Origin of the sequence: Planctomonas deserti (assembly GCF_003067705.1) — a bacterium.
Classification (GTDB): Bacteria; Actinomycetota; Actinomycetes; order Actinomycetales; family Microbacteriaceae; genus Planctomonas; species Planctomonas deserti.
Map to the genome: position 1 here is coordinate 341,877 of NZ_QANL01000002.1, position 56,364 is coordinate 398,240.

At 71.0% G+C, this 56,364-nt stretch carries 52 protein-coding genes, 1 tRNA gene and 1 pseudogene (1 of these 54 cut by a window edge); 41 read left to right on the top strand and 13 right to left on the bottom strand.

The annotated features are described in order from the left end of the window. Positions 1–252: 252 nt before the first annotated feature. A complete protein-coding gene (locus DAI20_RS07850; protein WP_159084971.1) occupies positions 253–1,713 on the bottom strand; it encodes an HNH endonuclease signature motif containing protein in 1,461 nt (486 codons plus the stop codon). A 372-nt stretch (positions 1,714–2,085) separates the two neighbouring features. Between DAI20_RS07850 and DAI20_RS07855 the strand changes: the two genes are divergently transcribed. The 3 genes from DAI20_RS07855 (at position 2,086) to DAI20_RS07865 (ending at position 5,426) form a co-directional block, all read left to right on the top strand. After that, entirely contained in the window at positions 2,086–2,490 is a 405-nt protein-coding gene (locus DAI20_RS07855; protein WP_108250031.1) for a tautomerase family protein, read from the top strand. 61 nt (positions 2,491–2,551) lie between these two features. Then, positions 2,552–3,643 carry a transaldolase family protein gene (locus tag DAI20_RS07860; RefSeq protein ID WP_108250032.1) on the top strand — a complete coding sequence of 364 codons (1,092 nt, stop codon included), beginning with the start codon at positions 2,552–2,554 and terminating at the stop codon, positions 3,641–3,643. 310 nt (positions 3,644–3,953) lie between these two features. Next, positions 3,954–5,426 carry a sugar porter family MFS transporter gene (locus DAI20_RS07865; RefSeq protein ID WP_108250033.1) on the top strand — a complete coding sequence of 491 codons (1,473 nt, stop codon included), beginning with the start codon at positions 3,954–3,956 and terminating at the stop codon, positions 5,424–5,426. 115 nt (positions 5,427–5,541) lie between these two features. On the opposite strand, the gene DAI20_RS07870 is transcribed toward DAI20_RS07865, so the two are convergent. The 3 genes from DAI20_RS07870 to DAI20_RS07880 all read right to left on the bottom strand — a co-directional run bounded on the left by DAI20_RS07870 (position 5,542) and on the right by DAI20_RS07880 (position 9,113). Further along, the gene (locus DAI20_RS07870) at positions 5,542–6,729 is read right to left on the bottom strand and encodes a Gfo/Idh/MocA family protein (RefSeq protein WP_108250034.1); all 1,188 of its coding nucleotides are present in this window, start codon (positions 6,727–6,729) and stop codon (positions 5,542–5,544) included. A 97-nt stretch (positions 6,730–6,826) separates the two neighbouring features. Further along, positions 6,827–7,873 (bottom strand): sugar phosphate isomerase/epimerase family protein, encoded by a 1,047-nt coding sequence (locus DAI20_RS07875; protein ID WP_108250035.1) that lies wholly within the window; start codon positions 7,871–7,873, stop codon positions 6,827–6,829. Positions 7,874–7,889: 16 nt separating this feature from the next. Continuing rightward, complete coding sequence (locus tag DAI20_RS07880) at positions 7,890–9,113, bottom strand: Gfo/Idh/MocA family protein (RefSeq protein WP_108250036.1); 1,224 nt, start codon at positions 9,111–9,113, stop codon at positions 7,890–7,892. A 138-nt stretch (positions 9,114–9,251) separates the two neighbouring features. Between DAI20_RS07880 and DAI20_RS07885 the strand changes: the two genes are divergently transcribed. Beyond that, entirely contained in the window at positions 9,252–10,289 is a 1,038-nt protein-coding gene (locus tag DAI20_RS07885; protein ID WP_108250037.1) for a LacI family DNA-binding transcriptional regulator, read from the top strand. 80 nt (positions 10,290–10,369) lie between these two features. Here the strand turns inward: DAI20_RS07885 and DAI20_RS07890 are convergent, their stop codons facing one another. Continuing rightward, positions 10,370–10,963, bottom strand: coding sequence for a DUF305 domain-containing protein (locus tag DAI20_RS07890; RefSeq protein ID WP_108250038.1), 594 nt, complete (start codon positions 10,961–10,963; stop codon positions 10,370–10,372). 101 nt (positions 10,964–11,064) lie between these two features. Continuing rightward, the gene (locus DAI20_RS07895; protein WP_108250039.1) at positions 11,065–11,598 is read right to left on the bottom strand and encodes a hypothetical protein; all 534 of its coding nucleotides are present in this window, start codon (positions 11,596–11,598) and stop codon (positions 11,065–11,067) included. 490 nt (positions 11,599–12,088) lie between these two features. Between DAI20_RS07895 and DAI20_RS07900 the strand changes: the two genes are divergently transcribed. From DAI20_RS07900 to DAI20_RS07925, 6 genes are all read left to right on the top strand, one after another. Then, complete coding sequence (locus DAI20_RS07900; protein WP_108250040.1) at positions 12,089–12,700, top strand: GrpB family protein; 612 nt, start codon at positions 12,089–12,091, stop codon at positions 12,698–12,700. Between the two features lie 176 nt (positions 12,701–12,876). Beyond that, positions 12,877–13,446 (top strand): manganese efflux pump MntP, encoded by a 570-nt coding sequence (locus DAI20_RS07905; RefSeq protein WP_108250041.1) that lies wholly within the window; start codon positions 12,877–12,879, stop codon positions 13,444–13,446. A 31-nt stretch (positions 13,447–13,477) separates the two neighbouring features. Further along, positions 13,478–13,897 carry a YkvA family protein gene (locus tag DAI20_RS07910; protein ID WP_108250042.1) on the top strand — a complete coding sequence of 140 codons (420 nt, stop codon included), beginning with the start codon at positions 13,478–13,480 and terminating at the stop codon, positions 13,895–13,897. A gap of 332 nt (positions 13,898–14,229) precedes the next feature. Then, on the top strand, positions 14,230–14,562 hold the full coding sequence (locus tag DAI20_RS07915) for an STAS domain-containing protein (RefSeq protein ID WP_108250043.1): 333 nt from the start codon (positions 14,230–14,232) through the stop codon (positions 14,560–14,562). Between the two features lie 161 nt (positions 14,563–14,723). Further along, on the top strand, positions 14,724–15,086 hold the full coding sequence (locus DAI20_RS07920) for a DUF1622 domain-containing protein (protein WP_205781391.1): 363 nt from the start codon (positions 14,724–14,726) through the stop codon (positions 15,084–15,086). Between the two features lie 97 nt (positions 15,087–15,183). Continuing rightward, entirely contained in the window at positions 15,184–15,861 is a 678-nt protein-coding gene (locus tag DAI20_RS07925; protein WP_108250044.1) for a haloacid dehalogenase type II, read from the top strand. Positions 15,862–15,891: 30 nt separating this feature from the next. On the opposite strand, the gene DAI20_RS07930 is transcribed toward DAI20_RS07925, so the two are convergent. After that, positions 15,892–16,788: an ROK family protein gene (locus DAI20_RS07930; protein WP_159084972.1), complete on the bottom strand. Its 897-nt coding sequence runs from the start codon at positions 16,786–16,788 to the stop codon at positions 15,892–15,894. 248 nt (positions 16,789–17,036) lie between these two features. On the opposite strand from DAI20_RS07930, the gene DAI20_RS07935 reads away from it, so the two are divergent. The 24 genes and pseudogenes from DAI20_RS07935 to DAI20_RS18920 all read left to right on the top strand — a co-directional run bounded on the left by DAI20_RS07935 (position 17,037) and on the right by DAI20_RS18920 (position 44,130). After that, entirely contained in the window at positions 17,037–19,040 is a 2,004-nt protein-coding gene (locus tag DAI20_RS07935; protein WP_108250046.1) for a glycoside hydrolase family 127 protein, read from the top strand. A 121-nt stretch (positions 19,041–19,161) separates the two neighbouring features. Continuing rightward, complete coding sequence (locus DAI20_RS07940; RefSeq protein WP_108250047.1) at positions 19,162–20,865, top strand: ABC transporter substrate-binding protein; 1,704 nt, start codon at positions 19,162–19,164, stop codon at positions 20,863–20,865. Between the two features lie 5 nt (positions 20,866–20,870). Beyond that, entirely contained in the window at positions 20,871–21,830 is a 960-nt protein-coding gene (locus DAI20_RS07945; protein ID WP_108250048.1) for an ABC transporter permease, read from the top strand. Further along, positions 21,830–22,825: an ABC transporter permease gene (locus DAI20_RS07950; RefSeq protein WP_108250049.1), complete on the top strand. Its 996-nt coding sequence runs from the start codon at positions 21,830–21,832 to the stop codon at positions 22,823–22,825. Before DAI20_RS07945 ends, DAI20_RS07950 begins: the two co-directional genes overlap by 1 nt. Next, positions 22,822–23,649, top strand: a complete 828-nt coding sequence (locus DAI20_RS07955) for an ABC transporter ATP-binding protein (RefSeq protein WP_108250050.1) — start codon at positions 22,822–22,824, stop codon at positions 23,647–23,649. The genes DAI20_RS07950 and DAI20_RS07955 overlap by 4 nt, the downstream gene beginning before the upstream one ends. Further along, positions 23,646–24,512, top strand: a complete 867-nt coding sequence (locus DAI20_RS07960; protein WP_108250051.1) for an ABC transporter ATP-binding protein — start codon at positions 23,646–23,648, stop codon at positions 24,510–24,512. The genes DAI20_RS07955 and DAI20_RS07960 overlap by 4 nt, the downstream gene beginning before the upstream one ends. Beyond that, entirely contained in the window at positions 24,509–25,807 is a 1,299-nt protein-coding gene (locus DAI20_RS07965) for an alpha/beta fold hydrolase (RefSeq protein ID WP_108250052.1), read from the top strand. Before DAI20_RS07960 ends, DAI20_RS07965 begins: the two co-directional genes overlap by 4 nt. Next, positions 25,804–27,306, top strand: coding sequence for an aminopeptidase P family protein (locus DAI20_RS07970; protein ID WP_240605968.1), 1,503 nt, complete (start codon positions 25,804–25,806; stop codon positions 27,304–27,306). The genes DAI20_RS07965 and DAI20_RS07970 overlap by 4 nt, the downstream gene beginning before the upstream one ends. Beyond that, positions 27,303–27,977: a GntR family transcriptional regulator gene (locus DAI20_RS07975; RefSeq protein WP_108250053.1), complete on the top strand. Its 675-nt coding sequence runs from the start codon at positions 27,303–27,305 to the stop codon at positions 27,975–27,977. Before DAI20_RS07970 ends, DAI20_RS07975 begins: the two co-directional genes overlap by 4 nt. A gap of 118 nt (positions 27,978–28,095) precedes the next feature. Continuing rightward, positions 28,096–29,280, top strand: coding sequence for an NAD(P)/FAD-dependent oxidoreductase (locus tag DAI20_RS07980; protein ID WP_108250054.1), 1,185 nt, complete (start codon positions 28,096–28,098; stop codon positions 29,278–29,280). 2 nt (positions 29,281–29,282) lie between these two features. Continuing rightward, positions 29,283–29,660 (top strand): (2Fe-2S)-binding protein, encoded by a 378-nt coding sequence (locus DAI20_RS07985; protein ID WP_205781392.1) that lies wholly within the window; start codon positions 29,283–29,285, stop codon positions 29,658–29,660. After that, a complete protein-coding gene (locus DAI20_RS07990) occupies positions 29,657–31,105 on the top strand; it encodes an FAD-dependent oxidoreductase (protein WP_205781393.1) in 1,449 nt (482 codons plus the stop codon). Before DAI20_RS07985 ends, DAI20_RS07990 begins: the two co-directional genes overlap by 4 nt. A 19-nt stretch (positions 31,106–31,124) precedes the next feature. Beyond that, positions 31,125–32,060: a dihydrodipicolinate synthase family protein gene (locus DAI20_RS07995; RefSeq protein WP_108250056.1), complete on the top strand. Its 936-nt coding sequence runs from the start codon at positions 31,125–31,127 to the stop codon at positions 32,058–32,060. A gap of 33 nt (positions 32,061–32,093) precedes the next feature. Further along, a complete protein-coding gene (locus DAI20_RS08000) occupies positions 32,094–33,095 on the top strand; it encodes a proline racemase family protein (RefSeq protein WP_108250057.1) in 1,002 nt (333 codons plus the stop codon). A 23-nt stretch (positions 33,096–33,118) separates the two neighbouring features. After that, positions 33,119–34,621 carry an aldehyde dehydrogenase (NADP(+)) gene (locus tag DAI20_RS08005; protein ID WP_108250058.1) on the top strand — a complete coding sequence of 501 codons (1,503 nt, stop codon included), beginning with the start codon at positions 33,119–33,121 and terminating at the stop codon, positions 34,619–34,621. A gap of 46 nt (positions 34,622–34,667) precedes the next feature. Next, a complete protein-coding gene (locus DAI20_RS19080) occupies positions 34,668–34,796 on the top strand; it encodes a hypothetical protein (protein WP_306766468.1) in 129 nt (42 codons plus the stop codon). Positions 34,797–34,917: 121 nt separating this feature from the next. After that, on the top strand, positions 34,918–35,295 hold the full coding sequence (locus DAI20_RS08010; protein ID WP_108250059.1) for a cupin domain-containing protein: 378 nt from the start codon (positions 34,918–34,920) through the stop codon (positions 35,293–35,295). Between the two features lie 98 nt (positions 35,296–35,393). Next, positions 35,394–36,440, top strand: coding sequence for a LacI family DNA-binding transcriptional regulator (locus DAI20_RS08015; RefSeq protein ID WP_108250060.1), 1,047 nt, complete (start codon positions 35,394–35,396; stop codon positions 36,438–36,440). 181 nt (positions 36,441–36,621) lie between these two features. Beyond that, on the top strand, positions 36,622–38,730 hold the full coding sequence (locus DAI20_RS08020; RefSeq protein WP_108250061.1) for a beta-galactosidase: 2,109 nt from the start codon (positions 36,622–36,624) through the stop codon (positions 38,728–38,730). A gap of 35 nt (positions 38,731–38,765) precedes the next feature. After that, positions 38,766–40,124, top strand: a complete 1,359-nt coding sequence (locus tag DAI20_RS08025; RefSeq protein WP_240605969.1) for an ABC transporter substrate-binding protein — start codon at positions 38,766–38,768, stop codon at positions 40,122–40,124. Between the two features lie 78 nt (positions 40,125–40,202). Beyond that, on the top strand, positions 40,203–41,126 hold the full coding sequence (locus DAI20_RS08030) for a carbohydrate ABC transporter permease (protein WP_108250063.1): 924 nt from the start codon (positions 40,203–40,205) through the stop codon (positions 41,124–41,126). 65 nt (positions 41,127–41,191) lie between these two features. Then, positions 41,192–42,070, top strand: a complete 879-nt coding sequence (locus tag DAI20_RS08035; RefSeq protein ID WP_438501983.1) for a carbohydrate ABC transporter permease — start codon at positions 41,192–41,194, stop codon at positions 42,068–42,070. 162 nt (positions 42,071–42,232) lie between these two features. Further along, positions 42,233–43,224 (top strand): annotated as a pseudogene (locus tag DAI20_RS18915) (beta-galactosidase); the annotation flags it as partial. Further along, complete coding sequence (locus DAI20_RS18920; protein WP_240606020.1) at positions 43,216–44,130, top strand: beta-galactosidase; 915 nt, start codon at positions 43,216–43,218, stop codon at positions 44,128–44,130. The pseudogene DAI20_RS18915 and the gene DAI20_RS18920, both read left to right, overlap by 9 nt. A 237-nt stretch (positions 44,131–44,367) precedes the next feature. Here the strand turns inward: DAI20_RS18920 and DAI20_RS08045 are convergent, their stop codons facing one another. From DAI20_RS08045 to DAI20_RS08060, 4 genes are all read right to left on the bottom strand, one after another. Continuing rightward, positions 44,368–45,306, bottom strand: a complete 939-nt coding sequence (locus DAI20_RS08045; protein ID WP_108250569.1) for an aldose 1-epimerase family protein — start codon at positions 45,304–45,306, stop codon at positions 44,368–44,370. 19 nt (positions 45,307–45,325) lie between these two features. Beyond that, positions 45,326–47,146 carry a glycoside hydrolase family 2 protein gene (locus DAI20_RS08050; RefSeq protein WP_108250064.1) on the bottom strand — a complete coding sequence of 607 codons (1,821 nt, stop codon included), beginning with the start codon at positions 47,144–47,146 and terminating at the stop codon, positions 45,326–45,328. Between the two features lie 267 nt (positions 47,147–47,413). Next, positions 47,414–47,827, bottom strand: a complete 414-nt coding sequence (locus DAI20_RS08055) for a DUF3592 domain-containing protein (protein WP_108250065.1) — start codon at positions 47,825–47,827, stop codon at positions 47,414–47,416. 45 nt (positions 47,828–47,872) lie between these two features. After that, a complete protein-coding gene (locus DAI20_RS08060; protein ID WP_108250066.1) occupies positions 47,873–48,511 on the bottom strand; it encodes an MBL fold metallo-hydrolase in 639 nt (212 codons plus the stop codon). A 74-nt stretch (positions 48,512–48,585) separates the two neighbouring features. On the opposite strand from DAI20_RS08060, the gene DAI20_RS08065 reads away from it, so the two are divergent. Together DAI20_RS08065 and DAI20_RS08070 are read left to right on the top strand one after the other, a co-directional pair. Beyond that, on the top strand, positions 48,586–49,518 hold the full coding sequence (locus tag DAI20_RS08065; protein ID WP_108250067.1) for a diacylglycerol/lipid kinase family protein: 933 nt from the start codon (positions 48,586–48,588) through the stop codon (positions 49,516–49,518). A 99-nt stretch (positions 49,519–49,617) separates the two neighbouring features. Beyond that, positions 49,618–49,690: transfer RNA gene (locus DAI20_RS08070), tRNA-Glu, on the top strand. Positions 49,691–49,862: 172 nt separating this feature from the next. Here the strand turns inward: DAI20_RS08070 and DAI20_RS08075 are convergent. Both DAI20_RS08075 and DAI20_RS08080 read right to left on the bottom strand, forming a co-directional pair. Continuing rightward, positions 49,863–50,477, bottom strand: a complete 615-nt coding sequence (locus DAI20_RS08075; protein ID WP_108250068.1) for a TetR/AcrR family transcriptional regulator — start codon at positions 50,475–50,477, stop codon at positions 49,863–49,865. A 74-nt stretch (positions 50,478–50,551) separates the two neighbouring features. Beyond that, positions 50,552–51,199, bottom strand: coding sequence for a TetR/AcrR family transcriptional regulator (locus tag DAI20_RS08080; RefSeq protein ID WP_108250069.1), 648 nt, complete (start codon positions 51,197–51,199; stop codon positions 50,552–50,554). Positions 51,200–51,486: 287 nt separating this feature from the next. Here DAI20_RS08080 and DAI20_RS08085 point away from each other — a divergent pair, with 287 nt between their 5' ends. From DAI20_RS08085 to murA, 5 genes are all read left to right on the top strand, one after another. Beyond that, positions 51,487–52,521, top strand: coding sequence for a TerC family protein (locus DAI20_RS08085; RefSeq protein WP_108250070.1), 1,035 nt, complete (start codon positions 51,487–51,489; stop codon positions 52,519–52,521). Positions 52,522–52,654: 133 nt separating this feature from the next. Beyond that, complete coding sequence (locus tag DAI20_RS08090) at positions 52,655–53,476, top strand: PP2C family protein-serine/threonine phosphatase (protein ID WP_240605971.1); 822 nt, start codon at positions 52,655–52,657, stop codon at positions 53,474–53,476. A 205-nt stretch (positions 53,477–53,681) separates the two neighbouring features. After that, on the top strand, positions 53,682–55,133 hold the full coding sequence (gene leuC / locus DAI20_RS08095; RefSeq protein ID WP_108250571.1) for a 3-isopropylmalate dehydratase large subunit: 1,452 nt from the start codon (positions 53,682–53,684) through the stop codon (positions 55,131–55,133). After that, on the top strand, positions 55,133–55,729 hold the full coding sequence (gene leuD / locus DAI20_RS08100; protein WP_108250071.1) for a 3-isopropylmalate dehydratase small subunit: 597 nt from the start codon (positions 55,133–55,135) through the stop codon (positions 55,727–55,729). Before leuC ends, leuD begins: the two co-directional genes overlap by 1 nt. Before the next feature lies 1 nt (position 55,730). After that, positions 55,731–56,364, top strand: partial view of a UDP-N-acetylglucosamine 1-carboxyvinyltransferase gene (gene murA / locus DAI20_RS08105; RefSeq protein WP_108250072.1) — the start only. It continues 737 nt past the right edge of the window; only the first 634 of its 1,371 coding nucleotides appear in the window; its start codon is at positions 55,731–55,733; its stop codon lies beyond the right edge, outside the window.

The following is a 56,364-nucleotide window of genomic DNA, read 5'->3' on the forward strand; positions in this document are numbered from 1 at the left end:
TGAGCTTGTCGAAGCGACGTGAGATGCGTCTCGTCCCTTCGACGGGCTCAGGGACCGACGTGAGCCGTTCGCCTGCGCTGGTGGTTCCCGAGAGCTTCGCGAGCAGCGACGGAATGCGGGTGGTACGGCTGCCGGGACTCGTGCGCGATCGGAGGCGGTCATCACGGTCGCTGAGCCTGTCGAAGCGACGTGAGGTGCGTCGTGTCCCTTCGACAGGCTCAGGGACCGTGAGAAGCTGCGCATCGGGCACGGTCAGCCGCCGGGTGGGGTCGGTTCGAGCGGGTGAACAGGGTCTCGGGGCCGGAGGCGGTGGCGGCGGGCGTTCCAGTCCTGGACCGCTCTGCTCTTCGTCGCCAAGTGCCGCCCCTCCCGGGTCGGGCTCATCGACCTCGGTGGCAGCAGCGTGTACTTGCCGCCCGTTCTGGTGATGTCCCAGCCGTGATTGTGGAGGAGCAGATGGTGGTGCTTGCAGAGCAGAACCCCGTCGGCGATGTCTGTCTTGCCGTGGTCCCGTTTCCACTGGTTGATGTGATGGGCCTCACACCAGGACGGTGGGCGGTCGCAGCCGGGCCACATGCAGCCGCCGTCCCGGACCGCGAGTCCGGTGCGCTGGCGGGCGGTGAAGAGGCGCTGCTCGCGTCCGACGTTGACGCACTGGCCGTCGTCGTCAAGGACCACGGCGACCGTTCCCGTGCTGCAGATCTCGCGGCGGATGGTCGCGATGCTCACGGCCTCACCCGTGTCCTGGATCGAGCCGTGGCCCTCGCCGGAATCGAGGCTCTCCTTGGTGACGATCACCCTCACAGCGGGTCGTCTCGACCCGTAGACCTGTCCGGGGTCGGCATCCGCTCCGATGCGCAGGAGCTCGAGGAACCCGTCCGCCGCGAGCCGCTCGGTCGGCCGCGGATCGTTCGCGATCGCGTCGATTCGCGCCCGATCCTCTTCCTTCACGAACCTCGGCCCGCCACGTCGTGGATTGGTGAGCTCGTCGAGCACGGAGAGGAGGAAGGCGCCTGGTTCGGGGGCGTAGAGGAACTTGCCCTCGACCATGCCGTCCGGCCGCTTCCACGCCTTGAGGTGCTGCTGCTCCAGCTGCGCCTTCTCACGGTCCGCGACCTCGGCGTCGTCCAAGTCGTCTCGCAGCTGCCTTGCCCGGCGGTGCAGTTGGCCCGCAGTGAGGGTCGCGGCGTCTTCGATCAACTCGACCGCGGCTTCGGAGAGCGCCTGCGGTGGCACCGAGTCCGTCGGGAGTCCCAGTCCGGCTCGGATTGCGTCGGCCTGGGCGATGGAGATCCGCCCGTCGGTTACGGCGTGCGCGATGGGCGCCTGCCAGGGAGTTTGCGGCACCGGTAGCTCGGGGTGCTCGCGCTGCAGGGTCTCGGCGGCGTCGGTCTCGGCGAGCATCTTGCCCACTTCGACGATCGAGACGGCGCCGCCCTTGGTGGTCCCGGTGATGGCCTCGACCATTGCCTGCGGCGTGCGGTAGCCCTCCTGTTGGGCGAGGCCTGCTGAGCCGAGGTCAGGCGTCGAGCGGCGGCTCAGTTCCGCGGCTATTGCAGCGGTGATCGTGTCGCAGCAGTGTCGTGCGTCGGAGATAACCTGCAGCGCGTCCAGCAGATCCTGCTTCGGGAGCGCGGCGTAGGAAGCCGGCGAGGAGCCTAGGCGCGCGACGGTGTCCGCTGTGCGGAGGAGCGTCGCTGCCGGGTTTCTCATAGCACACATTCTACCACGTCGAAAGTTTCTTCGATGAGGAACTTTGGCCCGGTGGAGAACTTCCAGCAGCCCAATCGAGAGAACGGCCAGCGTCCCTTCGACAAGCTCGGGGACCGTGATCGCGACGTACCGCAGGTCCTTGCGTCCCTTTAACAAGCTCAGGGACCGTGATTGCGACGTGCCGCAGGTCGTCGCTTCCCTTCGGCGAGCTCAGGGACCGCACTGCAGGTTCGTTGTGTCCTTTCGACTGAGCCCGGAGACCGCGCCGAAGGAGGGGTCGATGCGCTTCGTTCCTCTCTCGCTCGTTGACCGGCGGCGCCATTCCATGTCAGTATGTTCTAACAAATACCCCTCAGCTAGGAGAACGCACCCATGCCTCTTGTTCGCATCGACCACAGTGATGCCCGCACGAACTCCACCGAGGTCGCCGGTGCCGTGCACGACGCGATCGTCGCCGTGTACGGCATTCCCGAGCGCGACCGGTTCCAGGTCGTGACCGCCCGTCCGGCGACGACGATCGTCGCCGAGGATGCCGGGCTCGGCTTCGAGCGCGTGGACCCTGTCATCATCCAGATCTTCACCCAGCGCGGCCGCAGCGACGAGAAGAAGCAGGAGCTCTACGCCGAGATCGCGTCCCGCCTCTCCACCGTCGGCGTCGCGGGGGAGGACGTGTTCATCGGCTACGTCGAGAACGGCCCGCAGGACTGGTCCTTCGGATTCGGCCGGGCCCAGTACCTCACGGGCGAGCTGGCCGTCCCCGCGCAGCCCGTCGCCTGACCCGCACGTCGACCGACGCACCGCACGAACCCCCGAGCCCTACGACCGAGAGAAGAAACGTATGCCCACCCCGACCCTGAGCCCCACGACCGTGCCGCCGCTCCGCGCCGCGGTGGATCGGTTCCCCACGGTGCTGTGGAACGACTCCGCCGACCCCGTCGAGCTCGCGCAGTCCATCGCGTTCGGCGCCGTCGGCGCCACCTGCAACCCCGTCATCGCCCTCGCCGCGGTGAAGGCGCACCTCGACGTGTGGGGCCCGCGGATCGCGCAGCTCGCCGCCGAGCATCCGGCGGCGGGGGAGTCCGAGCTGGGCTGGAAGGTCGTCGAGGAGCTGTCCATCGAGGCGGCGCGCCTGCTCGAGCCCGCCTTCCGCGAGAGCGATGGGCGCAACGGCCGCCTCTCCATCCAGACCGACCCGCGCCTCCACCGCGACGCCGACGCCCTCGTTGAGCAGGCCGTCTACTTCAGCGGTCTGGCCGAGAACATCATCGTGAAGATCCCCGCGACGGCGGTCGGCATCCGCGCCATCGAGGAGGCGACCTTCCGCGGCGTCAGCATCAACGTCACGGTCTCGTTCACCGTGGCTCAGGCGGTCGCGGCCGCGCAGGCCATCGAGCGCGGACTGGACCGCCGCGCCGAGGCGGGCGAGCCGGAGCGCGAGTTCGGTTCGGTCGTCACCATCATGGGCGGCCGGCTGGACGACTGGCTCAAGCACTACGTGCAGAAGAACCGCATCCTCCTCGACCCCGGCCACCTCGAGTGGGCCGGTGTCGCCGCCCTCAAGAAGGCGCATCGGATCTTCACCGAGCGCGGCTACCGCTCCCGCGTGCTGTCCGCCGCCTTCCGCAATCACCTGCAGTGGTCGGAGCTCCAGGGCGGCGACCTCGTCGTCTCCCCGCCCTTCGACTGGCAGCGGCGCATCAACGAGAACGGCATCCCCGCCGAGGACCGCATCGACGTGCCGGTCGATCCTGCGGTCATCCAGACGCTCCGCGACCGCGTGCCGGAGTTCTCCCGCGCGTACGACGAGGACGGGATGACGGTGGAGGAGTTCGACCGCTTCGGCGCGACCGTGCGCACCCTGCGCCAGTTCCTCGAGGCGGATGAGCAGCTCGACCGCATCGTGCGCGACATCCTCCTGCCCCCGGTGTAACCGCCGACGCCGAGGAGCTGACGGGAATCAACCCGGCGCGCCCGCCTGGGCGGCCGGGCCCGGTCCCGGGCTTGGCCTCGTGCGACCATCGCGGCCGCCCTCCCTCCGCGTTCCGGTGGCGAACGGGGCGGATACCAGTGGCCTCCTGGCGGTGCCCAAGCGCCGCCAGGGGCCACCCTGGGGAAACGGCTCTTCCGCCGGATCCTCGAGAACCATCATTGTATGTTTGACAGGACATACGGTCATATGTGACCATGGCGCAAGAGGATCGCGGTCACGCCCGTAGCGGTCCTGAGACAAAGGAGTCGAGATGACCAGTTCCGGTACCCACGGAGGCGCCCCCAGGAGGACGCTTCCCCCGCTGACCGCGGGGCCCTATCGCAAGCGGCTCGGCGTCGTCGCCCTGATCGCGACGTTCGGCGGCCTGCTCTTCGGCTACGACACCGGCGTCATCAACGGCGCCCTGCGCCCGATGTCCGAGGAGCTCGGCCTGACCGCCTTCACCGAGGGCGTCGTCACGAGCTCGCTGGTGTTCGCCGCCGCGATCGGCGCCCTCGCCGGCGGCCGCGTGGCCGACGCGTGGGGCCGCCGCAAGACGATCATCCTGCTCGCGGTGCTCTTCTTCGCCGGCGCGATGGTCTGCGTGTTCACCCCGAGCTACGAGATCCTCGTGCTGGGCCGCGTGCTCCTCGGGCTCGCCGTGGGCGGGGCGTCCGGCGTCGTGCCGGTGTACCTCGCCGAGATGGCGCCCTACGAGATCCGCGGATCCCTCGCGGGCCGCAACGAGCTCATGATCGTCATCGGCCAGCTCGCCGCCTTCGTCGTGAACGCGATCATCGGCACCATCTGGGGTGACCTGCCCGGCGTCTGGCGCATCATGCTCGCGGTCTGCGCCCTCCCCGCCATCGCCCTCTTCCTCGGGATGCTCAAGATGCCCGAGTCCCCGCGCTGGCTCGTCGAGAAGGGCCGTGACGAGGATGCCCTGCTGATCCTCCGCACCATCCGCCCCGAGGGTCGCGCCGAAGCGGAGCTCGCCGAGGTCGAGGACATCGCGAAGGAGGAGCGCGAGGCGAACACCATCGGCTGGCGCTCGATCCTCAGCAACAAGAACCTGCTGCGCATCCTGCTCATCGGAATCGGCATCGGCATCGCCCAGCAGCTCACGGGCATCAACTCGATCATGTACTTCGGTCAGACGGTGCTCATCGAGTCCGGCTTCAGCCAGAGCGCGGCGCTCATCGCGAACGTCGCCCCCGGCGTGATCGCGGTGGTCGGCGGCATCATCGCCCTCGCCATGATGGACCGCATCAACCGGCGCAAGACGTTCATCATCGGGTTCACGCTCACCACGACGTGCCACCTGCTGATCGGCTTCGCGTCGATGATGCTGCCGGTCGGCAACCCGATCCGCCCCTTCGTCATCCTGTTCCTCGTCGTGGCGTTCGTCGGCTCCATGCAGACGTTCCTCAACATCGCGGTCTGGGTGTACCTGTCCGAGATCTTCCCGCTGCACATGCGCGGCTTCGCGATCGGCGTGTCGATCTTCGCGCTCTGGGTGACCAACGGGTTCCTCTCGCTCTACTTCCTCTCCCTGGTGGAGGCGGTGGGCATCACCGGCACCTTCTTCCTGTTCGCGGCCGTCGGGGCGATCGCCCTGGTGTTCGTGACGACCCAGGCGCCGGAGACCCGCGGCCAGACGCTGGAGGCGCTGGAGGAGAACGTCACGACTGGCGCGATCTACACCGTGTCGGCCAAGCGCGAGTCCGCCTCCACCCGCAGCTGATCCGCACCTGATCCACGCCGCTCCCGGCGTACGGCAACAGGCCCGCTCGTTCCGGAACGAGCGGGCCTGTCGTCGTCCCTGGGTGCCTCGGGATCCCCGGCCGGATGCGCGCGGATCAGGGGCGGTCGTACGTCGTCTCGCCCTCCACCGTCGGCACGGCGGTCCAGGTGCCGGATGCCGCGCTGCGGAGCGCGGCATCCGCCGCCTCGGCCGCGGCCCAGCCGTCGGCGACGGACGGGGCGAGCTGCCGGCCCTCCGCCACCGATCGCAGGAAGAGCGCGGCCTCGACGGTCTTCAGGTCGTCGAAGCCCATGCTCGTGCCGGCTCCGGGCTGGAACCGGGAGAAGTCCCCGAAGCCGGGCGAGGCCATGATGGTGCGGTAGCCGGCCGGGTCGTCGGCGAACTGCAGCTCGTTGAGGCGCTGGAAGTCCCACCGCGCGGAGCCCTTCGTGCCGTAGACCTCGAGCACGTACTCGGACCGCGGTCCGATCGCGACGCGGCTCGACTCGAAGACGCCCACGGCGCCGCCGTCGAAGCGCGCGAGCACGCTCACGTAGTCCTCGTTCTCGACCGCGCCCGTCCGCGTCGCGTCGGTGTCGCTGCTGAAGCGGTTCACGGCTCCGGCGGCGGGCAGCGGGCGCGACGGGATGAAGGTCTCGGTCAACGCGGAGACGGAGTCGATGCGCCCGACCACGAACTGGGCGAGATCGAGGCCGTGGGACAGCAGGTCACCGACGACGCCGGACCCCGCCCTGTCCTTCAGGAACCGCCAGGTGAGGGCCGAGCGGGGGTCCGCGGAGTAGTCGGCGAGGAGCGACACCCGCACGTTGGTGATGCGGCCGAGCGCTCCCTCGCGCACCAGCCGCCGCATCTCGGCGACGGCGGGCGCGTGGCGGTAGTTGAAGCCCACGGAGGTGACGAGTCCCGCGGCCGTTGCCGCGACGCTGATCTCCCTGGACTCCTCGGCGCTGCGCCCCATCGGCTTCTCGATCCAGAAGGGCTTGCCGGCGGCGACCGCGGCCAGCGCGATCTCGCGGTGCAGGAAGTTCGGCGAGCAGATGGAGACGACGTCGACCTCGGGGTCGGCGAGCAGTTCCCGGTAGTCCGCGACCGTGCGCCGGTAGCCCAGGGCCTCGCGGGCGTGGCCCCGGCCGCCCTCGTCGGGATCCGCGGCGACGGCCAGGGACGCCCGAACCGGCAGTTCGGGGTAGTGCTGGCCCGCGGCGAGGTACGCCCGCGAGTGCAGCCTGCCCATCCAGCCGACGGAGATCAGACCGACGCCAAGCGTGTGCGATTCCTTCATCGAGAGCGCCCTTCTTCACTGTTTTTCTTCCCGCTTGTTCCGCTGGGGCGCCCGAATCGGCTTCTTCCGGGGCGGAGAGTGGACCTGGTCGGGCCGCTCACGGGGTCGGCGGGGTCGACGTGGCGGAAAGTGAGGGCGGGAGGGAGGCCTGGAGCGCGGCGTCCGCGGCCCGCAGCACCTCGGCGGCCACGGCGATGCCCTCGACCCGGCCGAGCTCCACGTCCTCGTGCTCGATGTTGACCATCATGTCGGGGTCGACCTCGTGCAGCGCGCGCAGGAACTCGGTCCAGTACGCGACGTCGTGACCCTTCCCCAGGGCCACGAAGTCCCAGGCCGACTCCTGGGGCCACTCGTTCGCCCACTCGTCGCCGCCCAGGTTGGTGCGCGGCTCGTCGGGCGAGAGCCTGCGGAAGCCGTTGTCGAGCACGCCGTTCAGCGCCGCCCACCTCCGGTTGATCCGCACGTCCTTCGCCGCGGCGTGGAAGACGAGGGGGCCGAGGTGGCGCACGACCTCGACCGGGTCCATCTGCTGCCAGAACAGGTGGGAGGCGTCCAGTTCGACGCCGACGTTCGTCGCTCCCGTGAGGTCGACGAGCTTGTGCACGTCGGCGGAGTTGAAGACGACGTTCTGCGGATGCAGCTCGAGCGCCACCTTGACGTCGGAGTCCCGCGCGAGCCGGTCGGTCTCGCGCCAGAAGTCGGCGACGATGTCCCACTGGTAGTCGAGCACGTCGAGCGCCGCCGAGTTCCAGGCGTTCACTACCCAGTTGACCCGGCTCGCGCCGGGTTCCCCGCCCGGCAGCCCCGACATCGTGACGACCCGGTGCTGACCGAGCCGCTCGGCGAGGCGGATCGAGCGGCGGACGTCCTCGGCGTGCCTCTCGCCGATCGCGCGGGTGGGGTGCAGCGGGTTGCCGTTGCAGTTCAGTCCGGCGATCTCGACGCCAGTCCCCTCGAACAGGCCCAGGAAGTCGTCGCGCGCGGTGTCGCTCTCGAGGATGTCGTCGAAGGTGGGCACGTGCACGGCGGGGAGGAATCCGCCGCTGTTCAGCTCGATGCCGGTGAGACCGAGGCCGGCGATGACCTCGATGGCCTCCGGCAGCGAACGGTCGTGCAGGATCGCGTTGTACAGTCCGAGTCGCATGGTCTCGTCCTTTCTCTCAGGCGCCGACGCGGACGGCGGCGGGCACATTTACGGCCGAACCGCCCGATGCGGCGGAGCGGGCGACGGCGTCGAGGATCAGCATGTTGTGGAGTCCGTCGTCGAAGCCGGCGTTGCGGGGGAGGGACGCCTCCTCGGGGATCCCTGCGACCTCCTCGAGGAACGCGCGCGCCTGGAAGACGAACCCGTCATTCTGCCCGATGCCCACCCCCTGGGCGTCCATGGCGAGCCCGCCCTTCCAGTAGGGGTGGTCGGGTCCGAGGATCACCGTGCGGTATCCGGCGGTCGCGGAATCGTCCCCCGCGAGGTAGAGCTGGAGCTCGCCGGGGTGACGGAAGTCGAAGGACGCGGCGCCCCGGTCGCCGAACACCTCGAGGACCAGCGTGTTGGGGTGGCCCGCGGCGACGCGCGATACCTGCAGCGTCGCCGTGGCGCCGGTCGAGAGGAGACCCGAGAAGGCGGCGACGTCGTCGTTCTGCACGCGCTCACGCTCCTCGCCGACGGCCGCGTGCTCGTGGCCGATGACGACGCCGAGGGGCTTCGGGCGGGTCGGGATGACGGTGCTGAGCGTCCCGCCGCGGACCTCGGTGAAGCGGCTGCCGGACACGAACTCGGCGAGGTAGGTGAGGTGGCTGCCGACGTCGGCGAGGGCACCGGAGCCGTTCGGGCCCGTGAAGCGCCAGCTGATGGGCCCGTCGGGGTCGCAGGCGTAGTCGGTCCAGTAGTGGCCGCTGACGTTGAGGATGTTGCCGAGGGCGCCGGACCGGACGAGGGAGTTGATGTAGGCGATGCCGGGGGACCGGAGGTAGGTGAGCCCGATCCGCGCCAGCACGGGGGAGGAATCAGCGGCGGCGGAGTCGGCCGCGGCGAGCATGGCTCGCGCGTCGTCGAGCGTGTCGGAGAGCGGCTTCTCGCACAGCACGTGCTTGCCGGCCGCGAGCAGCGCCTCGACGATCTCACGGTGCAGGAAGTTCGCCACCACGACGCTCACGACGTCGATATCGTCGGCCTCGGCGATCGCCTGCCACGACGTGTCGTGGCGCTGGAAGCCGAAGCGCTTCGCCGTCGACTCCGCCAGCGGCTCGTAGACGTCGGCGATGGACACGAGCCGGATCTCGGGCAGCGTGCTCTCGTACAGCGTGGACGCGGAGCGGTAGGCGGCGGCGTGCGCCTTGCCCGCCATACCCGCGCCGATGACGGCGACGCCGATGCTCGTGGTCATGAAACCTCCAGGCGAGTGGTACCGACCCTCACGGCGCCGGTGCGGTGAGAGACTCCATGTGGAGCGCTCCAACGCTCAGCCTATGATTGTGCGTATGTCCTGTCAATCGAGACCAGGGAAGGCGAGGGAGGTGACCCGATGAGACCGTCGCGACCCACGATCTACGACGTCGCCGCGGCGGCGGGCGTGTCGAAGTCCCTCGTTTCGCTCGTGCTGCGCGGCTCGACCCGGGTGAGCGACGCGTCGCGCGCCGCGGTCGAGAAGGCGATCGCCGACCTCGACTACAGACCCAGCACGGCCGCGTCGGACCTTGCCGCGGCGAGGACGGGGCACATCGGCGTGCTGATCGACGACTACGCCAACCCCTGGTTCGTCGACCTGCTCCGCGGGCTCGGGGAGGTGTTCGGTGAGGCGGGCTACCGGCTCAGCGTCGTGGACTCCGTGACGCTGCCTCGCGTGGAGGACCCCGTCGCCGGCCTCCTGTCCATGCGCGTCGACGGCATCGTCGTCGCCCGCGACGTGCCGGACTCGCTGCTCGGGGGCACCGCGCCTCCTCTCGTCGTCGCGGGAACGCGGGCGGAGGCGCCGGGAGGGGCGGATGCCGTCGCCAACGACGACGCCCACGGCGCCCGCCTCGCGGTCGAGCATCTGCTCGGCCTGGGGCACCGCACCATCGCCCATCTCGCGGTGGCCGGCGGCGCGGGTGAGGCCCGGGAGGCGAGCTTTCTCAGCACAACCCACGAGGCGGGAATCCGCGGCATCGTCACCCCGCGCCGGAGCCAGGCGTCGGAGCGGGCGGGGTACGAGGACGCGCTCACCGTCCTCGCGCAGCACCCCGGCATCACAGCGATCTTCGCCGCCAACGACGTCATGGCGATCGGCGCGCTCGGCGCCGCGCGCGAGCTCGGTCTCCGGGTGCCGGACCGCCTGTCCGTGGTGGGCTACGACAACACGGATCTCGCCCGCACGCGGCTCATCGACCTGACGACGATCGACGACGTGAGCTACGAGGTCGGAGTCCAGGCGGCACGCCTGCTGCTCGCCCGGATGTCCGGGAGCGATCCCGCCGACGTCCGGCGCACCCTCGAGCCCGCCCTCGTCGTGCGCGGGACGACCGGCCCGCCGCCGGACTCCGCCGGATCGTCGGAGGCCCGGCCGGCCTCGGATCCGGACTAGCCACAGCAGGGAGAGAGACGGCTCAAGCTCCGTCTCCACTCCCTGCCACGCGCGAGGGAGGGAAAGGACGAGGGGCGGGGCTAGCGCGCCGCGAGCAGGTCCTCCATCTGGTCGATCTCGCTCTGCTGGGCGGAGATCATGTCCTCCGCCAGCGCGACCGCGTCCGGATGCTGCCCGTCCTCAACCTCGGTCTTCGCCATCTCGATGGCGCCCCTGTGGTGCTCCGTCATCTGCTCGAGGAACAGCCGCTCGGCCTCGGCGCCGGACGCCTCGTCGAGGGCGGTCATGTCCTCGTCCGACATCATCCCGTGCATCGAATGGCCCATGTCCGACCCCTGGCCCTCGCCCCACTCGTCCAGCATCATGGACAGCTGCTCGATCTCCGGGCCCTGGGCGGCGGCGATGGCGGTGGCGAGATCCCGGACCTCTTCGGAGATGCCGCTCTTGGCGAGGAGCATCTCGCTCATGTCCACGGCCTGGGAGTGGTGCGGCATCATCATCTGCGCGAACATCACGTCCGCCTCGTTGTGGGCTACAGCGGGGGCGCTGCTGCTCGCCGGCGTGCTGGTCGGCGTGTCCTCGGCGGTGCTGCCGGTGCCGCCGGAGCAGGCGGCCAGGCCCAGGGTTACGGTCAGTGCGGCCGTCGTGACGGCGATTGTGCGGTTGGTGAACATGCGTGTCCTTCGTCCTTCTCTCGAGATGCTACGAACGGGGCCAGGCGGGCGGGCGCGACGAATCGTGGCCGCTAACCCGGAGGGGTGTCGGGAGCGAGAAGTCAGATCCGGAGGGTGGAGAGCTGCGCCAGCGATGGCGGGCGGACCGGGGTGGGCCGCAGGCTGAACGCCGCGACAGCGGCGAGCGTGACCCCGGCCAGCGCGACGGGCGCGGCGCCCGGTGCCTGTGACACCGAGAGCAGTGCGAGCACGGGAAGGCAGGCGGCGGCGGCGCAGCAGTGGGTGCCGCCCACCCCGGGGCACTCGGCGGAACCGAGTCCCGACCCGGCGTTGAGGTGGCCGGGATCCGACGCGGCGCGGAGGTGGCCGGAATCCGACGCGGCATGGATGTGGTCGGGTACCGACGCGGTGTCGCCGAGCGGGACCGCGGCGTGACTGTGCGGCGCTGGGCCCGGATGCGCGCCCGCGGCGGGCGCGTCCGCGCCGGGACCGTGACCGTGGGCGGCGGCGCCCGGAGCGTGCAGGGTCAGAAGTCCGACGATGACCGCGATCGCGGCCAGGAGGAGCACGAGCACCCGGCGGGTGCCGCGTTCGGGCAGTTCCCGGCGGGGGAGGGTCGGAGCAGAGGTCTGCATGCGCTCCTCCTTGGATTCGAGTCACGATCCGGTGCCGGGCCACCCCGACGGTACCCCAGAGGGTTCGGAAAGTCCCGCCCGGTCCGGCGGCCTGTGCGCCTCCGCTCGCGACGCGTCCCTGTGAGCGGGCGGCCGCGTTCTCCGGTGAAGGGCGGCCGGTGCCGTGGGGGACGGCGTGTCCCCTTTTTTGGGGACCGGCGGTGTCCTCCATTATGCGGACACGGACTGTAGTGTCGAGTCATCGCCGGGAACACCCCCGACCGGCGAGTACCACCGGGAGCAGGCACCCCCCTGATCTGCATGCCGCTCCCGTGAACCCGATCGAGCGCTCGACGACCTCCCCCCTCCTGTCGCGCTCGTTCCCGGCCCAGCCCCGCCTCCCCCCAGGCGGGGTTGGGCCGCCCCTTCCTTCGCCCTTCCTGGCTGCTAGCTCCGTCGCCGCGCTGTGCCGCGCGCGGGCGCGGCAGAGGGCGCTTGAGAGGATTGCCGGGTGAGTACCCGCAGGCCGCGCCGACCCGACGTGACGACAGTGGAGCTGGTGGGCGGCACCGAGGCGCTCGAACTCGACCTTCGCGACCACGACGACCGGTGGGCGGAGGTGTTCGCGGAACACCGGCGGCGGATACTCGACGCGCTCCCGGTGCTGGACGTCGACGTCCAGCACATCGGCTCGACATCGGTCCCGGGGCTGGCCGCGAAGCCGATCGTCGACATCGTCGTTGCGGTTCCGGACATCACCGCGGAGGAGGACTACCTCGACGCCCTCCTGGCGGCCGGATACGCACTGCGCACCCGCGAGCCGGGGCACCGTCTCGTGCGCACCCCGGCGCGCGACGTGCACGTGCACATTTACGAGCGGGGCGATGAAGCGGTCGTCGACTACCTCCTGCTCCGGGATCGGCTGCGCTCCGACGCGGACGACCGCGCCCTCTACGAGGAGACGAAGAGGTCCCTGATGCGGAGCCGCTGGGACGACATGAACGCCTACGCGGACGCGAAGACCGGCGTCATCCTCGCGATCACGGCCCGAGCGAGGGCGGCCCGGGCGCGGGAACCGCGCCGAGACGTCGGACCGGCTGCGGAGAACCCTGTGAGAGAATGAGGGCTGAAGGGGAGTAGTTCCCATGGCGTCACCCGGGTGGCGCGGAGGTACGTCGACATCCTGGTGCGCAGTCGCACCCGGCGTACCGCCCGGCTTTGGTCGGGTGAACGAGACCTTCGGCACCATAGCCCTGTGCCGGAGCGTCCTCTCGTTCCGGCCACGAACGAGAGAGCCCCATGTCTCCCTGGACCCTCCTCCTGCTCGCCACCGGCGTGTCGGCCGACGCCTTCGCCGTCGCCCTCGGCAAGGGACTGCACCTGCGGTCCCAGATCATCGGCAGGGCGCTTATGATCGCGACCGCGTTCGGTGTGGCGCAGGCCGCGATGCCCTTTCTCGGCTGGCTGCTGGGCAGCACCTTCGCCGAGGTGATCGCCCCGTTCGACCACTGGGTGGCCTTCGGGCTGCTCGCGCTCGTGGGCGGCAAGATGCTCTGGGAGGCGCTCCGGCCGGGTGCGGATGAGGACGGCAAGGACGGCGGCACTCTGTCGACCCGCGAGCTCCTCGTGCTGTCCGTGGCGACGAGCATCGACGCGCTGGCGGTCGGGGTCTCGTTCGCCTTCCTCGACATCGCCATCTGGATCGCCGTCCTCGTGATCGGCGTCACCACCTTCGCTCTGTCCTTCGCCGCGGTGCTGCTCGGTCACCGGATCGGCATCCGCTTCCAGAAGCCGGCCGAGATCGTCGGCGGCGTGATCCTCATCGCCATCGGCGTGCAGATCGTCCTCGGTCACCTCGGCCTGTTCTGATCGGCGAGGGCGACGCAGTCCGGGAGGGCCGATGACGGAGTGGTGGCAGGTCGTCCTCGCGGTGGTCGGCGGCCTCCTGGTGGTGTGGCTCGTGCTCGTCGGGGCCCTGCTCATGGCCGCCCGCGGGGCGCCTGACGCGATGAGCCTCCGCGGCGCCCTGAGACTCGTGCCCGACGTCCTCCGCCTCCTGAAGCGCCTGGTCGCCGATGGCACCGTTCCCCTCGGCACGCGGCTCTGGCTGGGGGCGCTACTGGTCTACCTGCTGATGCCGGTCGACCTCGTCCCGGACTTCATCCCCGTGCTCGGCTACGCCGACGACGTCGTCGTGGTCGCAATCGCCGTGCGGTTCGCGGTCTCGCGCGCGGGGGAGGACGCGGTGCAGCGGCACTGGCCCGGCACTCCGGAGGGCCTCGCTGCGGTCCGCGCGATCGCGTTCCCGCGGAACGCCTGACCTCCCGTACTCGGGCCCGTGCTCCGTGCGCGGCGGACGGGGGACGGCGTGTCCCCTTTTTTGGGGACCGGCGGTGTCCTCCATTATGCGGACACGGACTGTAGTGTCGAGTCATCGCCGGGAACACCCCCGACCGGCGAGTACCACCGGGAGCAGGCACCCCCCTGATCTGCATGCCGCTCCCGTGAACCCGATCGAGCGCTCGACGACCTCCCCCCTCCTGTCGCGCTCGTTCTCGGCCCAGCCCCGCCTCCCCCCAGGCGGGGTTGGGCCGCCCCTTCCTTCGCCCTTCCTGGGTGCTCGTGTGTGCTCCGCCGACGATGGGATCCGCCATGTACTTCCCCACTGATCTGCTCACCTCTGACGTCGCCGTGATCCGCGGCACCGGACGACTGAACATGCTGACCGCGTCGCGGTTGGATCGCACGGTGCGGTCGGTGCTGCGACAGGGCCGGTCGAAGATCGTCCTCGACCTGTCGGCGGTGGAGTTCCTGGACTCGACCGGCCTCGGCGCCATGATCGCTGGCCTGAAAGCGGCCCGCGCCCAGGGCGGCGACCTCCGCCTGGTCGGCCCGGGCCCGCAGCCGTCGATGGTGCTCACGATGTCGCACCTCGACCGCATCCTGACACCCCGCCGGGACGTCCACACCGCCTACGCGGACTGAACCCATCACGGTCCCTGAGCTCGTCGAAGGGGCGTCCCCCAACGAGCTCGGAGGTCGTGATTGCCCGGCTCGGCGACAGGACCGACAGACCCGAGTGCGCCGGCGCCACTTCGCCGTCCGATCGCAACAGGAGTAGTCCTGGAACGGTCGGGAGGAGACCGGTGGAGTTCCAGGAGTGGATCGAGACGGCAGGCAAGGCCGTGGACGCGGCGGGCGTCATGGCGGTCGTCCTCGGCGCGGTGCTGGCCACGGCATTCGCTCTGACCCGTCTCGTCCGCCGGCAGGGCGAGGTCTACGGGCGCTTCCGCCGATTCCTCGGGCGGTCGATCCTGCTCGGGCTGGAGCTGCTCGTGGCCGCGGACATCATCCGTACCGTCGCGGTGACCCCCACGCTCGAGAGTGTCGGCGTGCTCGCCTGCATCGTGCTCATCCGCACATTCCTCAGCTGGTCGCTCGAGCTCGAGATCACCGGGCGCTGGCCCTGGCAGAGCGAGGGCGACAGCGCCGCCGCCGGGGAGGGGTGATGCGGGGCCGGACCCGCGTCCGATCCCGACGGATCGGGGATCGGCCAGGACGGGCTCCGACCGAGTCCAGCGGGACGAGCACGGAGGGACGACCCACATGACCGGAACGCGCACGACGATCTTTTTCGACGTCAACGAGACGCTCTCCGACCTCAGCACCGTCGCCGACACGTTCGGAACCATCGGCGGCGACCGCTCGCTCGCCACGGTGTGGTTCGCCACCCTGCTCCGCGACGCCTTCGCGCTCACGGCCGCCGGGAGCGCGGCCTCCTTCCCGGATCTCGCGAGGAACAGTGCGTGCGGGGTGCTCAGCGGGCGGGACCTCGATCGCGGCCTCGACGACGCGGTGGACGCTGTGCTCGATTCCTTCTCGCGCGTCGGGGTGCACGCCGACGTCGCCGAGGGCGTCCGGGCGCTGCGGGAGGCGGGCCATCGGCTGTTCACGCTGTCCAACGGCCCCACAGCCACGGCGGAGCGTCTGCTCCGGGACGCGGGCGTGCTCCCCGCCTTCGACGACCTGCTCACGGTCGAGGGCCGCACCCCGTGGAAGCCCGCTCGCGCCGCCTACGTCGACGCCGTCGCGCGGACGGGGACGACGGGACCCGCGTACCTCGTGGCCGTGCACCCCTGGGACGTCCACGGCGCGGCCGAAGCCGGTCTGTCCACCGCCTGGGTGAACCGCGCGGGGATCCCGTACCCGGCCCACTTCACGCCGCCGACCGTCACCGTCGCGTCGATCGGCGAGCTGGTGCGGCACCTCGACGCCGCTCCCTGACCCGCCCTCGACTCCGACCCGTTTCCCGGTTCAGCGGGGAAGGAGCGCCCGGGCAGCGGCGATCGCGCCGAGCACGCCGGAGTGGTCGCCGAGCGCCGGCGACGCGAGGAAGCCCGGTTCGTCGAGGGAGGCGGCGTGCGACGCGCCCGGGCCACCGGTAACCCCGGGGAGCCGCTCGACGACGGCGTCGAACAGGCCGGGCGTCTTGAGCACGCCGCCGCCCACGACGAAGCGCTCCACTCCCGTCGTGTAGGCGGTCGCGGCCGCGAGCTGGGCGATGTAGAACGCGAGGATGTCGAGCGCCTGGGCTCGGATCCCCGCGTCGAGGGACGACGCGTCCGACCCCCATCGCCCGAGGACGGCGGGACCGGACGCCAGCCCCTCGAGGCAGTCGCCGTGGAAGGGGCAACTGCCCTCGTAGTCGTCACGCGGGTGCCTGCGCACGAGAAGGTGTCCCATCTCCGGGTAGCCGTTGCCGTGCAGCACCCTGCCGTCCAGGCAGAGGCCGACGCCCACACCGGTGCCGAAGGTGGCGTAGGCCACCCGTGGCACGCCGGCCCCCGCACCCCAGGTCTGCTCGCCGAGCGCGGCGCTCGCCACGTCGCTCAGCAGGACGGTCGGCACCTCCGCGGTCATGCGGATGCGGCCGAGCAGGTCGGTGTCCGCCCAGCCGGGCTTCGGCGTTCCCGTGACCCAGCCCCACCTCGGCTTGTCCGGCTCGACGTTGATCGGCCCGAAGGACGCCACACCCAGCGCGGTGACCGGCTCGATCTCGCGGATCTCGTCGAGGAAGGCGTTGATCGCGTCCGTCGTCTCGTCCGGGGTCGTGGTCGGGATGCGCAGATCGCGCACCAACTCCTGCGGCCGGCCCTCCCTCGCGGCCCCGCAGATGACCTTGGTGCCGCCGGTCTCGATTCCTACGATCACGTGCTCGTCCTCCCGTCCACCTCGGTCCGCGCTGCCGTGCGGCGCTCCTCGATGGATCAATCGCCTTGTCACCGGGGGCTGCGTCGTCCCGCCCCTCCAGCACTCTGGCAGGAAAAGCGGCCCCTGGGGCGCCGGGTCGGCCCTCACCCGTCCGTTAACGACGTGTTACCGACCCGTTCCAGGCCTTGACCTCCGGCGGCGGCGTCTCTGTAATATGTCATCCACTACTGCCGCCGATTGAGAGCAATATGTCACATGACACACTGAGCACCCGGGAAGCCGGCGCGCCGTCCGCGACTGCAGCGTCATCCGCGTCCGCCGTGTCCCCCACCGCCGGCCGGGTGCGACCCCTCGGGACGTCGGCGGTCTCGCTGGGCGCGGGCCTGCTGCAGCAGTGGCAGGGGCGCAACCGAGAGCGGACGATTCCGCACACGATCGCCCAGCTCCGAGCGGCGGGCAACCTCGACAACCTCCGCACCGTGGCGACCGGCGGGGAAGCGCCGTACCGGGGCCGGTACCCGTTCCTCGACACGGATGTCTTCAAGACCCTCGAGGGACTGGCGTACGAGCTCGCCCGCGACGACGCGAGCGCGGAGAGCCGCGAGTTCTTCGAGGAGGCGGTCGCCCTGCTGCAGGGCGCCCAGGCCGACGACGGCTACCTCAACTCCTTCTTCCAGCACCCGGGCAGCCAGAAGCAGCCGTGGAGCGATCTCGCCTGGGGCCACGAGCTGTACAACCTCGGCCACCTCATCCAGGCCGCCGTGGCCGCGACCCGCCAGCTCGGCGACGACCGCCTCCTCGATGTCGCGACGCGATTCGCGGACCTCGCCGTGCAGCGGTTCGGGCCGCACGGCGACCCGGAGGTGTGCGGCCACCCCGAGGTGGAGATGGCGCTCGTCGAGCTCTATCGCCTCACCGGGATCGCGGACTACCTCACGCTGGCGGGGCTCTTCGTGGTGCGGCGCGGACACGGATCGGTGAAGCTCAGCGTCTTCCCGGCGGAGTACTTCCAGGACAGTGCGCCGCTCACGGAGCTGCCGTCGGTCACGGGGCACGCGGTCCGGATGGGCTATCTCGCCGCCGGCGCGGCGGACGTCGCCATCGAGACGGGGGATGACGCTCTGCTTCGCGCCCTCGAGCGGCTCTGGGACGACATGGCGGCCACCAAGCTCTACATCACCGGCGGGCTCGGCAGCAGGCACTCCGACGAGGCGATCGGGGACCGGTACGAGCTGCCGTCCGAGCGCTCGTACAGCGAGACCTGCGCGGCCATCGCCGTGATGCAGTGGGCGTGGCGCATGTTCCTCGCGACGGAGAAGGCGCACTATCTCGACACCTTCGAGACGGTGCTGTACAACGCCTACGCCGCCGGGCTCTCCGTCGACGGATGCGCGTTCTTCTACGACAACCCGCTGCAGCGCCGCCCGGACCACCAGCAGCGCACCGGGGCGGAACCGGACGGCGAGCTCCTGCGCCGGGCCTGGTTCGTGTGCCCCTGCTGCCCGCCGAACATCATCCGCTGGACCTCCGAGCTGCAGGACCACATCGCCGCGACGGCCGGGGACACCCTCTACATCGCCCAGCACGCGACGGCCACCGTGCAGAGCGACCGGCTCTCGTTGAGCATGTCCACCGCCTACCCGTGGGACGGCACGGTGACCATCGACGTCACCGCCGCCGCGAGCGCCGGGCCGACGGAGCTCGCCCTCCGGGTGCCGGCCTGGTGCCACCGGGCGGAGGTGACCGTCAACGGATCGCGCCTCGACGCCGCCCCGCGCGACGGCTGGCTACGCCTCGATCGGGAGTGGTCCGTCGGCGACACCGTCCTGCTCGTGCTCGCCATGCCCGTGCGGGCTCACGGGTCCCACCCCCACGTGGACGCGACGCGCGGCTCGCTCGCGCTGGCACGCGGTCCCCTCGTCTACTGCGCCGAGCAGCAGGACAACAAGGGCGATCTCGACGACGTCGTCGTCACGGCCGCCGACGCGGCCCGGGCGACCCTGGCCGAGGCGCGGCTGACGCCGGAGGGCACGGAGTCCGTGATCCTCACGGTGCCGGCGGGCATCGCCCCGCCCCCCGCGCCGGTGCTCTACCCGGAGCTGGGGAGCGCCTCCGCCGACGCCCCGGGAACGACGGCAACGGTGACGGCGACGGCGTCCGCGCCGGAACACAGCAGCGTGACCCTCGTTCCCTACTACCTCTGGGGCAACCGGGAGCCGGGTGCCATGCGCGTGTGGCTCCGCCAGCGCTGACCTCCTACTCGGCCTGGACCGCACCACCCCTAGACCGCACCGACCTTCCTCCGCACCACCTCGTTCCGACCCCGACGGCGGCGCACCGGCGCCGCCGCAGAACCTCCGAGAAAAGAGAAACATGAACAAGCGAAACGTGGTGCTGGGGCTCGCCCTGACCGCCACCCTCGCGCTGACCGCGTGCAGCGGCGGCGGCGGAACCTCCTCGAACGGCGGCGGCGGGGGAGGCACCGGCGCCGATCCGGGCGACGGCGGCACACTGCACGTGCTGCAGACGGCGGACTTCTCGCACCTCGACCCGACCATGGGCTTCGACGGCGGCGTGAACAACTTCTACCGGCTCATCTACCGCACGCTCACCACCCAGTCCACGGGCGAGGGTGCGGAGGGCACCGAGATCGTGCCCGACCTCGCGACCGACCTCGGCACCCCGAGCGAGGACGGCCTGACCTGGACCTTCACCCTCAAGGACGACATCTTCTTCGAGGACGGATCGCCCATCACGAGCGCGGACGTGAAGTTCGGCGTCGAGCGGTCCTTCGACCCCGAGCTCGCGATCGGCACGCCCTACGCGCGGCTGACGCTCGCCGGAGCCGACGAGTACGAGGGCCCGTACTCGGACGGCGACTTCGCCTCCATCGAGACGCCCGACGAGAAGACGATCGTGTTCCACCTTGCGAAGCCGTACAACGACTTCTCGAGCGTCGTCGGCCAGAACGTCTTCGTGCCCTTCCCGGCCGACGGGGACGTCACCGCGACGAGCGTCGACCAGCAGCCCATCGCGTCCGGTCCGTACAGGGTCGAGAGCTACACGCCGGGCTCCGAGCTCACGCTGGTGCGCAACGAGCACTGGGAGAAGTCGAGCGACGACGTGCGAGCGGCGAAGCCCGACTCCTTCGTGTGGACGTTCGGTCTCGACGGGGCCACCATCGACGAGCGCATGATCGCCGGGCAGGACGACGACGTGAACGCGATCGCCGGCTCCGTGCAGGCGGCGTCGATTTCGCGGATCCAGACGCCCGCGATCAAGGACCGCACCGTGTCGGGTGTCCAGGGCTGCACGACGTACCTCGGCCTCAACACCACGAAGCAGTACACCAGCAACCCGCTCGTGCGCCAGGCCATCAGCTACGCCATCGACAAGAGTGCCGTCCAGTCCGCGACCGGCGGAACGCTGCTCGCCGACATCGCCACGACGATGCTGCCGCCCACCATCGCCGGCCAGAAGGAGTTCGACCTCTACCCGAGCGAGGACAACGCCGGCGACGTCGAGAAGGCCACGGAGCTGCTGGCGGAGGCCGGCTACCCGGACGGGTTCCCGCTCGTGCTCGACGTGCGGAACCAGCCGAAGATGCAGGCGCAGGCCGAGGCGGTCCAGCAGTCGCTCAGCAAGGTCGGCATCGACGTGTCGTTCAACCTCATCGACACGGCGACCTACTACGAGGTGATCGGCACGACGTCCCAGCAGAACGACGCCGCCATCACCGGCTGGTGCCCCGACTGGTCGACCGGCGCCACCTTCCTTCCCCCGCTGTTCGACGGCCGCCAGATCTACGAGAAGGGCAACTCGAACATCGCCCAGATCAACGACCCGGCCGTCAACGCCCGCATCGACGAGATCAACGCGATGACGGACCTCGACGAGGCCAACGCCGCCTGGGGCGACCTGGACGAGCAGATCGCCGAGCTGGCGCCCACCGTGCCGCTTTTGTTCGAGAAGGCCGTCATGGTCGTCGGTGAGAACGTGGCCGGCGCCTACTCCCACGCAGGGTTCTCGGGGGGTATCGACTACGTGTCGGTCGGTCTCGAGAACGCCTCGGAGTAACAGCGATGTCGGCGGTCCCCAGTGACCTCGCCGTCCAGGTCACGAGGCCGGGGGTGTCGCCGCAGGGCGGCGCCCCGCGGCCCGCTGGACGAATCGTCTCCGCCCTGCGCAGCTCGCCCTCGGTGCTGCTGAGCGCGGCCTTCCTGGTGTTCGTCGTGCTGCTGGCGCTCGCCGCGCCACTGCTCGTCGGCCTGGTCGGCTGGGGACCGTACGACTTCGACAAGAACGCGATCGACTCCGACCTCGGCGGGATACCGCGCGGCGCCCTTGGCGGGGTGAGCGCGGAGCACTGGTTCGGCGTCGAGCCCCAGAACGGCCGTGACATCTTCATCCGCATCGCCTTCGGTGCGCAGGTGTCGCTGCTCATCGCGGTCTCCGCCACGATCATGAGCATGATCCTCGGGGTCGGGCTCGGGGTGCTCGCCGGCTACCACGGCGGCTGGGTCGACCAGGTGATCTCGCGCGTCATGGACTTCCTCATGGCGTTTCCGTCGCTGATCTTCATGATCGCGCTGCTGTCCGCGCTCCCGGCGGGCAACCGTCCGGTGCTCCTCGTGATCGTGCTCAGCATCTTCAGCTGGCCGTACACGGCCCGGGTCATCCGGGGGCAGACCATGACGCTGCGCAACCGCGAGTTCGTGGAGGCGGCGGTGGCGAGCGGGGCGAACTCCGCGCGCATCGTCTTCCGCGAGGTGCTGCCGAACCTCCGCGGCACCATCATCGTCCTGGCGACGCTGGCCGTGCCGGGCTTCATCGGCACCGAGGCCGGCCTGTCGTTCCTCGGCGTCGGCGTCACGCCGCCCACGCCGTCCTGGGGTCAGATGATCGCGACGGCGGTCGGCTGGTACGCCGTCGACCCCATGTACTTCCTGATCCCCGGAACGTTCCTGTTCCTCACGGTGCTGTCGTTCACGATCCTCGGCGACCACCTCCGCAAGCAGTTCGACGGAAGGGACGTCGCCTGATGGTCGGCTATCTCGCGCGACGCCTGCTCTCTGCTCTCGGCATCCTGCTGCTGATCAGCCTGTTCACCTACGTGATCTTCTTCCTCCTCTCGCCGGACCCGGCCGTGCTGATCTGCGGCAAGACCTGCACGCCCGACCGCATCGACCAGATCCGGGGCACGCTCGGTCTCGACCAGCCGTTCTGGGTGCAGTTCTGGGACTTCCTCCGCGGCTTCTTCGTGGGCCGCACCTACGGGGACGGCGCGTCCGCCGTCTCCTGCCCGGCGCCCTGCCTCGGCTTCAGCTTCCAGACCAACCGGTCCGTCACCGAGATGATCGAGACCCGGCTCCCGGTGAGCGCGACCGTCGCACTTGGGGCCGCCGTGCTGTGGCTGCTCGCCGGCGTCGGCGCCGGCCTGCTCAGCGCCGTCAAGCAGGGCACCTGGTGGGACCGCGGCGCCATGATGTTCGCGCTCGGCGGCATCAGCCTGCCCAACTACTTCGTCGCGCTGATCCTGCAGTACGTGCTCGTGGTGCAGATGCAGATCCTGCCGTTCCCCTCGGCCGTGCCGTTCGGCGAGGACCCGGTCCGCTGGTTCCAGTCGTACCTGATGCCGTGGCTGGTGCTCGCCTTCGGCTACGCGGCCGTGTACGCCCGGCTCGTCCGCGCCAACGTGCTCGACACCCTCGGCGAGAACTTCCTGCGCACGGCCCGCGCCAAGGGGCTGTCGGGCCGGCTGATCCTCCGCAGGCACGCGCTGCGCCCCTCCCTCACCCCGGTGGTGACGATGTTCGGCATGGACTTCGCCGGCCTGCTGGGCGGCGCGCTCATCACCGAGACCGTGTTCGGACTGAACGGGGTCGGCAAGCTCGCGGCCGACTCCATCGCCAAGAACGACCAGCCGGTGATCATGGGCGTCACCCTCCTCGCCGCGTTCTTCGTGGTGATCGGGAACGTGATCGTCGACATCACCTACACATTCCTCGACCCCCGAGTGAGGATCGCGACACGATGACCGCCCCAGCACCACTCCTCGAGGTGAAGAACCTCACCATCACCTTCCCCACCCCGGGCGGAACGGTCACGGTGGTGGACGACCTGTCGTTCGCGATCCGGGACAACGCGACGCTCGGCGTCGTGGGGGAGTCCGGATCGGGCAAGTCCATGACGTCGCTCGCCGTCATGGGGCTGCTGCCCCCGGGCGGCCGGGCGACCGGCAGCGTCCTCCTCGACGGGGAGGAGCTGCTCGGCAGGAGCGAGCGCGAGCTGCGCCGGATCCGCGGCGAGCGGGTGGGCATGGTGTTCCAGGACCCGCTCTCCTCGCTGAACCCCTACTACACGGTCGGCCTGCAGATCGAGGAGGCCTACCGGGCGCACCGCGGCGGCAGCCGGCGCGCGGCCCGGGCGGTCGTCGTGGAGGCGCTCGAACGGGTGCGCATCACGGACCCGGCCCGTCGCGCGGACCACTACCCGCACCAGTTCTCCGGCGGCATGCGGCAGAGGATCATGATCGCCATGGCGCTCTGCCTCGAGCCGAGGGTGCTCATCGCCGACGAGCCGACCACCGCGCTCGACGTCACGGTCCAGGCGCAGATCCTCGACCTCCTCCGCGACCTCCAGGCGCAGACGGGCATGGCCATGCTGTTCATCACGCACGACCTCGCCGTCGTCAGCCAGGTCGCCCAGGAGGTGCTCGTGATGCGCAACGGCTCGATGGTCGAGCACGGCTCGGCGGAGCAGATCTTCTCGCGCCCCCGCGAGGCCTACACGCGCGTCCTGCTCGACGCGGTGCCGCGCATCGACGACCCGTTCGGCGACCTGAGGAGGGTGAGCGCGTGACCACGACGAGTGCAGCGGAGGACAGCATCCTGTCGGTCCGCGGGCTGTCCAAGGAGTACGTGACGAAGGGGAGCGGCGCGTTCGGCGGCCGGAAGCACCGGTTCCTCGCCGTGAACGACGTGAGCTTCGACGTCCCGCGCGGCCGGACGCTCGCCGTGGTGGGGGAGTCCGGCAGCGGCAAGTCCACGACCGCGCGCATCGCGGCCAAGCTGATCGAGCCGACCGGTGGCACGCTCGTCTTCGACGGGCAGGACGTCACGCATCCCGACGCGCGGGCCCTGGCCCGGTTCCGGGGCGACGTGCAGGTCGTCTTCCAGGATCCGTTCTCCTCGCTGAACCCGAAGCACACGGTCGAGCGCATCATCGCCGCCCCGCTGCAGTACCAGGGCATCAGGGCGCCCCAGGGCACGAGGGCGCTGGTGCGCGACCTGCTGGATCGCGTCGGCCTGAACCCCGACCACTCCGGGCGCTACCCCGCCCAGTTCTCCGGCGGCCAGGCGCAGCGCATCGGCATCGCCCGCGCGCTCGCCGTGAATCCGAAGCTCGTCGTCTGCGACGAGGCGGTGTCGGCGCTCGATGTCTCCGTGCAGGCGACGGTCATCAACCTCCTCCGCGACCTGCAGCGCGAGCGCGGGCTCAGCTACATCTTCATCGCGCACGACCTCGCCGTCGTCCGGCAGCTCGCCGATCGCGTCGCGGTGATGCACCAGGGCAGAATCGTCGAGCAGGGCGGGCGCGACGACATCTTCGACGCCCCGCGGCACGAGTACACGCGCGCGCTCCTGTCGGCCGTTCCCACCATCAACCCCGAGTGGGACAGGGCGCGGGCGAGCATGATCGCGGCAGAGGAGAGGGCGTCATGATCTCGGCGAGCTACACCGTTCCCGGCATGCGGATCACCGACCACGAGGTCGAGGTACCCCTCGACTGGTTCGACGACTCCGTGCCCGCCCGGCTGAGCGTCTTCGCGCGCGAGATCGTCGACCCCGCCCGGGCCTTCGAGGACCTGCCGTGCCTGGTCTACCTGCAGGGCGGACCGGGCGGCAAGGGGCCGCGGCCGACGGACGCGGGAGGCTGGATGGGGCAGGCCCTGAAGACGCACCGCGTCGTGCTGCTCGACCAGCGGGGGACCGGGCGGAGCTCCCGCGTCGACGGGCGACTCATGTCGACCTTCGCGGACGGAACCGAGGCGGGCGAGTACCTCAGGCGCTTCCGGGCGGACTCGATCGTGGCCGACGCCGAGCACCTGCGCACGACCGTGTTCGGCGGCCGGCCCTGGGCGACGCTCGGGCAGAGCTACGGCGGGTTCCTCACGCTGACCTACCTGTCCCGGTCGCCCGAGGGCCTCTCGGCCTGCTACGTGACGGGCGGGCTCGCCGGCATCCGGCCCGACGCGGACGAGGTCTATCGGCGCACCTACCCCCGCACCGAGGCGAAGAACCGCGAGTTCGCGGCCCGGTTCCCGCACGACGTGGACGTGATCGGCCGCATCGCGGACCGGCTCGCGGCCGGCGGGGTGCTCCTTCCGGACGGCGACGAGCTCACCGTCCGCCGCTTCCAGACGCTCGGCATCGACTTCGGCATGAAGCCGGGGTTCGAGCGGATGCACTGGCTGATTGACGAGGCCTTCTCGGCGAGCGACGACGAGCTGAGCGACACGTTCCTGGCGCAGGTGCTCGCCCGCAGCTCCTACGCGGACAACCCGCTGTTCGCCGTGATGCAGGAGAGCATCTACGGCTCGGCAGGGACGGGGGCGACCGCCTGGGCCGCCGAGCGCGAGCGCGCGCGGCACCCAGGGTTCGCCGAGACCGCCAGGCCGCTGCTCTTCACCGGCGAGATGATGTACCCGTGGATGTTCGATGAGATCCGCGGGCTGCGGCCGTTCCGGGCCGCCGTCGACCACCTCGCGGCGGTCTCCGACTGGTCCCCGCTCTACGACCTGGACCGGCTCGCCGCGAACGACGTGCCGGTCGCGGCCGCCGTGTACTACGACGACATGTACGTCGACTCGCACCTGCAGCTCGACACCGCCGCAGCCGTGGGGAACATGCAAGCCTGGGTGACGAACGAGTACGAGCACGACGGCATCGGGTCCGACCGGGTGTTCGCCCGGCTGACCGGGCTCGTCGCCGAGCGCGGAGGAGAGAAGAAGGCATGACCGAGCAGCATCATTCCGAGCCGCAGTCCGCCATGCCGCGTCCGCAGGCGCCGGACCCCCGGCTGCCCCGCCTCGCCGAGGTGCCGGCGTTCCGCGACTACATGGCCACGGGATGGGCGACGCCCGACCGCACGCCCCCCGTGGAGCAGGGGGTCGCCGCCGCGGCTCGCGCGCACCGGGCGAGGGCGAGCGAGGCGCTCCCCGGCCGGACCCTCATCGTTCCGGCCGGCCGGGCGCCGGTGCGCAGCAACGACACCTTCTACGACTTCCGGCCCGACAGCGACTTCTTCTGGCTGAGCGGGTGCGCGGCGGAGGACGCCGTGCTCGTGCTGCACGCGGTGCCCGGCGGCCACGATGCCGTCCTCTACGTCGTCCCTCCCGCCTACCCGGGGGACCCGGCCTTCTTCGCCGACGCGGCGCACGGCGAGCTCTGGGTTGGTTCCGCTCCCGGGCTCCGGGAGTGGTCGGACGCCCTCGGCCTCCCGGTGAAGTCCATAGCGTCGCTCGCGGGCGATCTCGGACCGGCAGAATCCGCGCTCTTCACCCGACCCGACGACGCGGTGCCCGAGGGCGTCCGCCGCCGGGGCGGGTCCGCCGACCTCCTCCGCATCCTCGCCGAGCTGCGGATGATCAAGGACGAGTGGGAGGTCGCCGAGCTGAGGCGCGCGGTCGACGCGACGGTCGAGGGGTTCGCGAGTGTCGTCCGCGAGATCCCGCGGGCGATCGCCCACGGCGGCGAGCGCTGGTTGCAGGGCACGTTCGACCGCCACGCGCGCACCTGGGGCAACGGCCCCGGCTACTCCACCATCGTCGGCAGCGGCGCGCACGCGCCGACCCTGCACTGGGTGAGGTGCGACGGGCCGGTGCTCGAGGACGCGGCGCTCCTGCTCGACATGGGCGTCGAGACCCGGGCGTTCTACACCGCCGACGTCACCAGGACGTTCCCGGCCTCGGGCACGTTCAGCGCCGCACAGCGCGAGGTCCACGACCTCGTCGAGAAGGCGCATCGGGCGGGCCTCGCCGCGGTGGCTCCTGGCCGGTCCTTCACCGACTTCCACACGGCCGCCATGGAGGTCATCGCGACGGGCCTGTCCGACTGGGGCCTCCTCCCCGTCTCCGTGGACGAGGCGCTCAGCGACGCCGGCCAGCAGCACCGCCGATACCTCGTGTGCGGCATCGGGCATCACCTCGGCCTGGACGTGCACGACTGCGCCCAGTCCAGCTACGAGGCATACCAGGGCGCGCGCATGAGCCCGGGCATGGTACTCACGGTGGAGCCCGGGCTCTACTTCCACGCCTTCGACGAGACCGTGCCGCCCGAGCTCCGGGGCATCGGCGTCCGGCTGGAGGACGACATCCTCGTCCACCCGGGCGGGTCGGAGGTGCTCTCGGACGCCATCCCCATCGACGCCCGCGGCATCGAGGACTGGATGGCGCGGACCCTGCGTGGCGACGCGCCCGACCCCTCCCCGGTGCCGGCCGAGGCGGCCCTCGCGTGAGCCTGCCCGCGATCCAGCGGATCGAGCCGCCGACCAGCCTCCGCGCGCACGTCGAGAAGGTGCTGTCCGCCGCCATCATCTCGGGCGAGATGGCACCGAACACGCTCCTGACCGTCCCCACCCTCGCCGTGCAGTTCAACGTGTCGGCGACGCCCGTGCGGGAGGCGATGCTCGATCTCGAGAAGCGCGGGTTCGTCGAGCCGGTGCGCAACAAGGGCTTCCGGGTCACCGACGTGAGCGACGACGCCCTGCGGCAGATCGTGGAGGTGCGGCAGCTGCTCGAGCCGCCCGCGATGGAGCGCCTCGCCGGGCAGTTCCCGAGCGAGCAGTTCGACGAGCTGTCGCAGCTGGCGAACCGCATCGTCGACGGCGCCCGATCCGGTGACCTGCGCGCGTACCTGGAGGCCGATCAGGACTTCCACCTGCGTCTCACCCGCATGCTCGGCAACAGCGTCCTCGTCGAGACGGTCGCCGACCTTCGCTCCCGCACCCGGCTCGTCGGGCTCGCGGCGATGCTGGAGTCCCGCCGGCTGATCGACTCCGCCGAGGAGCACGTCGCCCTGCTCGACCTGCTGTCCGCGGGGGACGGCGCCGCCGCCCGCCGGCTCATGCACCAGCACATCCACCACGCCCTGGGCTGGTGGTCGGGCAAGCCCGAGGGCGGCGCCTGACGCCGGGAGAGGCATCCCCGGATCTGACACGTTCCGCCGACCAGCACGTGATCTACGCTGGTCCCCACGCTCAATGTGTGACATATTACTGTCACCGCAATCGAGGAAGGAGGCCGCCATGACCCCCGACGTGGTCATCATCGGAGCCGGCATCATCGGCGCCGCCTGCGCCAGATCGCTCGTCCGCGCCGGCCTCCGGGTGACCGTACTCGACCGGAACGCGGCCGCCAGCGGCACGAGCGCGAGCGGCGAGGGCAACCTCCTCGTCTCCGACAAGGGGCCCGGCGAGGAGCTGCGGCTGGCCCAGTACGCCTCGTCCCTCTGGCCCGACACCGTGGCCGAGCTGCGGCGGGAGCTCGGCGCCGACTTCCCGTCCCTCGAGTACGAGCGGAAGGGCGGCCTCGTCGTCGCCACGACGCCCGCGGGGAGGGACCCCCTGCTCGCCTTCGCCGAGTCGCAGCGGGGCGCCGGGGTCGACGCCCGCGTGCTGACCGTGAAGCAGGCGCTGCGCCTCGAGCCCGACCTGAACCCGGCCATCACGGCGGCGATCCACTACCCGGAGGACGCTCAGGTGCAGCCGGTCGCCGCAACGGAGGCGCTGCTCGCCTCCGCGCGCCTCGGCGGCGCCGACGTCCGCGTCGGCGTGACGGTCACGGGCGGCATCCGCGCGGCCGACGGCGCCCTCGTCGGCGTGCGCACCTCCGCGGGCGACTTCTCCGCCGGCGCCGTGCTGAACGCCGCCGGCCCCTGGTCGGGCGAGGTGTCGCGCTCCCTCGACGCGTCCCTCCCGGTGCGCCCCCGCCGCGGCGTCGTGCTCGTGACCACGCGCATGCCGCACCGCATCTTCCACAAGGTGTACGACGCGGACTATGTCGGGGCCGTCGGCTCCGGCGAGGCGGAGCTGCAGACGTCCAGCGTCGTGGAGTCCACGGCCGCCGGGACGGTGCTCATCGGCTCGAGCCGCGAGCAGGTCGGGTTCGACAACCGGCTGCGCGTGTCCGTGCTCGAGGAGCTGGCCGTCAAGGCGCTGCGACTCTTCCCGTTCCTCGCGGGTGCGAGCGTGATGCGCTCCTACGGCGGATTCCGCCCCTACATGCCCGACCACCTCCCGGTGATCGGTCCGGACCACCGCGTGCCGGGGCTCTGGCACGCCACCGGGCACGAGGGGGCGGGCATCGGCCTGTCCCTGGCGACCGCGGAGCTCATCGCGGCGCAGCTCACGGGCGGCGTCCCCGCGGTGGACCCGGCCTCGTTCCTCTTGACGCGGCCGTCGCTCGCCGCGCTCGTCCCGGAGGTGGCCTGACCATGGCATCCCGCATGTTCCCCTCACGCGACGACCGGATTCAGCCGGCCGAGGCCCCGCCCGTCGCCCTGACCATCGACGGCCAGCGCGTGTCCGGCCTGCGGGGACAGACGATCGCCGGCGTGCTGCTGGCCTCGGGGCGGCTGTCCTGGCGCACCACCTCGGCCGGCGCGACGCCACGCGGGGTCTTCTGCGGCATCGGCGTCTGCTTCGACTGCATCGTGACGGTGAACGGCGATCGCGACGTCCGCGCCTGCCAGCGCCGGGCGGACGACGGCGACGTGATCCTCACCCAGTACGACGATCTGCCCGGGCACGACGATCAGCCCCAGCACGACGAACTCACGCGGCGCGACGAGCTGCCGGGGGCGGCGTCGTGACCGGCGTGCTCGTGATCGGCGCCGGTCCCGCGGGGCTCGCGGCAGCCCGGGCGGCGCTGCGGGCGGGCGCCTCCGTCACGCTCCTCGACTCGTCCGACCAGCTGGGCGGGCAGTACTGGCGCCACCTTCCCGACTCGCGGGCGGGCGTCCGCGAGGACCGCCTGCACCACGGCTGGGACCGGTTCCGCGCGCTGCAGGACGAGCTCCTGGAGCACCCCGGCTGCGAGGTCGTCCCCTCGGCGCAGGTCTGGGCGATCGAGCGACTCGACGAGGGGCTCGTCGTGCACGTCCACGTCGGGCCGCCGGACGGCAACCGGCGCCCGTCGCGCGAGCTCACCCCGGACGCGATCGTGATCGCGACGGGCGCCTACGACCGCACCCTCCCCTTCCCCGGCTGGGACCTGCCCGGGGTGTTCTCCGCGGGCGCGGCGCAGGCGCTCGCGAAGGGCGAGCGCGTGGCCGTCGGCGGCCGGGTCGTCGTCGCCGGGGCGGGCCCGTTCCTCCTCCCGGTCGCGGCCTCGCTCGCCCAGACGGGAGCCCGTGTCCTCGGCGTGTACGAGGCGAGCCGCCCCCGGGCCCTCGCCCGGGGCTGGCTGCCGCGGCCCTGGCGGCTGCTCGGAGCGACGTCGAAGTTCGGCGAGCTGGCCTCCTACGCACTGTCGCACGTGCGCCACCGCATCCCGTACCGCGTCGGCCACGCCGTCATCGCCGCCCACGGCACTGACCGGGTCGAGCAGGTGACCGTCGCGCGACTCGACGCCCGCTGGGCGCCGATCCCGGGCACCGAACGGCGGATCGACGCGGACGCCGTGTGCGTGAGCCACGGGTTCACCCCGCGCATCGAGCTGGCCATCGCGGCCGGCTGCGACATCCGCCCCGACCGCTTCGTCCGGGTGGACGACCGGCAGCACACCAGCGTGCCCGGCGTGTTCGCCGCGGGGGAGATCACCGGCATCGGCGGCGTCGACGCCGCGCTCGCCGAGGGCGCGATCGCGGGCCACGGCGCGGCCGGGGGAGGGGCGGACGACCCGGCCGTGCGCCGCGATCTCGCGAGGCGCGCGACGTTCACCGACTTCGCCGCCCGCATCGAGGCCGCGCACGGCATCCGGCCCGGCTGGACCGGCTGGCTGCGCCCCGACACGCTCGTCTGCCGGTGCGAGGAGGTGCCCTACGGGCGCCTGCGGGAGACCGGCCGCGCCACGTGCTCGACGAGTCTCCGCTCCCTGAAGCTCAGCACCCGCGCCGGGCTCGGCATCTGCCAGGGGCGGGTCTGCGGCCGCACGGTCGAGGACCTGCTCGGCAGGGAGAGCCCCGGCGGACTCCTCGACGGCACATCGACGGATCGCCGTCCCATCGCTTCCCCCGTGCGCATCGGCGAGCTCGCCGCGGCGCACGGGCGGCACACCAGCGCGGCTACCGACGCCGCGCGGCATCAGCACCAGTAGAAATCCTGAAAGGATCAGCATGTCCGACAGCTCGTTCGACCTCGGCGGGGTCATCGTCGCCACAACGCTCGCGTTCAAGGAGGACTCGTCCGCGCCAGCCGGCCTCGCGGTGGACTACGACCGCTTCGCGGAGCACTGCAACTTCCTCATCGAGAACGGCTGCCGCGGCGTCGGGCCGAACGGCTCGCTCGGCGAGTACTCGTCGCTGACCGACGAGGAGCGCCGGAAGGTCATCCAGGTGGCCGTCGAGGCCGTCGACGGCCGCGGCCTCGTCGTGGCGGGCGTGCACGGCGTCGGCTCCCACCAGGCGCGGCAGTGGGCGGAGTACGCGAAGGAGGACGGCGCGGACGGCGTGCTCTGCCTCCCGCCCACCCTCTACCGCGCGAACCGCTCCGAGGTCGTCGCCCACTTCCGGGCGGTGAGCGAGGTCGGGCTCCCCGTCATGATGTACAACAACCCCATCGACACGAAGGTCGACCTGACGCCCGACCTGGTCGCCGAGCTCGCCCAGCTCGAGAACATCGTCGCGATCAAGGAGTTCAGCGGTGACATCCGCAGGGTCTTCGAGATCCAGGAGCTCTGCGACATCGACGTGATCGCGGGCGCGGACGACCTCCTCTTCGAGTCGCTCGTCGACGGCGCGGTCGGCTGGTTCGCCGGCTACCCCAACGCCTTCCCCCGCGAGGCCGTCGAGATCTACACGCTCGTCCGGGAGGGACGCATCGACGAGGCACGCGATCTCTACCGCAACGTCGTCGCGGTGTTCCGCTGGGACTCGAAGACCGAGTTCGTGCAGGCGATCAAGCTGTCCATCGACATCACCGGCCAGAGCTACGGTGGGGTGACCCGCCCGCCCCGCGGACCCCTCTCGCCGGAGCACGAGGCGCTCGTGCGCCGGGACACGCAGAAGGCGCTCGACTACATCGCCTCCCGCAACCGGGTGGGCGCGCTCTAGCGCGGGGACGACGGCGCGGCACGGAAGGACGCAATGAGATCGAAGCGGATGTTCACGGCCGTCGACTCCCACACCGAGGGGATGCCGACGCGGGTCGTGACGGGCGGGGTCGGGGTCATCCCGGGCGCCACCATGAATGAGAAGCGGCTGCACTTCATCGAGCACCTCGACGACCTCAGGCTGCTCCTGATGAACGAGCCGCGCGGGCACTCGGCGATGAGCGGGGCGATCCTGCAGCCGTCGACCCGCGACGACTGCGACTGGGGCGTCCTCTACATCGAGGTGTCCGGCTGCCTGCCCATGTGCGGGCACGGAACCATCGGCGTTGCCACCGTCCTCGTCGAGACCGGGATGGTGGAGGTCGTCGAGCCGGTCACCACGATCCGGCTCGACACCCCGGCCGGCCTCGTCATCGCCCGCGTCGCGGTATCCGACGGACACGCGGAGTCCGTGACGCTGGAGAACGTGCCCAGCTACGTCGTCCGGCTGGACGACGTCGTCGACGTGCCGGGCTACGGTCCGGTGCCCTACAGCCTGGCGTTCGGGGGCAACTTCTACGCCATGGTGGACCTCGACGCGGTCGGCCTGCCGTTCGACCGCTCCCGCCAGCAGGAGATCCTCACCGCGGGCCTCGCGATCATGACGGCCATCAACGAGACGGCGCCGCCGAAGCATCCGGAGATCGAGGGCCTCGACCACGTGCATCACGTGGAGTTCATCGCCCCCGGCTCGGACGCGCGGCTCTCCCGACACGCGATGGCCATCTACCCCGGCTGGTTCGACCGGTCGCCGTGCGGCACCGGCACATCCGCCCGGATGGCCGAGCTCTGGGGCAGGGGCGAGCTCGCGCTCGGGGACGACTTCGTGAACGAGTCGTTCATCGGCAGCCGCTTCACCGGGCGCCTGATCGCCGAGACGACGGTCGGCGGCATCCCCGCCGTCGTGCCGACCATCACCGGCCGCGCCTGGGTGACGGGGATCGGGCAGTACCTGCTCGACCCGTCCGACCCCTTCCCGACCGGATTCTCCTTCTGACCACCCGCACCCCGGAGGCGACCATGACCCCCAGCCAGGACACCGAGACGATCGCGGCGAAGGCGGCCGCGGCCGCCGAGACCGTCGCCGCGACGCCGCCGCGCGACCGTGCCGCCGCGATCCTCTCCGTCGCCGACGCGATCGAGGGCGACGTGGACGGCCTCGTCGCCCTCGCCGCCCGGGAGACCGGTCTGGGCGAGGCGCGGCTGCGAGGCGAGATCGCGCGCACGGTGCTGCAGCTGAGGCTGTTCGCCGACGTCGTCGTGGCCGGCGACTACCTCGACGTGCGCATCGACGAGGGGGACCCGGCGTTCGTGCTGGGGCCGCGCCCGGACATCCGCCGCTACCTCGTGCCGGTGGGGCCGGTCCTCAACTACGCGGCCAGCAACTTCCCCTTCGCGTTCTCGGTCGCCGGGGGCGACACGGCGGCCGCACTGGCCGCGGGCTGCCCGGTGATCGTGAAGGCGCACCCCGGCCACCCGGGGCTGTCCCGACGCACGGCCGATCTCGTGACCGCGGCTCTCGCGGCGGCGGGGATGCCCGACGGCGCGTTCCAGCTGGTCGAGGGCGACGACGAGGGCGTCGCCCTCCTCAAGGATCCCCGGGTGCGCGCGGCCTCCTTCACCGGGTCGCAGCGGGCGGGCCGCTTCCTCGCCGACATCGCCGCGTCCCGGCCCGCGCCCATCCCCTTCTACGGAGAGCTGGGCAGCGTCAATCCCGTCTTCGTCACCCGCTCCGGCCTGGCGGAGGAGGGCGAGGGGTTCGTCCCCGCGTTCCTCGCCAGCGTGTCCGGGTCGGCCGGCCAGCTGTGCACGAAGCCGGGCTTCGTGTTCGTGCCCGCGGGTCACGCGCTCGACGGGGCCATCACCGGCGCCGCCGGGGCCATCGGCGAGCAGCGGCTGCTCAACGGGAAGATCACCGCGGGCTACGACGAGCGCCGCCGCGCGGTGCTGGCCAGCGACGGAGTCCGAGTCCTCGCCGAGGGCGGCGTGCGCACCGACGAGGAGGGGGAGGGCTGGGCGACGCCGACGATCGTGGCCACCACCGTCGATGCCCTGAACCGCAACGGCGACCGGATCCTCGACGAGTCGTTCGGTCCGCTGTCCGTGCTCGTGGAGTACGACGACGAGGCCGAGCTGCCCGCCGCGGCCGAGGCGCTGTTCGAGGGCAGCCTCACCGCGACGGTCCACGCCGCGGACGGCGAGTCGAGCCCGGCGCTGCGCTCGCTCGTGCGCGTCCTCTCCGAGCGTGCCGGTCGCGTGCTGTTCGGCGGCTGGCCGACCGGCGTCGCGGTGACCCCCGCCATGCAGCACGGCGGCCCGTGGCCGGCGACCACGAACGACTCGAGCACGTCCGTCGGCACCGCGAGCATCGGGCGCTTCCTCCGGCCCGTCGCCTACCAGGGCGTGCCGGATGCGCTGCTGCCGGAGCCCCTGCGCACGAGCAACCCCTGGGGCGTGCCGCAGCGCCGAAGCGCCGCCGGCGAGTCGGAGCACTGGGGCCACGCGCTGGACAGCCGGGACTGACCCGCACGCCCGCGCCGACCCCGGCGCGGTGCAGCACAATGGCTGCATGGCGGACGAGGAGAGCACCGTCGGCGATGCGGTGTGCTGGCTCTCGGCGACGTGCGGAGAGTGCGGCGCGCTCATCGAGGGTGCGGCCTGCTGGAACTGCGGTGCGGCGCGCGTGCCGCGCGACTGAGCCCGCGGAATCGGGCAGCCGCCGCATCGATCGCGACGAGCGCGCCCCGCCCGGGCCCGTGTAGAAAGGACGCCAGGACGGCCCGCGTTCCGGGCCCTCGCGACGGAGAGAGAAGCGGACGATGACGATCGCGATCGACAGCCTGCGCCCGGCGGGAGGGGGAGCGGCCCTCTTCCAGGGCTTCGAGCATGGCGCGCAGACCTCGTTCTTCGTGGTGACGAGCAGGCCGGGCGGCGGCGCGCAGAAGCACCGGCATCCCTACGAGGAGATCTTCGTCATCCTCGACGGCGAGATCGAGGTGATCGTGGACGGGCAGCGGGAGATGATCTCCGGCGGGTCGATCAGGGTAATCCCGCCGCGGGCCTGGCACCAGTTCACCAACCGGTCCGCGCGTCCCTGCCTCATGGTCAACATCCACTCCTCGCCGCGGCTGATCCAGGAGGACTGGGCGGACCTGGTGCGCGATCCCGAGGGCGGATCCGCGGGAGACATATCCTGACAGGACGAGAACCCGACAGGACCGGGTTCCGAGAGAACCGGATCCTGGCAGGGCCGGGGCGGATGACGCCCGTTCGTCAGGTCGTGAAGAGGTGAGCGGTGACGGCGTCGACAGGGGAGAAGCAGGGGCCGGCGAGCCCGAGGCGCGTGCCCACCATCTACGACGTCGCGCGCCAGGCGGGGGTGTCGCACCAGACGGTGTCGCGACTGCTGAAGGGCGGCTCGGGCATCCGGCCCGAGAACCGCGAGCGCATCGAGCGGGTCCTCAAGGAGCTCGACTACCGCCCCAACCTCGCGGCGCGGTCCCTCGCCACCAACCGGTCGAGGCGCATCGGCGCCATGGCCTACGAGATGCTCGAGACCGGGCCGTCGAAGATCATCCAGGGGGCGAGCAACGCGGCCCGTGAGGCCGGCTACCTGCTCGACGTCGTGAGCCTCGACCCGCGCAGCAGGAACGACATCGAGGTCGCGGTGTCCCTGCTGGCGCAGCAGGACCTCGCTGGCATCCTCGCCTTCGCCCCCACCGACCACCTGGTCGAGGTCGTCGCCGAATCGCGGTTCTCCGTGCCCGTGTACGTGGAGACCGAGTCGGACGACAGCGTGCCCGGTCACCCCGCGAGCCCGAACTCAGACGGCGTGCGGCAGCTCGTCGACCACCTGTACCGGCTCGGGCATCGCCGCTTCTTCCACATCTCGGGACCGCCGGCGTGGCTCTCCGCCCGCAACCGGGCTGTGGCGTACGAGGGCGCGCTCGCCGAGCGCGGTCTCACCTCCCTCGGCTCGCTGCCCGGCGACTGGTCCGCCGCGAGCGGCTACGAGGGCGCCATGCGGATGCCGAGCGAGCTCGGCGTCACCGCGATCGTGGCCGCGAACGACCAGATGGCGCTCGGAGTGCTGCGCGCGCTTGCGGAACGGGGCCGCGCCGTCCCGGACGAGGTGAGCGTCGTCGGCATGGACGACCTCCCCGAGGCACGCTTCTACTCGCCTCCGCTCACGACCGTGCAGCTGGACTTCGAGAACGAGGGCCGGCTCGCGGTGAAGAGCCTGCTCGGGCTGATCGGCGACCCCAACGCCCTCGCGACCCCGGTCCCGGCGCCGCCGCGACTGGTGCCCCGGCTCTCCTCCGGCCCCGTCGCGGCCGGCTGATCGGGCCTCCCTTAGCTCCGCCCCGGACGGGGGCGCGGTCCGAGGGCTGATCGCGCGCCGGTCGCGATTGCGTAACAGCACTTGTTACCGGTAACGAAACCTGTCACTCTGTCCCCGGTCGTTCTCGTTACCGGTAACGAGACGGCGCAGTCCCCCTGCCCTCGACGATGGAGTCCACGGTATGACCGACCCCTCCCGCACCGACGCCTTCCGCAGCCGCATCCTCTTCGGGGCCGCGTACTACGCGGAGTATCAGCCCGAGCCGCGCACCGCGGAGGATCTCGACCTCATGCGGGAGGCGGGGTTCAGCGTCATCCGGGTCGGCGAGTCGGTGTGGTCGACGTGGGAGCCGCGGGACGGCGAGTTCGATCTGGACTGGCTGCAGCCCGTGCTGGACGGCGCGCACGAGCGGGGTATCTCCGTCATCCTCGGCACGCCCACCTACGCGGTACCGCCGTGGCTCCAGCGGGCGCACCCCGAGATCGCGGCCGAGCGCCCCACCGGCACGCGCCACCCCTGGGGTGCGCGGCAGGAGGTCGACTACACGCACCCGGCCTTCCTCTTCCACGCCGAGCGGGTGATCCGCAGGGTCATCGCCCGGTACGCCGAGCACCCGGCGGTCATCGGCTACCAGGTGGACAACGAGCCCGGCATGCTGCTGTTCCACAACCGGCACACGTTCGTGCGCTTCGTGGAGCGGCTGAAGGACCGCTACGGCGACGTCGAGACGCTGAACCGCGAGTGGGGCCTCACCTACTGGTCCCACCGCATCTCCGACTGGGCCGAGCTCTGGGTGCCGGACGGCAACACCCTCCCGCAGTACGACCTCGCCTGGCGGCGTTACCAGGCCGAGCTCACCACCGAGTACATCTCCTGGCAGGCCGAGATCGTGCGCGAGTACGCCCGCGACGACCAGTTCGTGACGACCTGCCTCGCCTACCCGCGACCGGCGATGGACGACGAGGCCATCACCACCGCCCTCGACGTGACCGCGGGCAACCCCTACTACGGCATGCAGGACCGGCTCGGCTTCGAGGCGGAGCGCGACCCCATCTCGGCCTGGACGACGACCGGGGTCTGGGGCCTGCTGCGCCAGGCCGACCGGATGTACTCCTCGCGCCAGGAGCGCTACCTCGTGACCGAGACCAACGCGGGAAGCATCTCCGGCAGCTACCACAACTACCCGCCCTACCCGGGGCAGCTCCGGCAGGCCGCCCTCGCCCTCGTGGCCCGCGGCGCCGCCATGGTCGAGTACTGGCACTGGCACAGCCTCCACTTCGGCACGGAGACCTACTGGGGCGGCATCCTCCCGCACAGCCAGCGACCCGGCCGCATCTACCGCGAGATCGCCGAAATCGGCGCCACCCTCCGCAGCATCGGCGACTCGCTTGAGGGATACGTGCCGGACGCCGACGTGACCCTCCTCTTCAGCAACCCCAGCAAGTGGGCCATGGAGTTCTTCCCGCCGCTCAGCGAGGGCGACGGACCGGACGCCTCGTCCTACAACCGCATCTTCGACGCGTTCTACCGAGGTGTGGTCGACGCGGGCCGGCAGGCGCGGGTGCTGCACGACGTGCAGGCGCTCGCCCTGACCGCCGCGCAACTCGCCGAGCAGCATCCCGTGCTCGTCGTGCCCGCGCTGTACGTGGCGACGGACGAGCTCCTCGGACTCCTGCGCGACTATGCGGAGGCCGGCGGCCACCTCGTGATCGGCCCCCGCACCGGCTACGGCGACGAGGAGGCCCGCGCACGCCGCGCGGTCGCCCCGGCGATCCTGACCGCGAGCGCCGGGGTCTGGTACGACGAGTTCTCGAACCTCGACCACGACCTCGCGCTGACCGCGGACGGCGACCTCCGCCTCTCCGCGGGAGCTCGCGGCACGGCGTGGGCCGACGGACTCGAGGCCGACGGCGCAACCGTGCTCGCCGCCTACGACCACCCGGAGTTCGGGCGGTTCGCGGCCATCACCTCCCGCGGCTCGGGCGCCGGCCGGATCACGACGGTCGGCACCGTGCCCAACCCGGTGCTGTCCGAGGACCTCGCCCGCTGGCTCGCCCCGGACCCGATCGCCTCCGGCTGGCAGCAGCCCGCCTCCGTGACCGTGCTCTCCGGCCGCGCGGGCGCGACGCGCGCCTGGTTCGTGCACAACTGGAGCTCCCACCCCGCATCCGTCGTCGCCCCGGCGACGGTGCGCGACCTCGTCACGGGCGCGGAGCACGCGCCCGGCACGACCCTCTCGCTCGAGCCCTGGACCTGCCTGGTCCTGGCGGAGCAGGAACCCCGCCGGTAACGGACCCGGCGGGCCGAACAAAGGAAGAACAGGACATGCGCAGAGTGGTACCGAGAACAGCGAAGATGCTGGGTGCTTCGGCGGTGGCGGCGGCGCTGCTGCTCACCGGCTGCACCGCATCGGACGGTGGCGGCGGCGGCGGGAACCAGGCCCCCGCCTCCCAGGACGAGATCGACGAGGCGCTCAGCACGCCGACCAAGCTCACGTTCTGGACGTGGGTCCCCGACATCCAGAACGAGGTCGACCTCTTCGAGGCGGAGTACCCGGAGATCGACGTCGAGGTCGTGAACGTCGGCCAGGGCGCCCCGCACTACCAGAAGATCCGCACCGCCATCGAGGCGGGCGAGGGTGCACCGGACGTCGTACAGATGGAGTACCAGTACATCAACTCCTTCGCCCTCACCGAGAGCCTGCTCGACCTCGCGCCCTACGGCGCGGACGAGCTCGAGGGCGACTACGTGGACTGGGTCTGGAACCAGGTGTCGAAGGACGGCGCCGTCTACGGCATCCCGCAGGACGTCGGCCCCATGGGCAACCTGTACCGCGAGGACATCCTGGCCAAGGCGGGCATCACCGAGGCACCTGCCACCTGGGAGGAGTACGCGACGGCGGCCGAGGCCGTGAAGAGCGCGACCGGCTCCTACATCACGAACTTCGCACCCAACCAGGCGGGCCAGGTCATCGGGCTCCTCTGGCAGGCGGGGGAGAAGCCGTTCTCCTACGACGGCGACCAGACCGTCGGCGTGAACGTCAACTCCGACCGCGCCAAGGAGGTCATGGCCTACTGGCAGGACCTCGTGCAGCGCGATCTCGTGTCCATCGACCCGGACTTCACGGACCAGTGGTACCAGGGCCTGGCGAGCGGCAAGTACGCCGGCTGGCTGACCGCCGCATGGGGCCCCGTGTTCCTGCAGGGCACGGCCGGCGAGACCTCGGGCCTCTGGCGCGCGGCCGAGCTTCCGCAGTACGCCGAGGGTGAGAGCGTGTCGGGCAACTGGGGCGGCTCGTCCGACGCGGTGCTCGCGTCGACCGAGAACCCCATCGCCGCATACGAGCTCGCGAAGTGGATCAACAACGACAAGGCGTCGACGCTGAAGTTCGCGACGGAGCAGTTCCTGTTCCCGCCGCAGAACGACGTGCTCGAGGACCCGGCGTTCGTGGACCAGGAGGCCGAGTTCTACGGCGGCCAGAAGGTGAACCAGCTCTTCTCGGAGATCTCGGGCACCGTCGACTCCGACTTCGACTGGCTGCCCTACATGGACTACGCCTACTCGAGCTTCGAGGACTCCATCGGCAAGGCCATCGCGGAGAAGGGCGACCTCTCCGCCGGCCTCGACGAGTGGCAGGACCTGCTCACCACGTACGCGACCGACCAGGGCTTCACGGTCGAGTAGCGCCACCGCGGGAACCGGCCGGCCGGCCGAGGTCGGCCGGCCGGTTCCCCCTGCTCCTTCCAGACATCGGAGTCTCGAATGACACGCACCTCAGCGCCACCCGCCCGGCGGCCGCGGCACAACGCAACCCAGCGGCGGCAGAACCGCGCCGCCTACCTCTTCGTCGCCCCCTTCATGCTGATCTTCATCGCCATGCTGGTGGTGCCGCTCTTCTACTCCGGGTACCTGAGCTTCTTCCAGGACCGGCTCATCGGCGGCTCCACGTTCGTGGGCTTCCAGAACTACGTCCGGGCGCTCACTGACCAGGGCTTCATCGACGGCGTGCTGCGGATGGGCGGATTCCTCCTCGTCCAGGTGCCGATCATGCTCGCCCTCGCGCTGTTCATCGCCCTCGCCGTGGACTCCGGTCGCGTGCGCGGCGGCAAGTACGTGCGCCTGCTCGTGTTCGTGCCCTACGCGGTGCCCGGCGTGCTCGCCGCGCTCATGTGGGGCTACCTGTACGGCAACGACTTCGGTCCGATCGCCCAGACCATCCGGGCCACCGGGCTGGACGCGCCGAACCTGCTGTCGCCCGACCTGATCCTCTACTCGATCATGAACGTGGTCACCTGGGGCTTCGTCGGCTACAACATGATCATCATGTACGCCGCGCTGCGGTCCATTCCCGGCGAGCTCTACGAGGCGGCGGAGATCGACGGCGCGGGCCAGTTCCGCATCGCCTGGAGCATCAAGATCCCCGCGATCCGGCCCGCGATCCTGCTCACGGTCATCTTCTCCATCATCGGCACGTTCCAGCTGTTCGCGGAGCCGAGCCTGTTCGACGCCATCGCGCCGAACGCCATCTCCGACTCGTACACGCCGAACTACTACGCCTACAACCTCGCGTTCGTCAACCAGAACATCAACTACGCCGCGGCCATCGCCTTCATCCTCGGCATCGTGATCATGATCGTCAGCTACGTCGTGCAGCTGTCGACCCAGAGACGGGAGCGACTGTCGTGAGCGCCATCCCCATCGTCGACGCCGCCGGAGCGGCGGAGACCACCCCGCGCGGCCCCGAGGCGGGCCTGCCCCGCCGGTCGAAGCGCCGCTTCGATCCCGAGAACCGCAGGAGCACCCTGCTCACGATCGTCCTCTGGGTGATCGTGCTGTACTTCCTGTTCCCGCTGGTCTGGCTGGTCGTGGCCTCCACCAAGAACAACACCGACCTGTTCTCCAGCTTCGGGCTCTGGTTCGGCAAGGACTTCAGCCTGTGGGAGAACCTGCAGTCGGTGTTCTCGGTGCAGAACGGCATCTTCCTCCGCTGGGGCTGGAACACGATCTTCTACTCGGTCGTGAGCGGGCTCGGCGCCGCGCTGCTGTCCACCATGGCCGGCTACGCGTTCGCGAAGTACCGGTTCCCCGGCGGCGTGCTGATGTTCAGCGTCGTGCTCGGCGCCATCATGGTGCCGCTCACCGCGCTGGCGATCCCCACCTACCTGATGTTCAGCAACTTCGGCATCACGAACACCGCCTGGGCCATCATCCTGCCGTCGCTGGTCAGCCCGTTCGGCGTGTTCCTCATGCGGGTGTACGCCGCGGACGCCATCCCCGACGGCCTCATCGAGGCGGCACGCATCGACGGGGCGGGGGAGTTCCGCATCTTCTGGCAGGTGGGCCTGCGCCTGCTCGGACCGGGCGTCGTGACGGTGTTCCTGTTCGCCCTCGTGGCGACCTGGAACAACTACCTGCTGCCGCTCATCATGCTCAACAGCCCGTCCCTCTTCCCGCTCACGGTCGGCCTCGCTCAGCAGCAGTCCGCCAGTGCCGCGGGCGGCGGCTCCCAGGCCCTGTTCTCCACGGTCATCACGGGCTCGCTCGTGTCCGTGATCCCGCTCGTCATCGCCTTCCTCTACCTGCAGCGCTACTGGCAGAGCGGCCTGGCTACCGGCGGCGTCAAGGGCTGACGCTCCATCCGTGCCGCTTCCGCGCCCGGCGCGGCACGCGCATCACGCACCATTCGCACACGACGAAGAGACGGAAAGGACGGCTCCATGCCGATCTGGTACGGCGGAGACTACAACCCCGAGCAGTGGCCGGAGGAGGTGTGGGACGAGGACGTCCGGCTCATGCAGCGGGGCGGCATCACCCTCGCCACCGTCGGCGTCTTCTCCTGGGCGAAGCTGGAACCCCGGGAGGGTGAGTTCGACTTCGGCTGGCTCGACCGGGTGCTGGACGGGCTGCACGCGGGGGGCATCCGGGTGGACCTCGCCACGGCCACCGCGTCGCCGCCGCCCTGGCTGCCGCATGCCTACCCCGAGGTTCTTCCCGTCACCGCGGACGGGGTGACCCTGTCCGTGGGCAGCCGACAGCACTACTGCCCGAGCTCTCCCGTCTACCGTCGGCTCGCCGCGAGGCTCGTCAGCGCGATCGCGGAGCGTTACGGCTCGCACCCGGCGCTCGAGCTGTGGCACGTGAACAACGAGTACGGCTGCCACGTCGCGCACTGCTACTGCGACGTGTCGGCGAAGGCCTTCCGCCAGTGGCTGCGGAACCGGTACGGCAGCATCGACCGGCTCAACGAGGCCTGGGGCACGGCGTTCTGGTCGCAGCAGTACGGCGACTTCGCCGAGGTGTACCCGCCTCGGACGATGCCGACGTACAGAACCCCGGGCACGCGCTCGACTTCGACCGGTTCAGCTCGGACGAGCTGCTCGACTGCTACCGCAGGGAGCGGGACATCCTGCGCGAGGCGACACCGGACGTGCCCATCACGACCAACTTCATGGGCTTCTTCAAGGGCGTCGACTACTGGCGGTGGGCGAAGGAGGTCGACGTCGTCAGCGACGACAGCTACCCCGACCCCGCGGACCCGGACTCGCCCGCCTACGGCGCGATGGTGCGCGACCTCGTGCGGTCGCTCGGCGGCGGGCGGCCCTGGATCCTCATGGAGCAGGCGTCGAGCGCGGTGAACTGGCGGCGCCGCAACGCCGCGAAGCCCGCGGGCATGAACCGCGCGCTCTCGTACCAGGCGCTCGGCCGCGGCGCCGACGGCATCCTCTACTTCCAGTGGCGCCAGTCGGTGGCCGGCGCCGAGAAGTTCCACTCCGGGATGCTGCCGCACGGTGGAACGGAGACGAAGACCTGGCGGGAGATCGAGCAGCTCGGCGGCGAGCTCGCCGGGCTCGACCGGGTGCGCGGCACCCGCGTGCCCGCCGACGTGGCCATCGTCTTCGACTGGGACAGCTGGTGGAGCATCGAGCAGGAGGCGACCCCCGCCGAGATCCCGTACGTGCAGCACGCCTTCGCCTGGTACCGCGAGCTCCACCGCCGCACGGTGACGGTCGACTTCGTGGCGCCGTCGGCCGACCTCAGCCGCTACCGCGCCGTGATCGTGCCGAGCCTCTTCGTCGCGACGGCGGAGGCGCTCGGCGCCCTCGACACCTATGTGCGTGCGGGCGGGCGGCTGCTCGTGACGTTCCAGACCGGAATCACCGACGAGGACGCCCACATCACCGCGGGCGGCTACCTCGGAGTGCTCGCCGAGACCCTCGGCGTGCGCGTCGAGGAGTTCGCGCCCCCGGCGGGACCGGACCTCGCGGGCACGGGCCTTGCCCCGGTTCCCGGCACCGCGTTCGGCGGCTCGCTGGTGAGCGGCGGGACGGGAACTCTGTGGTCCGAGTACCTCCACTCGGAGGGCGCGGACGTGATCGCCGCGTTCGAGGGCGGCGAGCTCGACGGCTGGCCGGCCATCACGGCGCACAGCCGCGGGGAGGGCCGGGCCTGGTACGCCGCGACACTGCCGGACCCCGAGGCCATGGCCGCCCTGCTCGACGCCGTGCTCGGCGACGCGGGCGTGAGCCCGGTGCTGCCGGAGCCCGTCGCGGGCGTCGAGGCCGTGCGTCGCGGCGACAGCGTGTTTCTGGTCAACCACGCGCCTCGCGAGGCGCGGGTGACGCTGGCCGGCGCCGAGCACGTGCTCGAGCCGCGCGGCGTCGCGGTGGTGGAGGTCGACGCCGCGGACTGAGCCCGCGGTCCGTGGGGGTTCGCGGTCCCTGAGACCATCGCGGTCCCTGAGCCCGTCGAAGGGACGGAACGGGCCTCGGACCATCACGGTCCTTGAGCCCGTCGAAGGGACGGAACGCGTGTCGGACCTTCACGGTCCCTGAGCTTGTCGAAGGGACGTACCCCGCGCAGGAACTTCGGACACGGAAAAGGCGGGGCACCGAATGTGTGCCCCGCCTTTTCCGTGCGTGCGAGCCGTCTAGATCGCGGCGATCGCCCAGGACGCCGACGCGGACCCGCCGGGCTCGATGAGGATCAGGTCGTCGCCGGAGTTGAAGGCGTCGGGCGGGCAGGTCATCGGCTCGACCGCGAGGCCCACGCGGTTCATCTCCGGCTCGGGGCGGTCCGCGGTGTGCACCTGGACCCACGGGCACTCGGCACCCCAGCGCATCGCGACGCCGGACCCGTCGGCCGCGGTCAGCCGCACCTCTGTGGCGCCGTCCCCGTTGCGGGACAGACCGGTGAAGGCGTGGTCGATGAACGTGTCGTCGATGCGTCGCGGCGAGCGAAAGTCGTAGACGCCACCGTCGGCCTCGGTGACGCTCGCGCGACCCGTCGGGATGAGCCGGTCCTCGGTCACCGTCAGCACCTCGTCCGCCGGGAGGCTCAGGGTCCACTCGTTCACGCGTCCGTCGCCCGCGCGCAGGTACGGGTGCGGGGCGGTGCCGAACGGCGCGACGCCGTGGCCCGTGTTGGTCGCGGTGACCGTGGTCTCGAGGCCCGCCTCCGACAGCGTGAAGGTGACGGCGATGTCCAGCCGGCGCGGGTAGCCGAGCTGCGCCGGGATGGTGACGCCCAGGGTGGCGGACGACCCGCTGTGCTCGCGCACCTCGTAGTCGAGCCAGCCCGCGAGCCCGTGCAGGGCATGCCCGCGCTCGGGCTCGGTCAGCCCGAGCTGCTGGGTCTCGCCGTCGAGCTCGTAGGTGCCGTCGACGACGCGGTTCGGCCAGGGCACGAGCGTCGCCCCGCGGTAGACCGGACGGATCGCGTCCTCGTCGAAGGGCACGACGAGGTCGCGCCCCTCGAACTGCAGCGAGCGCAGGCTGGCGCCGATGCTTGCGATGGTCGCCGTGTAACCGCCGGCGGAGAGGGAGACCTGCGTGCCCGAGAGCGGCGCGCCTGACGAGGGAAGTGTCATGTCGTCCATTGTCCTGGAACTACCGCGTGCCGCGGATGATGTGAGCGATGGTCTCGACGGGCAGCTTCGGCACCCGGTTCTCGTCGCACAGGCCGTTCGTCTCCTGGCGCGTGTCGGTGAGCTGCGTGTAGCAGAACCCGCGCAGCACCGTCGAGGCGTTCACGGCGTCGAGGATCTCCGAGAGGCGTCGCTCGAAGTCCTCGGCGTCGCTCGCGGTCGAGTAGCCCCAGCTGTCGTCGAGCGTCACGTTCGGGGCGTAGCTGACGCCGCCGAACTCGGTGAGCATGACGGGCTGCCCGCGCTCCACGCGCCCCTCCGGCATCACGCTGATGCGCCGGTCCGCCGGGCCGAAGCCGTCGAGCATCTCGTCGATGGCCTCGCGCGTGCCGTAGCGCTTCTCCAGCACCACGCCGCTGGCCTCGTAGTCGTGGATCGACCAGATGTCGGTGTCCGTGTGCTCCCAGCCGTCGTTGGAGACCACGGGGCGGGTCGGGTCGAGGGCCTTGGTGAGGTTCACGAGGGCGAGCCCGTATGCGCGCTGGGCGGCGTCGTGCGCCCCGTGCTGCACGCCCCAGGACTCGTTGAGCGGCACCCAGGTGACGATGCAGGGGTGCGACCGGTCGCGCCGCACCAGCTCGGCCCACTCGCGCATCAGGCGCTGCACCGCGGTCGCCGTGAACGCATAGGCGCCGGCCGTCTCGCCCCAGAGCATGAGCCCGAGGCGGTCGGCCCAGAACAGGAAGCGGGGGTCCTCCACCTTCTGGTGGATGCGGGCGGCGTTGAAGCCGAGGGAGAGGATGAGCTCGACCTCGGCCCGCAGCGCCTCGACGCTCGGAGCGGTGAGGTGCGACTCCGGCCAGTAGCCCTGCTCCAGGACGGAGCGGACGTAGGTGGGGCGGTCGTTCAGGAGGAACTGGCCGTTCTCGACGGCGGTCGAGCGCAGGCCGAGGTAGCTGCCGACCTCGTCGGTCGGGGCGCCGTTCTCGCCCAGGGTCACCACCGCGTCGAGCAGGCGGGGGTTCTCCGGCGACCAGAGCAGCTGCTCGTAGTGCTGGCCGTTCCGCTGACCGCCGAGCGTGATCTCGAACTCGACCTGGTCCTCGAGCGTCTCGATGCTCTGCCGGGCGACGATCTCACCCTCGTACGAGATGTCGACGGCGACCGTGACCGGCGTCGACGGGCGGCGGCTCAGGGTGAGCTCGGCGCGCACGACGCCGCGGGGCACGTCCGGAAGCCAGGCGACGTCGGTGACGGAGAGGCGGGGAACGGCCTCGAGCCAGACGGTGCGCCAGATGCCGGTCGTGCGCTGGTACCAGATGGCGTGCGGCTCCGGGTGCCAGTCCTGCTTGCCGCGGGGCATGGTGACGTCGAGCGGGTCGTCCTCGGCGCGCACGACGATCGCGTGCTCCGGAGCGGCGGGGTCGAGCGCCGCGGTGATGTCCGCGGAGAACGGGGACTGCCCGCCCTCGTGGGAGACGACGTGCGTGCCGTCGACCCACACGTCGGCGCGGTAGTCGACGGCGCCGAAGTGCAGCAGCATCCGGTCGCCGGAGGTGCCGCGGCCCGCGGCGTCGAGGTCGGCCTCGGTCACGGGGATGCGGTACCAGACGACGGGGTGGAAGCTCATGTCGCCGACGCCGGACGCGGGGGACTCCGGCGGGAACGGCAGCTGGATCTCGCGGGTGAACGGCGTCGCGTCGCGCTCCCAGTGGGCGTCGCGGCCCTCGTCCGCGTCGTCGTACGCGAAGCCGGCCCGCACGTCGAGCGCGCGGTGGTGCTCGCGGACGAACTGTGGGCGGGGGTGCGTGCCGTCCTGGCGGCTCGGGGGGGCGATGGGCATGCGGTGTCTCCTCGTCGAGTGGCAGTCCTGTGTCCCACCGTCATTACAACGTTGGAACGATCCGCGTTCCAGTGTAGCGACGGCGGGCTCCCGTGCCACGTCCGCCCGCCCGGTCCCGCCCCCGCTCCCGCTCCTGCCCGGCCCCCACTACCGCCCCTGCCCAGGCAGAGGCATCGTGCCCAGGTTGAAGCTGGGCAGGATGCTCCTGCCTGGGCAGGGGCAAGTGGTTTTGCGCGGATCGCGGAGGCAGGGGCACCCGGGGCAGGCTCAGCCCGCGGCGCCGCCCTCGGCGAAGAGGAGCAGGAGCCCGGCGATCCAGGCGAGGATGCCGATGGCGAGCAGGATCCCGCCGAGCAGCAGCAGCGCGCGCCCGTCGTGGGCGGGGGAGTCCGTGCGCATCCGGTCGGGACGCCGCGACGAGAAGTAGACGTGGATGTCGCTGCCCACCTCGAGGCCGGCGCACTCGGGCGTGTCCGCGTCGACCTGGTGCACCTCGCCCGCCGTGTCGAACCAGCGCACCAGCGGACCCATCGGCCCGCGCGCGATGACGCCCGTCGTGCCGACCCAGCGCCGCGAGGCGAAGCGGGCCGCGACGCCGAGGGGAAGCAGGAGCACGCCGCCGATCAGCCCGATCCAGGTGAAGAGCTCGCAGAGGACGGCGAGGGCGTCGAGCGTATTCACGTGCGGTGGCATCCCGGGGTCGAGGTCAGACCCCGAGGATACCGGCTAGACGTCGAGCGATTCCCCCGGCTGCAGCGGGAAGAAGGTTCCGCCGCCTGCCTCGGTTGCCGCCTCGATGCGCTGATTGGCCATGCCCTTGCCCGCCACGGACAGGACCATCTCGTGCACCGGGAAGCTGCGCTTCGGCGCGACGGCGGTCACGTAGTCGATCACCTCGGCGATCTTGAGCCACGGCGCGCCGCACGGCACGGCGAGCAGGTCGACCTCGACGCCCTCCGGGATCGTGAAGGAGTCGCCGGGGTAGAAGAGCGTGTCGTTGACGAGCACGCCGAGGTTGTCGATCACGGGGATGGACGAGTGGATGATGGCGTGGGTGCCGCCGAAGAAGCGCAGCGTGAAGCCGTCCACCTCGACGGTGTCCCCGGCGTTGACGACCGTGATCTCGAAGTCCTCGGCGGCGGCGGCCACGCCCGCGGGGGCGAAGATGGGCACGCCCGGGTTCATGCCGACGATGCGGTTGAGCTGCTCGGGCGTCCAGTGGTCGGGGTGCTCGTGGGTGATCACGATGGCGGCGGTGTTCGCGGTCTCGGTGAGCGGGGTCGTGAAGGATCCCGGATCGACGAACAGCTTCCGGCCGGAGTTCTCGAGCAGGAGGGCGGCGTGTTCGTACTTCGTCAGGCGCATCCTCCGATGCAACACCGTGCGTCCGTTCTCCGCAAATACCCGCCCGCGGTCGGCGACGCCCTACTCTTCGACCCATGCCCGCCGAAGCGCCCGCCCGCACCATCGTCGTCGCGATCAACCCGGATGCGGCATCCGGGCGGGGCGCCGCCGTGGGAGCGCGCACCGTGGCCGCCCTCCGTCGCGCGGGCTGGATTGTCACGCCGCTGCAGGAGGACTCGGCCGATGCGCTCGCCGCGGCCGTCGCCGTCGCCCTCGCCGGTGGACCGCGCGCGCTGATCGTCGTCGGCGGGGACGGCATGGTGGGGCTCGGCGCCAACGCGGTCGCGGGCACGGACGTGCCGCTCGGCATCGTGCCCTGCGGAACGGGCAACGACATGGCGCGGAACCTGGGGCTGCCCGTCGGCGACGTCGCGGCCGCGCTGAGTCGGCTGGTCGCGGCCCTGGCTCCGTCCGGCGGCGGGTCGCGGCGGATCGATGCCGGCCTCGTCACGCACGCCGACGGCCGCGAGACGTGGTTCGCCTGCGCCCTCTCGGCCGGCTTCGACGCTGCCGTGAACGAGCGGGCCAACCGGATGCGCCGGCCGCGCGGCGCCTCCCGCTACGTGCTCGCGCTCCTCCGGGAGCTGGTGACCTTCGGGCCCGTGGACTACCGGCTCACGATCGACGGCCGCGAGGAGCGGGAGCCGGCGGCGCTCGTCTCGGTGGGCAACGCGGGATCGATCGGCGGCGGCATGCGCATCACGCCGGACGCCGTGCTCGACGACGGCGCGCTCGACGTGCTGATCGTCGCCCCCGTGTCCCGGCTCACCTTCCTGCGCCTGTTCCCGCGCGTCTTCCGCGGCACGCACGCCGCCCTCCCGCAGGTGCGGCTGCTCCGGGCCCGCGCGATCCGCATCGCCGCGACCGGTGCCCGCGGCGGCATCGTCGCCTACGCGGACGGCGAGCGGCTCGGCCCCCTGCCGCTCGACATCCGGGTGGTTCCTGGCGCCCTCGCCGTGCTCGTCTGACCCCTCGGCGCTGCTGAGAGAACGGGCCTGGCCGGGTGGTCCCGCGCTCGATTTCGTTCGGCGCCGTTCCGTATGGCATACTCGTTGAGTTGCAAAAACGGCCCCATCGTTTAGCGGCCTAGGACGTCGCCCTCTCACGGCGGTAACGCGGGTTCAAATCCCGCTGGGGTCACAACACACGCGAAACCCCCTCCACTCGGAGGGGGTTTCGTCGTTCCCGGGACATCGCCGCCGCTGCTCGCTCCGGAACGGCCCCGACTAGCCCGTGAGGTGCCCAAAACGGTCCCGTTTCGGGCGAAAAGGGAACCGATCTGGGCACCTCACGGGAGCAGCAGGGGGACCCCCTACTCGGCGGGGCGGAACGGCAGGGGCTTCGAGAGGAACGCCTGCACGACAGGGGCGTGTGACGCGATGAGCTGCTCCCGCGGCATGCTCGCCACCGGTTCCAGCTTCCAGATGTACCGGGTGACGCCCAGGCCGGCGGCGACGGTACTGACGAGCCCGGACCGCACGGCCGCCTCGTCGAGCGGGGTGTCCTCCGGGAGGGCCAGACGCACGCCCTCCGTCGTGAGCTGCACCAGCCGGCGGTAGGCCTCGTTGTCGCGCTCAGCGGCGAACGCGACCCAGCGCATGATGGTGACGCCCATCGGGTGCTCCCACACGTCGAGGCAGGCCTCGAGGTACGCCCGTCCGCGGTCGTCGACGGGCAGGCCGGGCAGCTGCCGGAAGGGCAGGCGCAGTTCCTCGGGGATGCGCAGCGCCTCCTCGAGGAGGGCTTCGGTGGAGCCGAAGTAGTAGCGCACTAGGCTGGGGTCGACACTGGCCTCGCTGGCGATGCGCCGTGCACTCACCCGGTCGACGCCGAGTTCCATGAACAGGGAGCGCGCGGCGTTCACGATCGACTCGCGCGCGTCTCCGTCCGTCCGTGGCCCGCGCTTCCGGGTCTCTGACTTTTCCATCTTGTGATCCTCGATCGGTATCACGCGCGGAACCCGTCGGTCCTCGAAGGATCAGCGTTACTCGGTTAGGCGCACTATTCGGGTAGAGGGCCGGTCAGGTACGACTGAACCAGGGGCGCCTGACTGCCGATGAGACGCTCGAAAGGCATGCTCGCGAGCGGCTCCATTCGCCATACATAGCGCGTTATGCCGAGTCCGGTCAATACGGAATTCACGTATGCGGAACGAATGTCGATCTCGGCCTGGGGAGTGCCGTCCGGAAGGGCCGCGTGCCACAGCTTGGGGGTGGCGTCGACGAACCGGCGGTAGGCCAGGCTCTCCCGGTTGCAGGCCCCCGTGAGCCAGATCATGAAGGCGCGGCCGTGCGGGTCCTCCCACACGCGCAGGGCGGCGCGCAGCAGCGCCTCGCCGCGCTCCTCGGCCGGCAGCTTCGCCAGTTCGAGGAACGGATCCATGAGCTCACCGTTGGGGCGCATCACCTCGGCGAGCAACGCCTCGACCGAGCCGAAGTAGTAGCGGATGAGGCTCGGGTCGACGCCGGCCTCACTCGCGATGCGGCGGGCACTCACGTGCTCGGGCCCGTGCTCGATGAACAGGGCGCCCGCGGCATCGACGATGGCCCTGCGGGCGTCCCCGCTGGTGCGCGGACCGCGCCGGCGCGCCGCGGCGTCGTCGCCGTTGTGCTCCGGTGGGGCGGCCGGTTCCGTGGTCATGAACGACATGGCGTTCCTCGATTCTCGGTCGGGTTGCCGCAACGGTAGCGCCTGGAGTCGGGAACACCCGAGAACGCGCCGTGCACTGGGGTACGATGGGCAATCGCGAAGGGGAGTATCCCACTACGCCGTAGTCGTCAGTACGGGCTCCAACGGAGCGGCCCCGGCACGGTGGCATCTGTTTTCGGGGTGTGGGAGAGACTTTCGGGTTCTGTCACGCCTACCGCCACCTGCACAGGCTCGCTGCCCACCAGGGCGCGGCAACCGCAAGGTCCGTCACCCGCAAAGGAAACCCCGTGGAACTCGCACTCCCCGCATGGTTCGAGATCGGCTCGTTCATCGTCCTGATCCTGATCCTCGTCGCCGACCTCCTCATCGTGTACCGCCGGCCGCACGTGCCATCTGTTCGCGAGTCCAGCCTCTGGGTCGGCTTCTACGTCGGGCTCGCGCTGATCTTCGCGCTCCTCATGCTCGTGCTCGGCGACGCGGAGCACGCGGGCCAGTTCCTCGCGGGATGGCTGACGGAGTACAGCCTGTCGATCGACAACCTCTTCGTCTTCGTGATCATCATGGCGAGGTTCTCGGTGCCCAGGAAGTACCAGCAGGAGGTGCTCATGGTGGGCATCGTCATCGCCCTGGTGTTCCGCGGCATCTTCATCCTGCTCGGCGCCCAGCTCATCGAGAACTTCAGCTGGATCTTCTACATCTTCGGCGCGTTCCTGCTCTACACGGCGGTGCACCAGGCGCTCGCCAAGGAGGAGAACGACGACGAGGGCGAGAACGGCCTCATCAAGTTCCTCCGCCGCCACATGAGCATCTCCAACGAGTACGCCGGATCCAAGGTCCGCACGGTCATCGACGGCAAGAAGGTCTTCACGCCGATGATCATCGTGTTCGTCGCCATCGGCACGACCGACCTCATCTTCGCGCTCGACTCGATCCCGGCCATCTTCGGCATCACGCAGAGCCCCTTCATCGTGTTCACGGCGAACATCTTCGCCCTCATGGGTCTCCGCCAGCTCTACTTCCTGCTCGGTGGCCTGCTCGACCGCCTGCACTACCTCAAGTACGGCATCGCGTTCATCCTGTTCTTCATCGGCGTGAAGCTCGTCTTCCACGCCATGCACGAGAACGAGTTGCCCTTCATCAACGGCGGTCAGCACATCGAGTGGGCCCCCGAGATCGACACCTGGACCTCGCTGGGCGTCATCGTGGGCACCATGATCGTGGCGACCGTCGCGAGCCTCATCCGCATGCGCCGCGAGAGCCGCGCCGTGCCCGCCGCCCACGGCGACGAGCGCGCCGCGGAGATCAGCGCGGACCGCGACTAGGGGGCAAGAACAGCCCGACCAGAGCTCGGCCGGCCACCGGTTCAGCGCACAGGCCTCGCCCCCGCAGGGGCGGGGCCTGACTGGTACGGTGAGCGGTCCACCGCCTCACCGCGCCAGCATTCGAAAGGGACCCGTGAACCAGCAGCCCACCGCGCGCCTCACCGTGCCCGGCGGCGCCCTCACGGTTCGCGGCAGCGCGGCGACCGACCGCGGGGCCGTGCGCCGCGTGAACGAGGACAGCTTCCTCGCCCGGCTCCCGGTCTTCCTCGTCGCAGACGGCATGGGCGGGCACCAGTTCGGCGACCGCGCGAGCCAGACCGTCGTCGCCACGTTCGCCGAACTCTTCCCCGATCCCCGGCCTGTCGCCCAGGATGCGGTGCTCGAGGCCATCGAGGCCTCCAACGACGCCGTGCTCGGGCTCGTGGAGGCGGGCTCGGCCCCCGGCACCCTGGCCGGCACGACGCTCACGGGCGTTGCGCTCGTCACCGAGCCCGAGGATCCGTCCGGCGCCCTCCGCTGGATGGTGTTCAACGTCGGCGACTCCCGCGTCTACAGCTGGGACGGCGCCGCGCTCGCCCAGCTGACCGTGGACCATTCGGCCGTGCAGCAGCTCGTCGACCTCGGCCTCATCACGCAGGCGCAGGCCGCGGTGCACCCGGAGCGGAACCTCATCACCCGGGCCGTTGGGGCCGACGCGGACGTCGACGCCGACGCGTGGCTGCTCCCGGTCGACGGCCGCCAGCTGTTCCTCGCCTGCTCGGACGGGCTCATCAAGGAGCTGGGCGACGACACCATCGCCGCCATCGTGCAGGAGCACGCGGGCCGCGACGTCGAGTCCCTCGCCCAGCGGCTCGTCGCCACCGCGGTCGACGCAGGCGGCACCGACAACGTGACGGTGGTCGTGATCGAGACGCTGCTCGAGCCGGCGCTGGTGGACCCCGCCGCCCGCGGTTAGACTCCCCTGACGCTCCCGAGGGGCCTGCGGCCGTCCGGGCGGCGGAAGCCCTGGACCGGGGCGGCAGTCCCCGCCGGCGGTGCGGCGGGAATACGGCGAGGGCCCCGCTCGGTTGGGCTATAGCGTGCCGACGGTAGAATCGGCCCTCTCCGATCGACTCCGATGTGTCGATCCAGATGGAATCGGCTCCAATGTGAAGGTGATGATGGGCAAGACGCTTGCTGAGAAGGTGTGGGACGACCACCTGGTCGCGCGCGGCGAAGACGGAGCGCCCGACCTCCTCTACATCGACCTCCACCTCCTTCACGAGGTCACCAGCCCGCAGGCGTTCGACGGCCTGCGCATGGCCGGGCGCCCGGTGCGCCGGCCGGACCTGACGATCGCCACGGAGGACCACAACACGCCGACGATCGGCATCGACCGCCCGATCGCGGACCTCACGAGCCGCACCCAGATCGAGACGCTGCGCCGCAACGCCGAGGAGTTCGGCGTTCGGCTGCACTCCCTGGGCGACATCGAGCAGGGCATCGTGCACGTCGTCGGACCGCAGCTCGGCCTGACCATGCCCGGCATCACCGTGGTCTGCGGCGACTCGCACACCTCCACCCACGGCGCGTTCGGCGCCATGGCGTTCGGCATCGGCACCAGCGAGGTCGAGCACGTCCTCGCCACCCAGACGCTCCCGCTCAAGCCGTTCAAGACCATGGCGGTCACCGTCGAGGGCGAGCTCCGGCCGGGCGTGACCGCGAAGGACATCATCCTCGCCGTCATCGCGCAGATCGGCACCGGCGGCGGGCAGGGCTACGTGCTCGAGTACCGCGGCAGCGCCATCCGCTCCCTCTCCATGGAGGGCCGCATGACCATCTGCAACATGTCCATCGAGGCCGGTGCCCGCGCGGGCATGGTCGCGCCGGACGAGACGACCTACGCCTACCTGAAGGGCCGCCCGCACGCGCCCGAGGGCGCGGACTGGGACGCCGCCGTCGAGTACTGGAACACGCTCGCAACGGACGACGACGCGGTGTTCGACGCCGAGATCTTCCTCGACGCGAACGAGCTCGAGCCGTTCGTCACCTGGGGCACCAACCCCGGCCAGGGCGCGTCGCTGAGCGACACCGTGCCGAACCCGGCCGAGATCGCCGACGCCAACGAGCGCGCCGCAGCGGAGCGGGCGCTCGAGTACATGGACCTCGCCGCGGGAACGCCCCTCAAGGACATCCACGTGGACGCGGTCTTCATGGGCTCCTGCACCAACAGCCGCATCGAGGACCTGCGCGCGTTCGCGTCCGTCATCGAGGGCCGCACCAAGGCGGAGGGCGTGCGCGTCATGGTCGTGCCCGGCTCCGCGCGCGTGCGGCTGCAGGCGGAGGCGGAGGGCCTCGACAAGGTGATCACCGCGTTCGGCGCCGAGTGGCGCTTCGCCGGCTGCTCCATGTGCCTCGGCATGAACCCCGACCAGCTCGCCCCGGGGGAGCGGTGCGCATCCACGAGCAACCGCAACTTCGAGGGCCGGCAGGGCAAGGGCGGGCGCACCCACCTCGTGTCGCCGCTCGTCGCCGCGGCCACCGCGATCCGCGGAACGCTCTCCAGCCCCTGGGACCTCGAGCAGGAGCAGGCGTCCGCTCCCGTGCCGTCCCTGCAGGGCGGTGCGCGCTGATGGAGAAGTTCACCCGCTTCACGGGCGTGGCCGCGCCGCTTCGCCGGTCCAACGTCGACACCGACCAGATCATCCCCGCGAACTTCCTGAAGCGCGTCACCAAGACGGGCTTCGAGGACGCGCTGTTCTACGCCTGGCGGCAGGACCCCGACTTCGTGCTCAACCGGCCCGCGTACCAGGGCGCCTCGGTGCTCGTCGCGGGTAGCGACTTCGGCACCGGATCCTCCCGTGAGCACGCGGTGTGGGCGCTGCGGGACTTCGGCTTCCGCGCGGTGCTGAGCCCCCGGTTCGGCGACATCTTCCGCGGCAACTCGGGGAAACAGGGCCTGCTCGCGGGCCAGATCTCCGAGGAGGACGCGGAGCGGCTCTGGGCGGCCATCGAGGCCCAGCCCGGGGTCGGCGTGACCATCGATCTCGTCGAGCGTGTCGCCACGCTGGGCGACCTGACCGTGCCGTTCGCGATCGACGATTACACTCGATGGCGGCTGATCGAGGGGCTCGATGACATCGGCCTCACCCTGCGCGACGAACCGCGCATCACAGAATTCGAATCCCGCCGGGAGTCCTGGCGGCCCAAGACATTGCCGGTGAAATAGCGTGAGTTCTCTTCTGCAGGATGCCAACCGGGCCGGCGCGAGCGTCGGCCTCCGAGGCGACCGCATCGTCATCCGCGGCGGTCGCCCGCTGACGGGTCGCATCGAGGTGCGCGGGGCCAAGAACCTCGTGACCAAGGCGATGGTCGCCGCCCTGCTCGGCGAGAGCCCGAGCCTGCTGCGCAGCGTCCCCGACATCAGCGACGTGCGCGTCGTCGCGAGCCTCCTCGAGATCCATGGCGTGAAGATCGCCAAGGGTGCCGAGGACGGCGAGCTCGTGCTCGACCCGAGCAACGTGGAGAGCGCGCACTACGCCGAGATCGACGCGCACGCCGGCTCCAGCCGCATCCCGATCCTGTTCTGCGGGCCGCTGCTGCACCGCCTCGGCGAGGCGTTCATCCCCGACCTGGGCGGCTGCCGCATCGGCGACCGCCCCATCGACTTCCACCTCGAGGTGCTGCGCAACTTCGGTGCCATCGTCGAGAAGCAGCCCAACGGCATCCGCATGTCGGCCCCGAACGGGCTGAAGGGCGCCAAGGTCTCCCTGCCCTACCCGAGCGTCGGCGCGACCGAGCAGGTGCTGCTCACCGCCGTGCGCGCCCAGGGCATCACCGAGCTCACGGGCGCGGCGATCGAGC

What these genes read in the sequence shown, in the direction of transcription:
- DAI20_RS07850 (WP_159084971.1), bottom strand. Translation starts at nt 1,713, where the DNA reads ATGAGAAACCCGGCAGCGACGCTCCTCCGCACAGCGGACACCGTCGCG.
- DAI20_RS07855 (WP_108250031.1), top strand. Translation starts at nt 2,086, where the DNA reads ATGCCTCTTGTTCGCATCGACCACAGTGATGCCCGCACGAACTCCACC.
- DAI20_RS07860 (WP_108250032.1), top strand. Translation starts at nt 2,552, where the DNA reads ATGCCCACCCCGACCCTGAGCCCCACGACCGTGCCGCCGCTCCGCGCC.
- DAI20_RS07865 (WP_108250033.1), top strand. Translation starts at nt 3,954, where the DNA reads ATGACCAGTTCCGGTACCCACGGAGGCGCCCCCAGGAGGACGCTTCCC.
- DAI20_RS07870 (WP_108250034.1), bottom strand. Translation starts at nt 6,729, where the DNA reads ATGAAGGAATCGCACACGCTTGGCGTCGGTCTGATCTCCGTCGGCTGG.
- DAI20_RS07875 (WP_108250035.1), bottom strand. Translation starts at nt 7,873, where the DNA reads ATGCGACTCGGACTGTACAACGCGATCCTGCACGACCGTTCGCTGCCG.
- DAI20_RS07880 (WP_108250036.1), bottom strand. Translation starts at nt 9,113, where the DNA reads ATGACCACGAGCATCGGCGTCGCCGTCATCGGCGCGGGTATGGCGGGC.
- DAI20_RS07885 (WP_108250037.1), top strand. Translation starts at nt 9,252, where the DNA reads ATGAGACCGTCGCGACCCACGATCTACGACGTCGCCGCGGCGGCGGGC.
- DAI20_RS07890 (WP_108250038.1), bottom strand. Translation starts at nt 10,963, where the DNA reads ATGTTCACCAACCGCACAATCGCCGTCACGACGGCCGCACTGACCGTA.
- DAI20_RS07895 (WP_108250039.1), bottom strand. Translation starts at nt 11,598, where the DNA reads ATGCAGACCTCTGCTCCGACCCTCCCCCGCCGGGAACTGCCCGAACGC.
- DAI20_RS07905 (WP_108250041.1), top strand. Translation starts at nt 12,877, where the DNA reads ATGTCTCCCTGGACCCTCCTCCTGCTCGCCACCGGCGTGTCGGCCGAC.
- DAI20_RS07910 (WP_108250042.1), top strand. Translation starts at nt 13,478, where the DNA reads ATGACGGAGTGGTGGCAGGTCGTCCTCGCGGTGGTCGGCGGCCTCCTG.
- DAI20_RS07915 (WP_108250043.1), top strand. Translation starts at nt 14,230, where the DNA reads ATGTACTTCCCCACTGATCTGCTCACCTCTGACGTCGCCGTGATCCGC.
- DAI20_RS07925 (WP_108250044.1), top strand. Translation starts at nt 15,184, where the DNA reads ATGACCGGAACGCGCACGACGATCTTTTTCGACGTCAACGAGACGCTC.
- DAI20_RS07935 (WP_108250046.1), top strand. Translation starts at nt 17,037, where the DNA reads ATGTCACATGACACACTGAGCACCCGGGAAGCCGGCGCGCCGTCCGCG.
- DAI20_RS07940 (WP_108250047.1), top strand. Translation starts at nt 19,162, where the DNA reads ATGAACAAGCGAAACGTGGTGCTGGGGCTCGCCCTGACCGCCACCCTC.
- DAI20_RS07945 (WP_108250048.1), top strand. Translation starts at nt 20,871, where the DNA reads ATGTCGGCGGTCCCCAGTGACCTCGCCGTCCAGGTCACGAGGCCGGGG.
- DAI20_RS07950 (WP_108250049.1), top strand. Translation starts at nt 21,830, where the DNA reads ATGGTCGGCTATCTCGCGCGACGCCTGCTCTCTGCTCTCGGCATCCTG.
- DAI20_RS07955 (WP_108250050.1), top strand. Translation starts at nt 22,822, where the DNA reads ATGACCGCCCCAGCACCACTCCTCGAGGTGAAGAACCTCACCATCACC.
- DAI20_RS07965 (WP_108250052.1), top strand. Translation starts at nt 24,509, where the DNA reads ATGATCTCGGCGAGCTACACCGTTCCCGGCATGCGGATCACCGACCAC.
- DAI20_RS07970 (WP_240605968.1), top strand. Translation starts at nt 25,804, where the DNA reads ATGACCGAGCAGCATCATTCCGAGCCGCAGTCCGCCATGCCGCGTCCG.
- DAI20_RS07980 (WP_108250054.1), top strand. Translation starts at nt 28,096, where the DNA reads ATGACCCCCGACGTGGTCATCATCGGAGCCGGCATCATCGGCGCCGCC.
- DAI20_RS07985 (WP_205781392.1), top strand. Translation starts at nt 29,283, where the DNA reads ATGGCATCCCGCATGTTCCCCTCACGCGACGACCGGATTCAGCCGGCC.
- DAI20_RS07995 (WP_108250056.1), top strand. Translation starts at nt 31,125, where the DNA reads ATGTCCGACAGCTCGTTCGACCTCGGCGGGGTCATCGTCGCCACAACG.
- DAI20_RS08000 (WP_108250057.1), top strand. Translation starts at nt 32,094, where the DNA reads ATGAGATCGAAGCGGATGTTCACGGCCGTCGACTCCCACACCGAGGGG.
- DAI20_RS08005 (WP_108250058.1), top strand. Translation starts at nt 33,119, where the DNA reads ATGACCCCCAGCCAGGACACCGAGACGATCGCGGCGAAGGCGGCCGCG.
- DAI20_RS19080 (WP_306766468.1), top strand. Translation starts at nt 34,668, where the DNA reads ATGGCGGACGAGGAGAGCACCGTCGGCGATGCGGTGTGCTGGCTCTCG.
- DAI20_RS08010 (WP_108250059.1), top strand. Translation starts at nt 34,918, where the DNA reads ATGACGATCGCGATCGACAGCCTGCGCCCGGCGGGAGGGGGAGCGGCC.
- DAI20_RS08020 (WP_108250061.1), top strand. Translation starts at nt 36,622, where the DNA reads ATGACCGACCCCTCCCGCACCGACGCCTTCCGCAGCCGCATCCTCTTC.
- DAI20_RS08025 (WP_240605969.1), top strand. Translation starts at nt 38,766, where the DNA reads ATGCGCAGAGTGGTACCGAGAACAGCGAAGATGCTGGGTGCTTCGGCG.
- DAI20_RS08030 (WP_108250063.1), top strand. Translation starts at nt 40,203, where the DNA reads ATGACACGCACCTCAGCGCCACCCGCCCGGCGGCCGCGGCACAACGCA.
- DAI20_RS18920 (WP_240606020.1), top strand. Translation starts at nt 43,216, where the DNA reads ATGCTGCCGCACGGTGGAACGGAGACGAAGACCTGGCGGGAGATCGAG.
- DAI20_RS08045 (WP_108250569.1), bottom strand. Translation starts at nt 45,306, where the DNA reads ATGACACTTCCCTCGTCAGGCGCGCCGCTCTCGGGCACGCAGGTCTCC.
- DAI20_RS08050 (WP_108250064.1), bottom strand. Translation starts at nt 47,146, where the DNA reads ATGCCCATCGCCCCCCCGAGCCGCCAGGACGGCACGCACCCCCGCCCA.
- DAI20_RS08060 (WP_108250066.1), bottom strand. Translation starts at nt 48,511, where the DNA reads ATGCGCCTGACGAAGTACGAACACGCCGCCCTCCTGCTCGAGAACTCC.
- DAI20_RS08065 (WP_108250067.1), top strand. Translation starts at nt 48,586, where the DNA reads ATGCCCGCCGAAGCGCCCGCCCGCACCATCGTCGTCGCGATCAACCCG.
- DAI20_RS08075 (WP_108250068.1), bottom strand. Translation starts at nt 50,477, where the DNA reads ATGGAAAAGTCAGAGACCCGGAAGCGCGGGCCACGGACGGACGGAGAC.
- DAI20_RS08080 (WP_108250069.1), bottom strand. Translation starts at nt 51,199, where the DNA reads ATGTCGTTCATGACCACGGAACCGGCCGCCCCACCGGAGCACAACGGC.
- leuC (WP_108250571.1), top strand. Translation starts at nt 53,682, where the DNA reads ATGGGCAAGACGCTTGCTGAGAAGGTGTGGGACGACCACCTGGTCGCG.
- leuD (WP_108250071.1), top strand. Translation starts at nt 55,133, where the DNA reads ATGGAGAAGTTCACCCGCTTCACGGGCGTGGCCGCGCCGCTTCGCCGG.